Below are 57,671 nucleotides of genomic sequence, written 5' to 3'. Positions count from 1 at the left end.
CCGGGCAGGCCCTGCAAGAACAGGAAAGCGAACCCAGCGGCCTGGTGCGGATCAATGCGCCCATGGTCTTCGGCCAACGGCACCTGTCGCCCTGGCTGGCCGAGTTGTGCCAGCGATACCCCAAGCTGCAACTGGATATCCAGCAGACCGACACCTACGTCGACCCCTTGCAGGAAGGCGCCGACCTGTTGTTCCGAATCGGCGTGCTCAACGACTCCGGGATGCAGGCGCGCATTTTTGCGCCCCAGCGCTACCGCATCGCCGCCAGCCCCGAGTACCTGGCGCGCTGCGGCACGCCGCGCCATCCCGATGAGCTGATCAATCACCAATGCCTGGCGTACAAGGGCGTGAACGGCCAGCAGCGTTGGTACTTTCGCCGCGAACAGGGCGACTGGACGCCCTACACGGTCAAGGGCCCGATCACCGGCAACCACGCCGACACCCTGGCACGCGCTGCCGAACAAGGCCTGGGGTTCGTGGTGTTTCCCTCCTGGCTGATCGGCGACAGCCTGCGCGCCGGGCGCTTGCAGGCGGTACTGACCGACTACGAAGTGGCAACCACCCTGGAGCCGCAGCAGATTGCCGCCCTGTGGCCCGGCAGCCGGCGGTTGTCGGTGAAGGTCCGCACGGTCATCGACTTTTTTGTCGAGCGCTTCGGCAGCGTGCCCTACTGGGACCGCTGAATCAGAACAGCCACTGGCCGATCAACCAGGCGTTGGCGCCACTGATCACGCTGAACAGGCTCCAGGCCAGGATCCGGGTGGGCAGGCGATTGACGAACGGCCCCATCAATTGCCGGTCGCCGGTCATGCGGATCAGCGGGTACAAGGCAAAGGGCAACTGCAGGCTGAGGACCACCTGGCTGAGGACCAGCAACTTGCCGATGGCATCGTCGCCCATCAACCACACCCCGAGGAACGCCGGGATCAGCGCCAGGCCACGGGTGATCAGGCGGCGTTGCCAGCAGGGAATCCGCAGGTTGAGGTAGCCCTCCATGATCACCTGGCCGGCGATGGTGCCCGTGAAGGTCGAGCTTTGCCCGGACGCCAGCAAGGCAATGCCGAACAGGATACTGGCAAAGGCACCGCCCACCAGCGGGTCCAGCAGGTGGTAGGCGTCCTGGATTTCTACCACCTCGGTATGGCCGGTCTGGTGGAACGCCGCAGCCGCCAGCACCAGGATCGCCGAGTTGACCAGCAGGGCCAGGGCCAGGGAGCCGATGGTATCGATGCGCGCCAGCTTGACCGCGTCCTGGCGGCTGGCCAGGTCCTTGCCGAACAGGCGGGTTTGCACGATGGACGTGTGCAGGTACAGGTTATGGGGCATCACCGTGGCCCCGAGGATACCGATGGCCAGGTACAGCGGCGCGGCGTCACTGATCGCCGAGAGGGACGGCGTGAAACCGCGCATGACGTCCGGCCAATAAGGCTTGATCAACACCAGTTCGACGAAGAAACACACGCCGATGGTCGCCACCAGCGCCAGCATGATCGCCTCCAGGCGCCGGAAGCCACGGTTTTGCAGGGCCAGGATCAGCAGCGTGTCAAAGGCCGTGATGACAATGCCGGTCGTCAGCGAAACCCCCAGCAGCAGGTGAAACGCCAGGGCGCAGCCAAGGACCTCGGCCAGGTCGGTGGCGATGATCGAGATTTCCGCCAGCACCCATTGCGTGCGCGCTGAACGCTGGCTGTAGCGTTCGCGGCACAATTGCGCCAGGTCCTTGCCAGTGGCGATGCCCAGCCGCGAACACAGGCACTGCACCGCCATCCCCGCCAGGCTCGCGAGCAAAACCACGAACAGCAGGTTGTAGCCGTAGCGCGAGCCGGCCTCGATGGCCGTGGCCCAGTTGCCGGGGTCCATGTAGCCGATGGAGATCAGCAGGCCAGGGCCGGCAAACTGCAGCACCCGTTTGAAAAACGACGCGCGCGGATCAACGGGGATGGTGCCCGCCACTTCCGGGGGGCAGAACGGGGCAGTGGCAATTTTCGGCAGGCTGAATTTCACGTTGGGTACCAGACAAATATATGGGTATCGGTGTTACCGGTGGCGAGGGGGCTTGTCCCCCGCTGGGCTGCGCAGCAGCCCCAAAACCGGCTATCCCGGTATCTAGGTGAGGCTTACTGGGGCTGCTGCGCAGCCCAACGGGGGACAAGCCCCCTCGCCACGGAGATCAAGCGCCTCGACTACCTGCGCTACCAGATCCATTTCCTGATTCAGCGCCTCACGTTCCATACGCTGGCGAATCACCCCTAGCACCAACACCGCCAGGGTAGTGATGGAATACGCCGGCCCGGAAAACGCCCGCACCCCGCTCACCAGCAGCATAGCCGCCGCCAGCGCCTGCCCCACCACCGGAATCGCCGTGGCCGCACCTCGGCGCAGGATAAACCCGGTCAGCCCGGCCAGCGCCGTACCGCTCAAGGCGGTGGTGGCCGAACGGCCGACATCGAATCGGTTGAAAAAACCCTGCTCCTTTTGCGCCGCCGCCCGGAGTTCGGCCTCGAACACCGCGCGGTCGGCCAGGCTGAGTTTGTCTTTGTACTGCTCGATCAGAGTCTCGGCGACCCGCTCTTCCAGGCTCACCAGGGCCACACTGTCGAGGGGCTGGTCAAACTTGAGCCCAACGCGCAGGGCCACGTCCTGGGCCAATTGGCGATAACTCACCCCATGCCCACGGGCCAGGTTCATAAAGCTGTCACCGCCCATGCGCTGCAACTCGATGGCCAGTTGCAATGGGTCGCGCACCTGGGCATCGATGGTCGCGCTGCGCTTGGCGGCCATCAGCTCGGCGAGAAACTGCAGCTCTGGCGCCCGTGCCTGACGCAGCACCGGCAACAGGTCCACGTCTTCCTCGGCAAAACGCACCTCGGCACTGCGCTGGTCCGCACGGATCATGCCGCGGCGTTCGTGCAGCAAGTCGGTGTACTGCACCACGGTCTTCAACTGCGGCCAGTAGGCAGCGTGGTCGAAGGTGACCAGATGCACATTGGTCACTTTGCCCTTGAGGGATGGCGTCAGGGGGATGGCGTAACGGCCAATGCAGCGCTCGGCATCCGGTTTGAGCGCCAGGGCCCAGTCCTTGCTGGAATGGCAGTTGATCACCCGCCCCTTGAGCGGCGCCGACACCTGTTCCCAGGGGCTCGACGTGCAAATCGCGCCGCCCATCAACAACAGGTGATTGAGCGGCAACTCCCGGGCCAGTTCCGGGTTGGCCAGCAGGCTCTTGACCAGCAGGCGAGCGCCCAGGGAATGGCCGATCAGGTTGATCTGGCGCACGTCGATCGACTCGGCGTGCAGGTAGTTGGCCAGTTCCTCCAACAACGTCCTGGCCACTTCGTCCACCCGCGCCTCGACACTTTTGTAGTGATCGAGAAAATAGCCCACCGCCTTGCCCAGGCCCACGGTGGCCGCACCCAGGGTGCCGCCGCCGAGCATCGAGGTGATGATGTCCTTGAAGGGCGCGAACAGGTTTTCCAGGAAATGCCCGGCGGGCCAGAACAGCATCAGGTTGGTCGAGCCCTCGATCCCCGCCAGTTGCGCCTGGAAACTGGCCAACTGTTGCTGGTTGAAAAACGCAGAATAGCCATGGACATAGAGATTGAGCACCTGCCCCTGGGGCTCGCCGCACAGCACGAACGAGGGCTTGCGGGTGCGGTGCATTTCATCCCACTGGTGTTGCATGAGGCGCTGGCTCCTGGTGACGACGGAGGGCGATAGTAGCAAGAACCCGTCCTGCATGGATGGCGATAGACAGCAATCTACTGATGACAGAGCCACTCGCGTGGCCAAGGTTTTAGTAAAAATTCAGATTCAAAAACGCCAAACCGCGTTCTAATAGCGCCCTGTCGATTCGCCTCAAAGATCCTGGAGTAAGCGATGCCCCATGAAGGCAACCTGTTACAAGCGGCCGTGGTGTTCCTGTTGGCCGCGGTGCTCACCGTGCCCCTGGCCAAGCACCTGAAACTGGGGGCGGTGCTGGGCTATCTGTTCGCCGGTGTGATTATCGGCCCCTCGGTACTGGGCCTGGTGGGCAACCCGCAAAGCGTCGCGCAGTTCTCCGAACTGGGGGTGGTGTTATTGCTGTTCATCATCGGCCTGGAACTGTCGCCCAAACGCCTGTGGGTGATGCGCAAGGCGGTGTTTGGCGTGGGTCTGGCGCAAGTGTTGTTGACTGCCATGGTGATGGGCGCAGTGGCGCTCTGGGCGTTTGGCCAGTCATGGAACAGCGCGATTGTGCTGGGCCTGGGGCTGGCGCTGTCCTCCACGGCCTTCGGCCTGCAAAGCCTGGCCGAACGCAAGGAGCTGAACAGCCCCCACGGGCGCCTGGCCTTTGCGATCCTGCTGTTCCAGGACATCGCGGCGATCCCGCTGATCGCTATGGTGCCGCTGCTGGCCGGCAGTGACCACACCACCACCGCCGCCCAGGACCTGAACCACGGTTTGCAGGTATTGGGCAGCATCGCCGTGGTGATCATCGGCGGTCGCTATTTGCTGCGCCCGGTGTTTCGCATCGTCGCCAAGACCGGTCTGCGCGAAGTGTCCACCGCCACCGCGCTGCTGGTGGTGATCGGCACCGCCTGGCTGATGGAGTTGGTGGGCGTGTCCATGGCCCTCGGCGCATTCCTCGCCGGCCTGCTGCTGGCCGACTCGGAATACCGCCACGAGCTGGAGTCGCAAATCGAGCCGTTCAAAGGCCTGTTGCTGGGGCTGTTCTTTATCAGCGTGGGCATGGGCGCCAATATCGGCCTGTTGTTCAGCACGCCCTTTGTGGTGCTGGGGCTGACCCTGCTGCTGATCGCCATCAAGTTGCCGCTGCTGTACGCGGTCGGGCAGATGGTCGGCGAACTCAACCGCGAGAGCGCAGTGCGCCTGGGTGTGGTGCTGGCGGCCGGTGGTGAGTTTGCCTTCGTGGTGTTCAAGATCGGTCGCGACCAGGGCCTGTTCGCTCCGCATCTGTACGACGTGTTAGTGCTGACGATCACCCTGTCGATGGCCCTCACCCCGCTGCTGTTGCTGCTGTGCCCCAAGCTGTTTCGACCCAAGACCAAACCGGTGGAAGTGCCAGAAGAGTACCGCGCCATCGAGAGCGACGCGCCACGGGTGGTGATCGCGGGCATGGGCCGTATGGGGCAGATCGTGGCGCGGATCCTGCGGGCGCAGAACATTTCGTTTATCGCCCTCGACACCTCAGTGGAAACCATCGAGCTGACCCGCAGTTTCGGCGGCATGCCGGTGTTTTACGGTGATCCCCAGCGCCCGGAAATCCTGCATGCAGCGAAGGTCGACCAGGCCGAGTACTTTGTGATCGCGATGGATGATCCGGAAATCAACATCAAGACCGCCGAACTGGTGCGCAACCTCTACCCGCACATGAAAATCATCGCCCGTGCCCGCAACCGTCAGCACGTGCATCGCCTGGTGGACCTGGATGCGTCACCGGTGCGCGAAACCTTCTATTCCAGCCTGGAAATGAGCCGCCGCACCCTGGTCGGCCTGGGACTGAGCGAGACCCAGGCCGATGCGCGGATCAACCGCTTCAAGCACCACGACCTGCAACTGCTGACCGCCCAGCACGCGGTGTATGACGATGCGGCCAAGGTGATGCAGTCGGCCCAGGAGTCCCGTGCGGAGTTGGCCCGTTTGTTTGAAATGGACCGCCTTGAGGAAGAGTCCGGGAAGGTCTGAGGATGGATCAGAACGAAGTTGCGAATTTTCTGACAGAATATGACGCAATTTCGTTCATCCATTGGAAGACCTCATGCTCAGCCTCAGCAAAACCGCAGCCCGCCTGGCCCTGGCGCTGACCGTCAGCCTGGGCGCCAGCCCACTGTTCGCGGCCGCCAAGCCGGCCCCGGTGCCGCCGGATGAATTCCAGATCGTCTCGACCCTGGACGGCAAGTTCACCTTCACCCTGCCCAAGGGCTACGTCGCCGAGGCCTTGCCCGCCGGCGTACAAGCCCAAGGCACTGCGGGCGCCAACAGCACGATGTATATCAACAAGGCGTCAAAAAGCGTGGTGGTGGTGGCCCAGACCCTGCGCAACGATGGCATCGACCTGAAGGACGACGAACCGCTGTTTCTCGATAGCGCGGTTAAAGGTTTCCTCAAGGAGATAGGCACCAGCCTGCCGGACTACAAGAAACTGGCGCAGAAGAAACTCCTGGTCAAGGGCGTGGGCCTGCGCCAGGTTGATGGCACCGCCAGCATGGGCGGCGGCAAGACCTTGAACTCGATGTTTCTAGCGGGTTCTGGCAACCGGTTGCTGGTGATCCAGGCCATCTCCCGGGCTGAAGATGTGAAGGGGCATGAGTTGCTGGTCAGGCAGATTACCAGCGGCAAGTGACATCCTCCTAAGCACCACAAATCCAATGTGGGAGCGGGCTTGCCCGCGATTGCGGTGGGTCAGTTAGTTAGATGTCTACTGACACACCGCTATCGCAGGCAAGCCCGCTCCCACAGGTTTGACTGCATTCCTCCCTACGGCTTGCGCAGCAGGTAGGTATCCATGATCCAGCCATTGGCCTGGCGCGCCGCCTTGCGCACGCGCTCGATTTCGTCGGCCACTTCGGCCACCTTGCCGCTGATCAGGATTTCATCCGGGGTGCCCAGGTACGCGCCCCAGTAGATGTCCATCTGCTGATCCGCGACGCTCCGGTAGGAGTCCTCGGCGTCCAGCATCACCACCAGCGTATCGGCATCACCGACCTGCCCCGCCGCAAGCCGGCGCCCGGTGGTGATCTCGATGGAACGGCCGATGCGGTTCAGCGGCACCTTATGCTGGGCCGCCAGGGCCTGGACGCTGGTGATCCCGGGGATGACCTCGAACTCAAACGTACAGCTGCCACTGGCCAGAATCGCCTGCAGGATGCGGATGGTGCTGTCGTACAACGCCGGGTCGCCCCAGGCCAGGAAGGCCCCCACTTCGCCGTCGGCCATTTGTTCGTTGATCATCCGCTCGAAGGTCTGTTGCTTGTCGCGGTTCAGATCCTGCACAGCCGTGGTGTAGTCGATCTCGCCACGCACACGCTCGGGGCAGTCGGCTTCGACAAAGCGGTAGGCATGCCCGGCGTCGATGTAGGTCTGGCAGATCTCCCGGCGCAGGTCGATCAGTTTGTCCTTGCTCTGGCCCTTGTCCATCAGGAAAAACACGTCGGTACGGTTAAGCGCCTTCACCGCCTGCATCGTGATGTAGTCGGGGTTGCCGGCGCCAATGCCGATGATCAGGATCTTTTTCATGAAGGTGTTCTCAGTGCGGGGCCGGGATTTTGCCATGTTCGCGCCACTCAGGTCTCGTGCGTTTCCAGGCGCAGACGCCAGACGTTGTTGAAACGCAGCTCGGTAGAAGACAGCGGCTCCACATCAATCAGGTAAAACATAGCGATGGGTGCCTGCATGACATGAAGCAAAGCGGCACGAACCACCGCCGGATGCGTCACCGCCAGCACATGGCCGGGCTGCTCTGCGACGCGTTGCAGCCACTGGCTGACGCGCTCGCACAACTGCGTCACTGACTCACCACGGTGAGGCGCGCTGGCGCTGTCAGTGAGCCAGGTCGCCAGTTCGTCACGGTCGATGTCATTGATAGCCCGACCGCGCCAATGGCCCACGTCCATATCGCGCAACCCGTCATCAATCGTGGCGTGCTGACCGAACAGCGTCGCCGTTTGCCGGGCCCTGGTCTCAGGCCCGCATAACAGGCGTGGCGCTTTTTTGAAACGTGCGGCCAGCCTCAAGGGCGACGGCGGCGTTTCCAGGGCTTCATCAAGGGCGAAATGCCCAAGCTTTTGCGCGCGGGTCGCACCATGGCAAATCAGCGTCAATCGGGTGCTCTGCATGGACGTGCGGCTCTGGTGATCAAGCGAAGCAAACATATTACAACGATCCAGACCCACCGGTTCGACCACTGGATAAGTTGACCAACGGTCGCGGGAATGTTCAGATGCCGGCCTGTTTCAGGTGCCTCATGCCGCCGTGCATGGGGTGAAACGGGAAACCGGTACGCTCGATCGAGCAAGTCCGGTGCTGCCCCCGCAACGGTATACGCGTGACCCCTTCGACACACCACTGTGGCCAGAACGCCATGGGAAGGTGAAGGGTTCGATACGCGTGAGCCCGGAGACCGGCCTGGAATTTCTGTTTGGCAAAATCCTGCGGTGGGCGGGCATGGGCCGGTATTGGCGTGTGCTCGATACCTTCTCCTGCGTGCTTCTGCGAAGATACTTTTCGAGAAGACTATGATTTTTCAACGCGGCGTCACTTCTGGCCCAACCTTGCTGTTGGGTTGTCTGTTCAGTCCCCTGCTACTCGCTGACAATAGTGCCCTGGAACTCAAGGCACAGACCGTTTCCGCGCCATCGGTGGAGTCCACCACCGTGGCCGACATGGCCCAGTACGGCAGCAAGGTCGAAATTGTCACCCGCCAACAGATCGAACGCGCCGGCCCCAGCGCAGATATCACGCGGGCGATGCAGATGTTCATCCCCGGTTTCTACGTGGCCCCGAAAAACGGCCCGTTCGACTACGGCACCTATTCCCTGTTGGGAGGGCGCAATGACGACACCCTGATCCTGCTCGACGGCGTACGCCTGAACAACCGCCTGTACGGTGGCCTGTACCTGGATACCTTGCCGGCCAACGCCGTGGAACGCATCGAAGTGCTCAAGGGCGGCCAGAGCCTGTTGTTCGGCACCCAGGCCGTGGCGGGGGTCATCAACATCGTCACCCGCAGCCCGCAGACGCGCGCCGTATCCGGCGAAACCAACCTGGGCGTCGATACCTTTGGCGGCACCACCGGCGATGCCCGGGCCGAGCGGATTTTCAGCAATGGCCTGGGCGACCTGGGTTTACTGGCCTATGTCAGCCATAACGTGTCCGAGGGCTACCAGCCCTTTCGTAACCGCGACATGAGCAACGTCACCGACAAGAAACGCTCCTACGAAGTCACCACACTCGGCGCCAAGGCCATCCAGTCTTTTGGCGATGACTCGCGCCTGGAGCTGTTTTACCAGTACACCGACGCCAACCTGGACTTCGCCGGCGCCACCAACAACCGCAAGACCACCAACGACCGCGTGCAGCAGATTGCCACCGCGACCTTCGAACAGAGCATCAACGAGCGGCTGAGCTACTTCGTCAAGGGCCATATCAACGACTGGGATACCCGCTACTCACGGGTCAACAACACCGCCGACGGCGGCACCGTGGTGCGCAATCACGATGACTACTGGGGTTTTACCGACTGGGGCGTGCAGGCCGAGGGCAAGGCCGAGCTTGCGGGCGGCCATGTGCTGGTATTCGGTACCGACAACCAGTGGTTCAAGGGCCAGGACGATGTGCTGGTCATCGACAACAACAAGGCCGAAGCCCACGCCGTGTACACCCAGTTGCGCCCGCAGATCGACGCCCTGCCCGACTGGCATCCGAGCCTCGGCGTGCGCCACGAAACCATGAGCGGCGGCGACAGCGCCACGGTCGGCATGCTCACCTCGCTCTACGACCTCAACGCCAACTGGGCCCTGCGCGGCCAGTACGGTACGGCCTACAAGCTGCCGAATGCCGAGCAACTATTCGTCAACGAACCCGGCGACGAGATCGGCAACCGCAACCTCAAGCCGGAGAAAAGCCGCAACGCCGAGCTGGGCCTGGACTACAAGGGCCTGCTGGCCGACCGCGAGTTCAGCGCCAGCGTGACCCTGTTCAAGCGCAAGATCACCGACCTGATCACCCTCGACGACATCCAGTGGGTCAACGGCCAGGGCCAGATCCAGGTACGCGGCTTCGAAGCCGATGCCAAGTTGGCGCTCAACGATCAGTGGAGCCTGCAGGCGGACATGACCCGCAACCTGACCGAGTCGCGCACCGGGGTCACCATCAACGATGTGCCGAGCTTCTTCGCCCGCTCACGGGTGGGGTTCGAATCGCAGAATCGCCTGTGGGGCGCCGGCGCGGCCATCCGCTATATCCACGATGTGACCAGCTCGAAAAGAGTCGAATACGGCCACTATTCGGTGGTGGACGCCGACGCCTATCGATACCTCGACAACGCCCACCAGCACCGCGTGAGCCTGCTGGTAGAAAACCTGTTCGACCGCGACTACGTCACCAGCCGCTCCAGCAATGTCGACAACCTGGGCCGGCCATTCACCTCTGAGGTGCGTTACACGTATCGCTTCTGATGACTGAGATCACCCAAATCGACGGGGTGGACACCCACCCCGACTGGTCCCGCATCCCCGAGCATGCCCGCCATGTGCTGCTGTGCACCGGCCCGCGCTGCACCCAGCGGGGCGCCTTGCAACTATGGAAAACCCTGCGTCGGCGCCTCTTGGAACACCAGCGCATCGAAGTGCCCGGTGGTGTGCTGCTCACGCGGACCCATTGCCAGTTCCCGTGCAACCTGGGGCCGGTGCTCACGGTATACCCGGAGCGCTGCTGGTATGGGATACACAGCAAGGCCGACGCCGTGCGCCTGGTGGATATGCACCTGGTGGGCGGTGAAGTGGTCGAAGAGCTGTTGATCCGGGAGCGCCCATGAAGCGCCTGGGAGGGTTGGCCATCGCCCTGTTGTTCAGTGCGTCGGCCCTGGCGGACGGCTATCGCAATTGCCAGCAGGATTGGCAACTGCCCCATGCGCCGCCGTCGCGCATCATCGCCCTGAACCAGCACGCCGCCGATATGCTGCTGGCCCTGGGCGCCAGCCCGGCGCTGGTAGGCGTGGCGTACCTGGATGACAACGGTGCCGCGCATAAACAGGGCAGGTACTTCGGTGTGCCGGTGATTGCCCCGCGCTATCCGGCCAGCGAGGTGTTATATGGGCAACGGCCGGACCTGGTGGTGGGCGGTTTTGCCACGGCCTTTGGCAACGGCATCACCTCGCGTACCGGGCTGGCCGGTAATGGCGTGCGTTCGTACCTGCTGGAGTCGGCGTGTGCCGGGCGCTCCCTGGATTACTTCGGCCACATTCGCACTGACCTGCAGACCCTGGGCAACCTGCTGCACAAACCGCAGCGGGCCCGCGACCTGATCGAGGCCCTGGACGCTGACCTGGCCAGCGCCCAGGCACTGGCCAAGCCGGCAAAACCCTTGTCGGTGTTTTATCTCGACAGTGAAGTCAACGGCCTGGACAGCGAGGGCCGGCAAGGTTTCGTCAGCGCCCTGCTGGCCGCGGCCGGGGCGCGCAACCTGTTGGCCGGAATCAATCAATACCGGGTCACGGTCAGCAGTGAGACGTTATTGATGAGCGACCCGGACGTGATTCTGCTGGCCGATGCCGTATGGTCCCCGGCCAGCCGTAAACGCCAGCTGCTGACCCGCGACCCGGTGCTGTCGCGCCTGCGGGCCGTGCGGGAAAACCGCATGATCGATATCCCGTTTACCCACCTGGTGCCCAATGTCGGCAGCGGCAAAGTGGTGCTGGACCTGGCCCGCCAACTCAAAGCTCTGTAGAAACCGACAGTTGTGGCGAGGGGGCTTGTCCCCCGCTGGGCTGCGCAGCAGCCCCAAAACCAGCCACCTCGGTGTATCTGGTAGAACGTGGTGAGGCTGTTGGGGCGGCTTTGCCGCCCAGCGCGGGGCAAGCACGCTCGCCACAAGAAAGGCCAGTGGTGGGTAGCCCTCTGTCCCCTGCAAGCTCGCCTTATCACCACAATGGGACTCATGACTTCTGGTCAAGAGTGATTTGAACAATCGTGGGTGTTTGCGCTGGCGCGTGCGGCTGATACTCAACGCCATTGTTCATGCCACAACAGGAGTCATTCATGTCTATTCCCGCATTCGGTCTTGGCACTTTCCGCCTGCAAGGCCAGGTGGTCATCGACTCGGTCAGTACCGGCCTGGACTTGGGCTACCGGGCCATCGATACCGCACAGATCTATGAGAACGAGGCCGATGTCGGCCAAGCGATCGCCGACAAGGGTATCCCCCGCGATGAATTGTTCATTACCAGCAAGATCTGGATCGCCAATTTTGCCGAAGGCCAGTTGATACCCAGCCTCAAGGAAAGCCTGCGCAAGCTCAAGACCGACTATCTGGACCTGACCCTGATCCATTGGCCATCACCGCAAAACCAGGTGCCCGTCGCCGAGTTCATGGGGCAGTTGCTGGAAGCCAAGCGCCTGGGCCTGACCCGGCAGATCGGTGTTTCCAACTTCACCGTGGCGCTGATGAAAGAAGCCATCGCCGCCGTCGGTGCCGAGAACATCGCCACCAACCAGATCGAACTGCACCCGTACTTGCAAAACCGCACCGTGGTGGATTTCGCCACGCGCCACGGTATCCAGATTACGTCGTACATGACCCTGGCCTACGGCGAAGTGCTCAAAGACCCGCTGATCCAGGCGATTGCCCAGCGCAACCAGGCCACGCCCGCACAGGTCACCCTGGCCTGGGCCATGCAGTCGGGGTATGCGGTGATTCCGTCCTCGACCCAACGCGCCAACCTGCAGAGCAACCTCAAGGCCGTGCAACTGACCTTGAGCGAAGCCGATATGGCGCAGATCAACGGCCTTGAGCGTGGCCATCGCCTGACCAGCCCCAAGGGCATTGCGCCGCAATGGGACTGAGCTAAACCACCGGGCTGCGCGCCAGTTCCCGCAGCCATGGCAAGACCCGCAAGCCGCTGACCGGTGACGGCGGGTCGACGATGCCCATGAAGTGTTCCAGGACGACACTGTCGAGCGCGCCTGGCAAACGCATCAGGACCAGGGGCGCAAGAGAGACCGCTGGCTCCAGGTCCTGGTCGGCATAGACCAGCACATGGCGCACCTGCGGATGTTGCTGGCGCAGCCCCCACTCCCCGCCGGCGCTGGCGGCCAGGCCCGCATGGATGACCAGCACATCGAAGGGCTCGGCCGGGATGTCGGTGAGGATCAGTACTTCCTCGACAGTCTGCACCGGGACGATCCGGTAATAGCCCAACTGGTTAAGCATTTTTTCGATGTGCAGCCGTTGCAGGTGCTGTTCATCAGCGATCAGGATGGTCAGTGCTTTGGTGGGCATGGCAAGTCCCTGAGCAGGTCGCGCTCGTGGCCGGAAGGAGCGCGCTACTGTTCCAGACATAAATGGTCTACAAAATCAGCGGAGTTCCCCCAGAGCGTAGGATTTCTCCCAAATCCTACCTTTGAGCATGATCGCAGTAGTCCGTCAGGGCCTGATGCAACTGGTCAATGGCTTGCTGCACGCCCGCCACCGCAGCGGCCAATGCCTGAGGGTCGCGCTGTTCACAGGCGGCTTCCAGCGCCTCACAGTGGCTGACCAATACCTGGGCCGAGACCAGGCGCGCGCCGCCCTTGGTGCGATGAGCCAGGTCATGCAACTGGGCATAGTCGTGTTTATTGGCCAACGCCTGCAGTAGCGTAAGGTCGGCGGCAAGGCTGTCGAGCAGGGGGGCCAGCAACTCCTTGACGGCGTCCACGTCGGAGCCGGTCAACGCCAGCAACCGACTCAAGTCCATATCCGGCATGACATCAGCCTGCACTTCGGCCTGGACCGACGGCTTGGCGGTACGTGATGCAAGCGCGGCATGCAGGTCCTCCAGCCCCGTGGGTTTGAACAGGCAACCATCCATCCCTGCCGCCAGGCAACGCTCGGTTTCTTCGGGCTGGGCGTTGGCGGTAAACCCCAGCAACAGGCAAGGCGCCAATCCCCGGGCTCGCTCGTCGGCACGGATTTCCCGCGCCAGATCATAGCCATTTTTCAGCGGCATATTGCAGTCCGTGATTACCCCGTCGAAACGCTCGGCCTGCCAGCGCTCCAGGCCTTGTACACCATCGTTGGCGGTGGTGATGCGGTGCCCCAGGAAGCTCAGTTGCCGGGTCAGCAATTGGCGGTTGGCGGGGTAATCATCCACCACCAGGATGTTCAACATGTGCGCTGGCGACGCGTCCAGTGCAACCGACTCATGCTCGGCGCTGGTGCTGGACGCCACCGCCAGGGACAGCGTGACTTCTACGCGGGTCCCCTGCCCCAGCCGGCTGCTCAATTTCAGTTGGCCGCCCATCATTTCACACAGGCTGCGGCTAATCACCAGCCCCAGGCCGGAGCCGCTGCGCGCCGACTGGTCGGTGTTGCGCCCCTGGACAAACGGATTGAACAGCCGCGCCTGGTCCTCGACGCTGATACCTACCCCGCTGTCTTCCACCACCAGCCGCAGGCTCACGTAGCCATTGGCGACTGCCGGCGAGCCTCTGGCGCACAAATGCACATGGCCCTTGGCAGTAAACTTGATGGCATTGCTCAACAAATTGGAGACCACCTGCTTGAAGCGCAACGGGTCGATCATCACGTAACGGTCCACCAGCGGGTCCAAATCAACCTTGAGCATCAGGCCCTTGGTACGTGCCAGCCCTTCGAAGATGCGGGCCACCGAGGCCAGCAGTTCGCGCGGGTTCGACGGTTCCAGGGTCAGGGACAAGTGGCCGGACTCGATCCGGGCAATGTCGAGAATGTCGCCGATCAACTCCAGCATGCCCCGCGAAGCATCGGAGGCCACCGCCAGGGCATCGTGGTCGATACGGCCCTGCTCGGCGTTTTTCAGCGCCAACTCGATCATGCCGATCACCGCATTCATCGGCGTGCGGATCTCGTGGCTCATGGTCGCCAGGAACGTGGTCTTGGCCCGATTGGCGGCGTCTGCCCCCTCCTTGGCCTCTTGCAGTTGCCCCAGCAAACGCTGGCGCTCACTGACGTCCACCCAGCCGGCAATCATGCCCACGACCTTTTCGTCACCGTCGCGGTAAGGCAGCATCCAGTGATAAATGGTCAGGGTCGCCCCGCCCGGCACCTTGAGCACACGGTCGTGGATCTGCGGCTCTCCGCGCTCCATCAGGCGCAAGTAGTCTTCGTGGTAGGACTGGGCCTGGGGGTGGTTGCCGGTGTCAGTCTCGACCACGGTCTTGCCGATCACATCTTCGAGCCGGAAGCCGAACACATTGAGATAGGCACTGTTGCACGCCATCAACCGGCCCAGGCGGTCACGCACATAAATCGGGTGCGGCGTGCCGTCGATCAGCACGCTCATAAAACGCATCTGGTCGCTCAGCGCGCGCTCGGCCTGGCCGCGCTTGCGAATCAGGCTGCGCAGGTAAATCGCCCAACCCAGGGTGATGGTCAACAGCAGCGCGGCCACTGCGAACCCCTGGATAATCGTGTTGCGGTGACGTAGCCAGTAACTGTCATCAATCACCACTTCGCTACGCCAATGATTGGTCAGCTCATCCATCTCCTGGGGCGTGATACTCAAGAGCGCCTTGTCCAGGATCGAGTACAACTCCAACTGGCCGCGCCCCACACCAAAGGCCACTCGCGCGGGCTGCGAGCCGACCGTGCTGGTGATGCGCAGGCGATCACGGTAGTGCTGGGCGATGATGTAGCGCGCAATGATCAGCGCGTTGACCGTCGCGTCCGCCGTGCCACTGACGACCAACTCCATGGCCTGCGCGGAATCCTCGGCGTCCACCAAGTGGATATCGGGATATTCGCGGCTGATGATCTCGCGCTGGACGCTGCCGCGGATGACCGCCAGGCGCTTGCCCGCCATGTCCTCGATGGTGATCGGACGGCTGCCATCGTCGCGCGAGATCAGCACAAACGGGTTGCTCAGGTACGGGCGAGTAAAGCGGATCAGGTCCTCACGGGCCATGCTCGGGGTGATGAACGCGATCATGTCCGCGCTGCCCTCGCTGACTTGGCTGACTTGACGGGGCAGTGAATCACCACGCACCACATCGAACTTCAGGCCGGTGCGCAAGCTGATCTGGGCCAGCACTTCGGCGCTCAAGCCTTGCAGTTGCCCGTGTTCATTGAAAAAAGACAACGGCTGGAACTTGTCGAGCGCCGTCACCTTGACCCGTGGGTGCTTGTCCAACCAACGCTGCTCACTGGCGCTCAGGCGCAGGCGCTCGCGGCCCACCACCCCCAGGTTGCCAGAGCTCCAGCGCCGCAGGATTTCCATCTGCTCACTGACCGGAATCATCTCCAGCGCCGCATTGACGATGCGCAGCAGACGCAGATTGTCGCCGTCGACCGCGAACGCGAAGGGGTTGACCTCCAGGCTGGAAAAATCAGCCATGCGCACGTTATTGAGATGGTTTTTGTTGATCAGATAATTGGTGCTGATGGCATCGCCCAGATAGACGTCCGCCTGGCCGAAGGCGACGGCACCAATGGCCTCGAAGGTCGAGGGGTAAAGTTGCAGGGAGGCGTTGGCGTAATAGGCGGCCACTACCTCAGGCTGCATGTAGTGATAGAGCATGGCCAGACGCTTGCCCTCAAGCTCGGCGCTCAGGGCCTGGCTGTCACCGACACGCGTCACCAGGGTCGGCTGGTCGTTGGCGTACGAGCGCGAAAGCTTCAATTGCCGATCCGCCGCCTCGTAGCCATTGGCTGTGCCCAGGAAGTCCACCTCACCACGCTTGAGAGCCGCGATGACGTCGTCCCGATGCTCGTAGCGCTGGACCTGGATGGTCACGTTCAACATCTGCGCGATCAATGCCGCGTAATCGGCGGTGATCCCCTCCAGTTCGTCGTTGTTGTTCGTCAGATCGAAAGGCGCATAGTCCGGGGCGGACACCCCCATGACCAGCGTGCGGCGCTCGCGCAGCCAACGCCAGTCCGGCTCTTTGAGGTGCACCTGCGGGGCGTCGAAACTCGAGTGCCCCAACAGGTGCAGTTGCTGTGGCGCGCCCAGCGCCACGTTGATAATGAGTGACAGGCTCGCCAGCCAGAGTACCGCGAGCCACTTGCCAAGAGACGTCGACATGTCAGATCAGGTGGTTACGCTGAGCGAACTTGGACAGATGAACCACCGAAGACATGCGCAATTTCTCCTTCAACCGTGTTTTGTAAGTGCTGATGGTCTTGTGGCTCAACAGCATGTCTTCGGCGATCTCCTTGTTGCCCAGGCCCAACGCCAGTTTCTGCAGGACCGTCAGCTCCCGGTCAGAAAGCCCTTTTACCAGTTGCAGTTCCGTGGTCTGCAAGTCGTCCTTGCGCACGGAACTGGTCGGCAGGCTGGGGAAACAGCTGTAGTTGGACATGACCGCCTTGATGGCCTTTTGCAACTCATCCAATTCACCGGTTTTCGCGACAAATCCCATCGCCCCGGCGCGCATGCAACGCGCCGAGAAAAATACCGCCAGATACGAGGTCAGTACCAGAATCTTGCAGGGCAGGCCCAAGGTCTTGACCCGGCTTATCACCTCCAGCCCGCCCAACTTGGGCATCGCCAAGTCCAGAATGAGCAGGTCAGGCCGCTGCTCCCTGGCAATCTGTAAGGCATCAGCGCCGTTGCCAGCCTCGAAAATCTTGTCAAAGCCTTCCTGGCGCAACAGGTACTTGACGGTTGCACGAATGAACGGATGATCATCCACGATTAATGCTTTGCTCATGCGACTCCCTGGAAAGACACCACCGATTAGTTGCATTACTGGCGCCTTGCCATTCTTGCGGCGCCAATACCCTTACACATCACACGAAACCCCTGTACCTGTGAAAAGTACCAGTTCCGACCAGCGGCACTGTCTACACAGAACGTTTCAACGGAACCTGGCTAGGTGCAACGGCGCAACATTAACAACGCAACGATGCCTTAACCGAAGGGAAAATCCGACCGTTATGTAGGACTAATCCTCACTAAAGCGTAGTCAAATATACGCAAAAAACCGCCTCCCCCCTCTAAGGAGCATCCCCTTCAAGGTGTTTGAGAAACCGGTTTTGACTAGTTCCGATCAGTTGGGGACAACCGCCGAGTTGTGGGGAGCGGGCTTGTTGTGGAGAGCAAGCTTATTGTGGAAGGCGGGCTTGTTGTGGCGAGCGGGCTTGCCCCGCGCTGGGCTGCGCAGCAGCCCCAAAACCAGCCACCTCGGTGCATCTGATAAAAATGGATGGGCCTTATTGGGGCTGCTGCGCAGCCCAGCGCGGGGCAAGCCCGCTCGCCACAGCGTGGCTGGTGTGAGCCTTTGCCGTCAGTCCGTGGTGCTGGGGCTCCAGAACGCTTGCACCACCAGGGTCGACTGTGAGATCCGCGTGACCAGGGCATCCAGTTCGTCGCCATCCACCGAGTTGGCCGCCAGGGTGGCCTCGATCTCTACCTCGTCACTGCCAAAGGGCCTTACGTCGACATCACTGGCCGGGTAGTTACAGCGCGCCAGTTCCGACTCCAGCAACGCCATCACCGCTTGCTGCTGGGTACGCCGGGCGATCACGTAGAGGATGTTGGTGACCTCGGCAGACACCACGTCCAGCGGCTGGCGGTTGATGTTATTGACGATCGGGCGCAGCAGCGTGTTGGCCGCCAGCACAAACATCGTGCCCAGGAACGCCTCGAGGATCAGGTCTGCACCGGCGCAGGCGCCCACGGCGGCGGACGTCCACAGCGTGGCTGCGGTATTGAGCCCGCGCACGTTGCCCTCCTCGCGCATGATCACCCCGGCGCCAAGAAAGCCAATACCCGACACCACATACGCCACCACTCGCACGGCGCCTTCGGCCCCGGCCAGGCGGTTGGCCATGTCGACAAAGATTGCCGCCCCCACCGCCACCAGTACGTTGGTGCGCAGCCCCGCCGTGCGCTGGCGGAACTGGCGCTCAAAGCCGATCAGCCCGCCCAGAATAAAGGCGGCACTAAGGCTGACCACGGTGTCGATCAGGGAATCCAGATTGATGTTGTTGAGGGCTTGCATGATGAATCTCCCTTTGATTGCCCGCAGAATCAGCGTCGAAAAAAGGGGGATAAGGCAGGAACCAGGGAGGTTCGCCACCGAAATACCGCTTCTCGCTTTAACGGCGAGGCAACGGCACGAAGATGCACGTCAGCTGGCCAAGCCTGGTCGACAACTGTCACTCGAAAGTCTGTTCACGAAAGTCTGCGCTATGGTTGAAAACCGGCGCAGCTTACGCCCGCAGTCTGCGCGAGCAAAGTGACAGTGCGGCGAATCGGCGGGTTCTTCAGCAAGGGTTCAGGCAAGGGTCGCTCCCGCGGGCACGGGAACGACGCTCCAGGCTGTCAGCTCGCGGTGGCCAGCAGCACGTCACGCACCGAACGCCCCTGGCCCAGGTGCCGATCATGTTGATGCAGCGACGCGGCAATCTCATCGGCACGAATCGGCAGGATCGACAGCAAGGTATCGCTCAAGCCATGGCTGGCCTGGCTGAAACCCTGCATGTAGATACCGGCCTTGCAGCGCTCGTCGGTGACCACGCGGTAGTCGCGGCTCACTTCAAACTCACCCATGTAGGCTTCGAGCGGCGCCAGCAACTGGCGATGCATCTGCCGCTCATAACCTGTGGCCAGGACCACCGCATCGTAGTGATTGATCACGGTCTCGCCGGTAGCGTTGTGACGCACCACCAACTCGATGCCCAAGGGCCCGGCACTGGCTTTTTCCACGGTGGTCAGGGTACGGAAGGCGTGACGGGCGATGCCCGAGACTTTCTGCCGGTAGAAAATCCCGTAGATGCGCTCGATCAGGTCCAGGTCCACCACCGAATAGTTGGTGTTGTGGTACTCGTTGACCAGGCGTTCGCGCTCGCTGCTGGGCTGCTGGAACACCAGGTCGGTGAACTCCGGGGAGAACACTTCGTTGACGAACGGGCTGTCATCGGCAGGCTTGAGGGCCGAGCCGCGCAGGATGATATCCACCTGCACCGAAGGGAAGCTGTCGTTCAGATCGATAAACGCCTCCGCCGCGCTCTGCCCGCCGCCGATGATCGCAATGCGCATTGGCTTGCCCTCGACACAGGGCTGCTGGGCCATGCGCGCCAGGTACTGGGAATGGTGGAACACCCGCCCGTCATCCTTGAGCGCCTTGAACGCCTCGGGGATACGTGGCGTGCCACCGGCACTGACCACCACCGAGCGCGCGGTGCGCACCAGTTGCTCGCCGTGGGCATCCCGGGAGATCACCCGCAGCGCCTCGACCTGCTGCTGATGCAGGATCGGCTCGATGGCCAGCACTTCTTCGCCATAGCGGCTCTGCTCGGTAAATTGCCCGGCGACCCAGCGCAGATAGTCGTTGTACTCCATGCGGCACGGGTAGAACGTGCCCAGGTTGATAAAGTCCACCAGGCGCCCGTGGGCCTTGAGGTAATTGACGAAGGAATAGGGGCTGGTGGGGTTGCGTAGGGTCACCAGGTCCTTGAGGAAGGAAATCTGCAACTCGCTCTGGCTCACCAGGGTGTTGCCGTGCCAGCGGTAGTCGGCCTGCTTGTCAAGAAACAGTACATCGAGCTTGCCCTGGGCTTTCTCGCGCTCTTGCAGGGCGATGGCCAGCGCCAGGTTCGAAGGACCGAAACCAATACCGATCAGGTCGTGAACCGCGGGCGATGCAATTGCCTGTGTCATTCCAGTGTCCTCTGGATAAGCCCCGTGGCGGTGGGGCGGAAAGCCTGGGCGACCTGCTGAACAACAGGCCATGTGTTGATAGGAAACGAGGACAATGAAAAAAAATTTAAGGCCCGCACCTGATTCACTCCAGCAGGCACGAAGGTAGCTGCCGTGGCCGCACAGTGATGGCAGTTTGGGCCCTTCTAATTTATAGTAATTCTCATCTAGATTTGAATTGCCACACCCTCGCCGTCCAATACTGGCGTTTCGCCCAGCTGTAACGGCGTATGTAAGCAGTTAAATTTCAGAGCAAATACCTCGTTTACCTGACAGCTTCCCGCGCCTGTCTCTGCCCTTGCGGGCGATTGAGTTGCGGTCCGAACTTTCCTGGCTGGAACCCGTGCATGAACCGTCCCCGACACACCCGGCGCGCTCTGCTGGCAGCACTTTGCCTGATCCCCGTGGCCGCCTTCGCCGCCTGGCAACTGATCCCGCCCGGTCGGGATAAATTTGCCACCCTGCAAGTACACCGGGGCGATATCGAAAGCAGCGTGACCGCCCTCGGCACCCTGCAGCCGCGGCGCTACGTCGATGTCGGCGCGCAGGCGTCGGGGCAGATCCGCCGGATTCACGTCGAAGCCGGCGCCCAGGTCAAGGAAGGCGACCTGCTGGTCGAGATCGATCCCGCCACCCAACAAGCCAAGCTCGACGCCACTCGTTACTCCATCGCCAACCTGCAGGCCCAACTGCAGGAGCAGCACGCGCAAAACCGCCTGGCGCAGCAGAAGTTCCAGCGCCAGCAACGTCTGGCCGCAGGTGGCGCCACCCGCGATGAAGACGTGCAGACTGCCCAGGCCGAACTGGACGCCACCCAGGCACGCATCAACATGTTCAAGGCGCAGATCAGCCAGGCCCAGGCCACGCTGCGGGTCGACCAGGCCGAGCTGGGCTACACGCGCATCTACGCGCCGATCTCCGGCACGGTAGTCGCCGTGGATGCCCGCGAAGGCCAGACCCTCAACAGCCAGCAGCAGACGCCGCTGATCCTGCGGATCGCCAACCTGTCGCCCATGACCGTCTGGGCGGAAGTCTCGGAAGCCGATATCGGCCATGTCAAACCTGGCATGCAGGCCTATTTCACAACCCTGAGCGGTGGCAACCGGCGCTGGACCAGCACCGTGCGCCAGATCCTGCCGGTCCCCCCCAAGCCCCTGAACGAAACCAGCCAGGGCGGTGGCAGCCCCAGCAGTTCGAGCAAAAGTGGCAGCGGCCGCGTGGTGCTCTATACCGTGCTGCTGGATGTCGACAACGCCGATAACGCGTTGATGGCGGAAATGACCGCCCAGGTGTTTTTCGTCGCCAGTCGCGTCACCAATGCGCTGACTGCGCCGGTTGCAGCCCTGCAAGGCGGCACCCGCCCCGACATGCAACTGGCCCGCGTGGTGGCCAAGGACGGCAGCATCGAAGACCGCGAGGTGCGGGTTGGTATCAGTGATCGCCTGCGCATCCAGATCCTCGATGGCCTCAACGAAGGCGATCACCTGCTGATCGGCCCCGCCCAAAGCAGCGGAGGCTGAATGTTGACGCCGCTGATCGAACTTCGGGACATCCGCAAATCCTACGGTGGCGGTGATGCGCCTCAGGTCGACGTGCTGCGCGGGATCGACCTGTCGATCCATGCCGGGGAATTCGTGGCGATTGTCGGTGCCTCGGGCTCCGGCAAGTCCACCTTGATGAATATCCTCGGCTGCCTCGACCGCCCCACCGTCGGCCAGTACCTGTTCGCCGGGGAAAACGTTGCCCAGTTGGACACCGACGAACTGGCCTGGCTGCGCCGCGAGGCCTTTGGCTTTGTATTCCAGGGCTACCACCTGATCCCCTCCGGCTCAGCCCAGGAAAACGTCGAGATGCCGGCGATCTATGCCGGCACGCCCGCCGCCGAGCGCCACGCCCGTGCCGCCGCCCTGCTGACCCGCCTGGGGCTGGCCGGGCGCACCGGCAACCGCCCGCACCAACTGTCCGGCGGCCAGCAGCAACGGGTGTCGATTGCCCGGGCCTTGATGAACGGCGGCCATATCATCCTCGCCGACGAACCCACCGGCGCCCTCGACAGCCATAGTGGCGCCGAGGTCATGACCCTGCTCGACGAGCTGGCCAGCCAGGGTCACGTGGTGATCCTGATTACCCATGACCGCGAAGTGGCGGCCCGGGCCAAGCGCATCATCGAAATCCGCGACGGCCTGATCATCAGCGACACCTCCAACACCCACGACCAACCTGCCGCCGAGCCCAACCCCAAGGCCCTGCAAGCGGTGGACCTGCGCCAACGCCTGGCCGATGGCGCCGAGCACAACGGTGCGTGGAAAGCCGAACTGCTGGACGCGGTGCAGGCAGCCTGGCGGGTGATGTGGATCAACCGCTTCCGCACGGCCCTGACCCTATTGGGGATTATTATCGGCGTAGCCTCGGTGGTGGTGATGCTTGCGGTGGGTGAAGGCAGCAAACGCCAGGTCATGGCGCAGATGGGCGCCTTTGGCTCCAATATCCTTTATGTCAGCGGCTCGGCGCCCAACCCGCGCACACCGCCCGGCATCATCACCATGAACGACGTCGCCGCGATGGCCGCGCTGCCACAGGTCAAGCGCATCATGCCGGTCAATGGCGCGGAGGCCGGAGTGCGTTTCGGCAACGTCGACCACATGGCCTACGTGGGTGGCAACGACACCAACTTCCCGGCGATCTTCAACTGGCCGGTGGTCGAGGGCAGCTACTTCACCGAGGCTGACGAACGCGCCGCCGCGACCGTCGCGGTCATTGGCAAGCGGGTGCGCGACAAGCTGTTCAAGGACCTCCCCAGCCCTATCGGCCAATACATCCTGATCGAAAACGTGCCGTTCCAGGTGATCGGTGTGCTCGCCGAAAAAGGTGCCAGTTCCGGCGACAAGGACAGCGACGACCGTATCGCCATCCCCTACTCCGCCGCGAGTATCCGCCTGTTCGGCAGCTACAACCCGGAATACGTGGTGATTGCCGCCGCCGACGCGCGCAAGGTGCATGAGGCAGAAAAAGCCATCGACCAGTTGCTGCTGCGCTTGCACAACGGCAAGCGCGATTTCGAACTGACCAACAACGCCGCGATGATCCAGGCCGAGGCCCGGACCCAGAACACCTTGTCGCTGATGCTGGGTTCGATTGCCGCCATCTCGCTGCTGGTGGGCGGCATCGGGGTGATGAACATCATGCTGATGACCGTCCGCGAACGCACCCGGGAAATCGGCATCCGCATGGCCACCGGCGCTCGACAGCGGGACATCCTGCGCCAGTTCCTCACCGAAGCGGTGATGCTCACGGTGGTTGGCGGGGTGGCCGGGATCGGCCTGGCCCTGCTGGTGGGTGGCGCGCTGATCCTCAGCAGTGTGGCTGTCGCCTTCTCGCTGCCTGCCGCCTTGGGCGCCTTCGCCTGCGCCCTGATCACCGGCGTCATCTTCGGCTTTATGCCCGCCCGCAAAGCAGCCCGGCTCGACCCGGTCACGGCCCTTACCAGTGAATGATCGCCCTATGAAAGCGCACTTGACCCTTGTCGCCGCCAGCGTGCTGCTGGCCGCCTGCAGCAGCCCGGTGCAGCGCCCGGACAGCGGCCTGCAGCCACCCCCTGCCTGGGCCACCGCAAACCAGGCCAGCGCCCTGCACGCCAACCAGCAATGGTGGACAGCCTTCGCCAGCCCGCAGCTCGACCAACTGATCGAACAGGCTCGCAACGCCAGCTTCGACCTGGCCAGCGCCGTGGCGCGAGTGCGTCAGGCCCAGGCCGGCGCCGTGGTGGCCGGCGCGCCGTTGCTGCCCGAAGTCAAGGGCGGACTCAACGCCAACCGCCAGAAACTGCTGCGCGGCAAGGGCTACAGCGAACTGGACGCCGACAACAACAACGACGCGGTGGACTACTTCAATGCCAGCCTGACGGCCACCTACGAAATCGATTTCTGGGGAGGCAAGCGCGCCGCGCGCGACAGTGCCGAACTGGCGGTGCGCGCCAGTGAATTCGAGCGTGCCACGGTGGAGTTGACCCTGCTCAGCGGCGTGGCAACCACCTACACCCAGCTCCTGGCCCTGCACGAGCAACAACGCATCGCCGAACTGAACCTGGCCAATGCGCAGAACGTCCTTAAGCTGGTGCAGACCCGTTATGAAGCAGGCTCTGCCACCCAGCTTGAGCTGGCCCAGCAAAAGAGCCTGGTCGCCGCGCAGCAACGCCAGTTGCCAGAAGTACGCCAGCGCGCCGAGGCTGCCCGAATCAGCCTCGCCGCCCTGCTCGGCCAACCGGTGCAGGCGCTGCAATTGACGCCACAGGCCTTTGATCAACTGCGCTGGCCGAGCATCGCTGCCGGCGTGCCCAGCGACCTGCTCAGCCGCCGCCCGGACATCGCCAGTGCCGAAGCGCAGTTGGCGGCCGCCCAGGCCGACATCATTGTCGCCCGCGCCGCCATGCTGCCCAGCATCACCCTTACCGCCAACCTGGGCTCCGGCGCCAACCGCGCCGCGGATATGCTGCGCAACCCGTTCTACAACCTCACGGGCGGGCTGATCGCACCGATTTTCAACAACGGCCGCCTCAGCGCCGAACGTGACAAGGCCACGGCACGCCAGGATGAACTGCTGCAAACCTATCGCGCAGCGATCATCAATGGCTTTGCCGATGTGGAGAAGGCCCTGAGCAGCATTCGCCGGCTGGACGAACAGCGCCAATGGCAGCGCGAGGAACTGGACCAGGCGCAGACCGCGTTCCGCATCGCCCAAAGCCGCTACGAGGCTGGCGCGGAGGACTTACTCACCGTACTGGAAACCCAGCGCACGCTGTATGCCGCCCAGGATTTGAACGTGCAACTGCGCCAGGCGCGGTTGGCGGCGAGTATTGCGCTGTACAAGGCGCTGGGCGGCGGGTGGCAGGCGTCCGATATCTAACAGGTAGCGAGCTTGCTGTGGAGAGCGGGCTTGTTGTGGCGAGCGGGCTTGCCCCGCGCTGGGCTGCGAAGCAGCCCTAAAACCAGGCGCCTCGGTCTGCCTGAATAAACGCGGGGAGGTTTAGGGGGGGCTGCTTCGCAGCCCAGCGCGGGGCAAGCCCGCTCGCCACAACAAGCCCGCTCGCCACAACAAGCCCGCTCGCCACAGCAAGCCCGCGCCCCACAAAAAGCCAGCTAGCCACAAAAAGCCCACACACGCGGCGGTCAAATCGTGCGTTCCTTGACCTTCAAATGTCGCGCATACCACGGCCGCTTGGGCACCTTGCGGAACAAGTCCTGCAGTTTGTCGTCATCGGCACCGAAGGTGATGCGCAACGCCAGTTTCATGGTTTCCGGGTCCATTTCCACGGTGCGGCCCATCTGCAGTCCGGGGGTGGTGCTGCAACCATGGGTATCCGGCCCCAGCCAAGGATCACCCACCTCAACCCAGCGCCCAGGCGCAAACCATGGCACACCATTGACCTCCAGGCGGTTCAGCTCACCTGGATGAAAGCGTTGATGAGCGCGAAACCAATCCTCAAGGCGATCATCGATCCAACCGTGAAAATGCCAGAACACCGGGTTTACATGGGAGGAAAACGGGTCGCCCAAAAAGTCATTCTCAGGCTCATACCAACGCGCCGCAAAATCCGCCGGATCCCGGGCAAAGGGCACCGGCGCGCCATTGGACGGGTCGCGCGGTACCGACGCCCAGCGCATATGCAACCAATCGTGCAGCCCCAGCTCAACCTCAGAGCCAAACTGGCCCAGGGTCAACTTGGCCAGGTAACGCGGGTCGCGGTACTGCGACTCCCACACCTGGAAGTTGCTGTGATAGGTCTCGGCCGCCTTGATATCACTGACCCACTGGCTGTACTGCTCGTCGCCACTGGCCGTCCAGGTCGGCGGCAGTGCGAAGCCATCGTGATTGTCGAAGTAGCGCGCAAAGCCCTGGCGATCACGCTCAAGCTCTGGCTGGGGCTGCGGGAAGCGCGGCCAGGACGGCAAGTCCTGCAGGGAACGCGCGGTGCCGAGCATGTGCCGGTGCATGAAGAAAAAGTCGATACCCGAGCCATTGCGATCCTTGCGCGGGCCACGGGCGTCGCGCTCGTTATCCCGTGGCCCGGGCTGCCAACCGATACCGCGCAGGGCATTGCGCTTGTCTTCGGGCAGCTTGTGCCACTGGTCCCGCGAGGCGTGCCAGAGCTGGTGGAACAGGCGGTGTTCGGGGGCAATCAACCAGGCCAGGAGCGCAGGGTTCAGGCCGATTCGTTCGCGGGCTTCGGGGAACAACTGCTTGGTGGCGACAAACCGGTTATCCAGCTCCAACGCTGCCAGGGGCCGGTCGAGGCTGAGGATCTGCCCGCTGAGGGTGCCGCTGCCAGCATTGCCGAAACTGTCCCAGACTTCGTCCAGGCTCATCTTGAATTCATAGGTCGGCATGCCATCTGGCGAGTCGCGGTCGATCAGGCGCCAGTACAGCAGCGCTGCATTGCCCGGAACCAGATCACCCAGGACTTGGTAGCGCGGCTCATCCGGCCCCCGCAGGTGCCCAGCGGTGTCCAGGTAGCCGCGCACGCCACGGCCACGCGGTGCGATATCAATAAACAGTTGCAGATCATCGAGGGGCAAGCCGTGCAACCCGGCATCACGCCCCTCCAGGCGCAGGCTCCAGATCCCGCGCAGGCTGTTCGCCAACTGCTGGCCGGCGGCGTCCGCCAGGTCCACCGTGGCTTCCTCGGGCGTGATGGGGAACTCCTCACGCGTCAACTCGCGATGGGCATAAAAGGCTGCAGGTACGGCGGCGCCGGTCAGCGCCAGGCCTGCGATAAACCCTCGTCGAGAAATCGTCATGTTCCTACCTGTGTCAGCCTTGGAGCAGGCTTTATCCAAGCTAGAACGTTTTGCCGGACAGCAAATTTACTGTGGGAGCCGGCTCCCACCATTGATGGTGGGGATACTTAAATTTTCCGGGCCTGCGCTCGTTCTTCCCAGATAGCAAAGGCCCCTTGCGCCTGCACCTCAAAGGCGAACCGACTGAGATGGCAATGACAAAACCACGTTCGAAAAAGGCTCTATACATCGGCCTGCCCTTGGCCCTGGCCATCGCTGCCGGCGCAGGCTTTGCCTGGGACCACTGGTTTCGCGGCAACGCCGGCTATTCGCTGGAAGTGATCAAGCAGGCCAATGAACTGCAGGACCGCCTGCTTTCGTTCGACAGCCATATCACCGTGCCCCTGGACTTCGGCACCGCCGGGCATGAAGCAGACAAGGACGGCAGCGGCCAGTTCGACCTGGCCAAGGCCAGTCGCGGGCGCCTGTCGGGGGCGGCGCTGACGGTGTTCGGCTGGCCCGAACTGTGGAATGGCCCCAACGCGCCGCACAAACCCACCGCAGGCTTTGTCGACGAGGCCCGAAACCAGCAAGAGGTGCGCTACAAGATCATTACCGGCATGGTTCGTGATTTTCCCAACCAGGTGGGCATTGCCTACACCCCGGCCGATTTGCGCCGCCTGCATGGCGAGGGCAAGTTTGCGATCTTTATCAGCATGCTCAACGCCTACCCCCTGGGCAATGACCTGAACCTGCTGGACATGTGGACGGCGCGGGGCATGCGCATGTTCGGCTTCAGCTACATCGGCAATAACAGCTGGGCCGACTCTTCGCGCCCGCTGCCGTTTTTCAATGACTCGCCGGACGCCCTCGGCGGCCTCTCACCCATCGGCAAGCAAGCGGTGCAGCGCCTGAACGACCTGGGCGTGATCATCGACGTGTCGCAAATGTCCACCACCGCCCTCGAGCAAGTGGCGCAGTTGAGCCGCACGCCCATGGTCGCGTCCCACTCCGCGCCCCGCGCCTCGGTGGATATCCCGCGCAACCTCAGCGACAAAGAACTGCAACTGATCAAGAACAGCGGCGGTGTGGTGCAAGTGGTGGCGTTCGGCGGGTATCTGCGCCCGCTGAGCCAACCGATCCAGGACAAGCTCAACGCACTGCGCGCGCGTTTCGACCTGCCGCCCCTGCCCAACCTGGCGATGGCCCTGATGCCCGGCGACCCGATCATTGCCGCCTGGCCGGAACAGAAGTTCGGCGAATACGCCAGCGAGCTCTACGCCATTCTCGAAGAGGAGCCCAAGGCCAGCCTCAAGGACCTGGGGGATGCCATCGACTACACCGTGCGCAAGATCGGTATCGACCACGTCGGTATCGCCTCGGACTTCAACGAAGGCGGCGGCGTCAAGGGCTGGAACGATGTGAGTGAGGTGCGCAACGTGACCGCCGAACTGCTCACCCGTGGCTACTCCGAAGCCGATATCGCCAAGTTGTGGGGCGGCAACTTCCTGCGGGTGTGGGAGCAGGTGCAACAGTCCGCCAAGCCCGGCGTGCCGCCAAGCGAGCAGATACCATGAGCGACCGTCGCACCTTTCTCAAACAGGCAGGCATCCTCGCCGCCAGCCTGCCGTTGGGGGCCAGCCTGGACGTTCAGGCCGCCAGCGCCAAGGCACCCGCCGATAAGTGGGCCAGCCTGCGCCAACTGTTCGACCAGGACCCGAACTACATCCACTTCTCCAACTTCCTGATCACCTCCCACCCAAGGCCGGTACGCGAGGCCATCGAGCGCCACCGCGCCGCCATTGACCGCAACCCCGGCCTGACCATGGATTGGGACCTGCAGGAACCCTGGAAACGCGAAAGCCAGGTACGTGAATGGGCCGCGCGTTATCTGCAGGCCAAGCCCGGCCAGATCGCCCTCACCGGCAGCACCACCGAAGGGCTGGCGATGATCTACGGCGGCCTGCGCGTGCGCCCCGACCAGGAAATCCTGACCACCGAGCACGAACACTTTTCCACCGACAGCATCCTCGCGTTCCGCACCCAGCGTGACGCCACCCAAGTGCGCAAGATCAAGCTGTTCGCCAACGCCCACCACGTGTCGGCCGATGAAGTGCTGACGAGCATCGAGCGCAGTATCCGCCCCAATACCCGGGTGCTGGGCATGACCTGGGTCCAGTCGGGCAGTGGCGTGAAACTGCCGATCGGCGAAATCGGCCAACTGGTCAAGCGCCACAACCAGGGGCGTGACGAAAAGGACCGCATTCTCTACGTGGTGGATGGCGTGCATGGCTTTGGCGTCGAAGACCTGGCCTTCCCGGACATGCACTGTGACTTCTTTATTGCCGGCACCCATAAATGGATGTTCGGGCCACGGGGCACCGGCCTGGTATGCGCCGCCTCGGAGCAAGTGACCAACCTCACCCCCAGCCTGCCGACGTTCTCCGAAGACACCGATTTTGCTACCTCCTTCTCCCCCGGCGGCTATCACGCCTTTGAGCATCGCTGGGCGCTGGATGAGGCCTTCAAGCTGCACCTGCAATTGGGCAAGGCCGAGGTCCAGCAGCGCATCCACAGCCTCAATACCTACCTCAAGGACCGCTTGCAGGCACGCCCGAACATCGAGCTGGTCACCCCCGCCAGCCCGCAACTGTCGGCCGGTTTCAGCTTCTTCCGGGTCAAGGGCCAGGACAGCGACAAGGTGGCCGCCTACCTGATGCGCAACCGGGTCATCAGCGACGCGGTGAACCGCGATGTCGGCCCGGTGGTGCGCACTGCGCCGGGCCTGCTCAATACCGAAGATGAAGTCGACCGCTTCCTGGCGCTGCTCGACAAAACCCTTTGACGCCTTTTTCTTGTTATCGAGACGACTCATGAACGATGAACCGCTCACCCCAACGCTGCTCAAGTCCCTGGCCCTGACGGCATTGATGGCCTGCCTGGCGCCAGCCGCCCAGGCCGCAACACCGCCCAAGCCCGGCACCGTGTTCAAGGACTGCAAGCACTGCCCGGAAATGGTGGTGCTGCCCACCGGCACCTTCAAGATGGGCACCCCGGACGATGAAGTCGGCCGCCAGCCCGACGAGGGGCCGATCCATGACGTGACCTTCGCTAAACCCGTGGCTATCAGCCGCTTCCAGGTACTGGCCGGCGAGTGGGACCGTTTTATACGGGAGACCGGCTATAAAATGCCCGACGGCGACGAGCGACCAGGGCGCAAATGCACGGCTGGCAAGCCCAGCTACCCCATCACCGCCAAGCATCCGGCCGTGTGCATGGACTTTGCCGAAGCCAATGCCTATGTCGCCTGGCTGTCGAAGAAAACCGGCAAGCACTACCGCCTGGTCAGCGAGTCCCTGCGCGAGTACGCCGCTCGGGGCGGTACCTCCGGGCCCTTCCCGTTCCCGTTCGACGAGGGCGAGAAATACGGCATCGCCAAGCACGCCAATACCTACGGACCGGCGGATGGCTACAGCTACACCTCGCCCGCCGGCAGCTATGCGCCCAATGCGTTCGGTGTGTATGACATGCACGGCAACGTTTATGAATGGGTCGAAGACTGTGAACACGACAGCTATGTGGGCGCGCCCAGCGATGGCAGCGCCTGGCTGACCGGGCAATGCGAGGTGCGGCAGATTCGCGGCAACGACTGGGGCGAAGCGCCGATTTTTTCCCGTTCCGGCAACCGCAACAGCCTCTACTCCAATGTGCGCGGCGACTGGCTGGGCTTGCGGGTGGCACGGGACCTGTGAGCCTGCGCAACTCGGTGCGAGGCTAAATCGCGCCCCACCCGACTCGTCCTCCTACTATCGGCCTGCCAGCGGTAAACCTGCGCACGCAGGCCTTCACTTGCCCACAGCACGTAGCCACGTCGCGATCGAGGTAGTTTCATGACCGCAGCACCGCGCAGCGCCATTCGCGAACTCTTGAGCCTGCTCAAGCCCTATCGACGGATTGTCATTTCTTCCATCACCCTGGGCATCATCGGCGGCCTCAGCGTCACCGCGCTGCTGGCCACGGTCAACCGCGGCCTGCACAGCGCCGACGGCATGGGTACCGGCGTGGTCCTGGCCTTTGCCGGGCTGTGCCTGCTGGCCTTGCTCAGCAGTATCGGCGCCGATATCGGCACCAACTTCGTCGGGCAGAAGGTGATTGCCAAACTGCGCAAGGACCTCGGCGCCAAGGTGCTCGCCGCGCCCATCGAGCAGATCGAGCGCTATCGCACCCACCGCCTGATCCCGGTGCTGACCCACGACGTCGACACCATCAGCGACTTCGCCTTCGCTTTCGCCCCGCTGGCGATTTCCACCACAGTGATCCTTGGCTGCCTGGGCTACCTGGCGGTGCTGTCCTGGCCGATCTTCCTGATGACCCTGCTGGCCATCGGGATCGGTTCGGCGGTGCAGTTCGTGGCCCAAAGCAAAGGCATCAAGGGCTTCTACGCGGCCCGCGATGCCGAAGACAACCTGCAAAAACACTACTCGGCGATTGCCGAGGGCGCCAAGGAACTGCGTATCCACCGCCCGCGCCGGCACGCCATGCACACCCGCAATATCCAGGGCACTGCCGACCATATCTGCGATACCCATATCCGCTCGATCAATATTTTCGTGATCGCCAAGAGCCTGGGTTCGATGCTGTTTTTTGTGGTGATTGGCCTGGCGCTGACCCTGCAACAGTTCTGGCCCAGCTCGGACCCGGCGGTGATGAGCGGCTTTGTCCTGGTGCTGCTGTACATGAAAGGCCCACTGGAAAACCTGATCGGCAACCTGCCGATCATCAGCCGTGCGCAAATTGCCTTCCGCCGCATTGCCGACCTGTCGGAGCGCTTCTCCTCGCCGGAACCGCACCTGCTGCTCGACGACGCCGACAAAAGCGTGCCGGTGATGAAGCACCTGGAACTGCGCAACGTGCAGTACGCCTTCCCGCCCGTGGAGGGCAGCGAGCCGTTCAAGCTGGGCCCGGTCAATTTGAGCATCGAGCCAGGGGAAATCCTGTTTATCGTCGGCGAAAACGGCTGCGGCAAGACCACCCTGATCAAGCTGCTGCTGGGCCTGTACACCCCGCAGCAAGGCGAGATCCGCCTCAACGGCCTGCCCGTGGACGCACTGGGCCTGGACGACTACCGCCAGATGTTCACCACGATCTTTGCCGACTACTTCCTGTTCGACGACCTGGTGCAGAACGACAAGGCCCTGCCCGACGACGCCACCCAATACCTGGAGCGCCTGGAGATCGCGCACAAGGTCAGCGTGCGCGACGGTGCTTTCACCACCACCGACCTGTCCACCGGGCAACGCAAGCGCCTGGCCCTGGTCAACGCCTGGCTCGATGAGCGCCCAGTGCTGGTGTTTGACGAGTGGGCGGCCGATCAGGACCCGACCTTCCGGCGGATTTTCTACACCGAGCTGCTGCCGGACCTCAAGCGCCTGGGCAAGACCATCATCGTCATCTCCCACGACGACCGTTACTTCGATGTGGCTGACCAACTGGTGCGCATGCAGGCCGGGCGCGTCATCAGCGAGAAAGCCTTTGCCTGATACCTGAGGCAGGCCCTCTGTGGCAATGAGCTTGCCTGTGGCGAGCGGGCTTGTCTGTGGCGAGCGGGCTTGCCCCGCGCTGGGCTGCGAAGCAGCCCCCCCTAAACGCCCCGCGTTTATTCAGACAAACCGAGGCGACTGGTTTTAGGGCCGCTTCGCAGCCCAGCGCGGGGCAAGCCCGCTCGCCACGGACAATCTCCAGCAACCACAGACAAGCTCCCTAGCCACAGGCCATTGCGCCTAAATCTCATCGATCGATCTTCGTCTTCCTGACACAGCTTATTTCCTCTGCCGACGGCGACGAGATCGATCATGAACCAATTGAACCAACTTCCCGACGACGACCTGCTGGCCCTGTTGCTGGCCGATGAAGCCGGCGCCGGGCAGTCCATCCAGAGCCTCGCCGGGCATGACCCGGTACCGCTGTCGTTCGCCCAGCAGCGCCTGTGGTTCCTGCAACAATTCGATCCCCAGAGCCATGCCTACAACCTGCCACGGGCGATTGCCCTCAAGGGCCCGGTGGACGCGCGCGCCCTGAAAGCGGCCCTGAATCGGGTGATCGATCGCCACGACATCCTGCGCACGGCCTTTCGCGACACCGACGGCACACCCCTGCAAGTCATCGAACCCGGCGCGCGCCTGACCCTGCTGGAAGAGGACCTGAGCACCCTGGATAACCAGCAGCGCGACCTGCAACTGCAACAGCGCATCCGCCAGCACGCCACCCAACCTTTCGACCTGCGCCAGGCGCCGCTGATTCGCAGCACCCTGCTCAAACAGGCCGAGCAGGACTATGTGCTGCTGCTCAACATGCATCACATTGTCTCGGACGCATGGTCCAATCCGATCCTGATCCACGACCTGGCCAGCGCCCTGCGCGAACCGGGCCAGGCCCTGCCGCGCCCGGCCATCCAGTACGCCGATTACGCCCAGTGGCAGCGCCAGGACTACCCGCTGACGCCGCAACACAGCTTAGCTGCGCAGTATTGGAAAGCCTGCCTGGGCGACGAGATCCCCACCCTGGAGCTACCCCGCGAGCGCCTGGAACAACACGCAGGCGCCGGCCATCATGGGCACGCGCTGCCCGCCCTGTTGAGCGAGCGCCTGCAGACTTTTTGCCAGCAACAGGGCCTGACACCCTTCGTGGTGCTCCTGGGTGCCTGGCAGCTGCTGCTGGGGCGCTACAGCGGCCAAGTCGACTTCACCGTCGGCGTGCCCAACGCCACCCGCAACCAGGCGCAGATCCAGGACCTGGTGGGCTTTTTTGTCAGCAGCCAGGTGTATCGCGCGCGACTGGCGCCCGAACAAACCTGCAGCGCGTTCCTCCAGGGCCTGCGCCAGCAATCCCTCGCTGCCCTGGAACATGCCGACTACCCCATCGAGCTGATCCTCGAAGACCTGCACCTGCAACGCAGCCCCCAGGCCAACCCGCTGTTCCAGACCCTGTTCAACTGGCGTGTCGGCGCCGTGCAGGAGGCGGCCCTGCACCTGGGCCCGCTGCAATTGAGTTTTATGGAAAGCCACCCGCTGCAGGCCAAGTTCGACCTGTCGCTGGATGTGGAATACAGCCAGCAGCAGATCACTGCGCATTTTGAATACGACGCCGCTTGCTTCGCCCCGGCGACCATCGCCACCCTGGCCGGGCACTTCCAGAACCTGGTGCAGGCGATGCTCGAGCAGCCCCAGGCACGGATCGGCGAACTGCCGATGCTCAGCGCCGAGGAGCGTGGCCAGCAGTTGGCGCAGTGGAATGCCACGGCGGTCCATTACCCCAACGCCGCACCGGTGCATGTCTTGTTCGCGGAACAAGCCGAACACCTGCCCCATGCCGTTGCCGTGGAGTTCGGCGAGCAGCAACTGACCCTGGACCAGCTCAACCGCCGCGCCAACCAACTGGCCCATAAGCTGCTGGAACTGGGCGTCGGCCCCAATACCTGCGTGGGCCTTGGCCTGGAACGCAGCCTGGAAATGGTGATCGCCCTGCTGGCCGTGCTCAAGGCCGGCGGCGCCTATGTCCCGCTGGACCCGGCCTACCCCGCCGACCGCCTGGCCTACATGATCAATGACAGCGGCATCGACCTGCTGCTGACCCAAAGCAGCCTGGCATTGCCCGTCCCGGACCGCCTGCCGTCCCTGAGCCTGGACCAGGACAGCGACTGGCTGGAAGGCTATGACAGCGCCAACCCACCGGTCACGGTCAGCGCCGATCACCTGGCGTACATGATCTACACCTCCGGCTCCACCGGGCAGCCCAAGGGTGTGCAAGTGCGCCATGGCGCCCTGACCAATCATATGCTGTGGATGCAGGGCGAATTGGGCTTGAGCGCTGCGGACCGGGTCTTGCAAAAAACCGCCTTCAGCTTCGACGCCTCGGTGTGGGAATTCTGGCTGCCATTGCTCAACGGTGCGCAGTTGGTCCTCGCGTCCAGCGAGCTGTCCGCAGACCTGTCGATGCTCTGGTCGCAAGTGGCCGCCCAGCGCATCAGCGTGTTGCAAATGGCCCCTTCGCTGCTGCAAGCCTTGCTGGCCGATGAACAGGGCGCGCAGATGCAATCCTTGCGTTTGCTGCTGCTCGGCGGCGAAGCCCTGGGCACCCCGTTGGTGGCACAATTGCGCGAGCGCTGGAACGGCCGCCTGTGCAACCTCTACGGCCCAACCGAAGCCACCATCGACACCACGTTGTTTGATGTCGACCGCCTGCCAGAGGGCGCCATCGCCCCTATCGGCCGCCCCATCGCCAACGTGCGCACCTACCTGCTCGATCATGACCTGCAGTTGTGCCCGGTGGGCACCCACGCCGAGCTGCTGATCGGCGGCGACTCCCTGGCGCAGGGCTACCACCAGCGCCCGGGCCTGACCGCCGAACGCTTTATTCCCGACCCGTTTGCCGGCAATGGCGCGCGCCTGTATCGCAGCGGCGACCTGACCCGCTACCGCGCCGATGGGGTCATCGACTACATCGGGCGCATCGACCATCAGGTCAAAATCCGCGGTTTGCGCATCGAACTGGGGGAAATTGAAGCGCAACTGCTGCAACACCAGACGGTGCGCGAAGCCGTGGTCATCGCCCACCCAGCCCCGGGCGGCGCGCAGTTGGTGGGCTATGTGGTGCCAACAGAACCGGCAACGGACATCACTCGTCAGGACGCCTTGCGCGACACCCTCAAGGCCCACCTCGGCGAACACCTGCCGGACTACATGGTCCCCGGCCACCTGCTGATCCTGGCGCAATTGCCCCTGACTCCCAACGGCAAGCTCGACCGCAAGGCCCTGCCGGCCCCCGATGCCAACCAGGCCCTGCACGCCTACGTGGCCCCGCAAAACGAAGTGCAACAACGCATCGCAGGCATCTGGCAAGACGTGCTCAAACTGGAAAAAATCGGTCTGAACGACAACTTCTTCGAACTGGGCGGCGACTCCATCATCTCTATCCAGGTCGTCAGCCGCGCGCGCCAGGCCGGCATCCACTTCACCCCCAAGGACCTGTTCCAACACCAGACCATCCAGGGCCTGGCCAGCGTGGCGAAAAACCAGGGCCAGGGCCTGGCGATCGACCAGGGCCCGGTCACGGGTTTGGCACCGCTGCTACCGATCCAACACCTGTTCTTCGACACCGACATCCCCGAGCGTCACCACTGGAACCAGTCCGTGCTGCTCAAACCCGCCACAACCCTGGACCCGCACCTACTGGAACAGGCCCTCAACGCCCTGATCCAACACCACGACGCATTGCGCCTGCGCTTCACCCAGGCCGACTCTGGCTGGAACGCTGAATACCGCCCGCAGACCGCGTCGGTGCTGTGGCAAACCCGCATCGACGACGCCACACAGTTGCAATCTTTGGGCGACGAAGCCCAACGCAGCCTCGACCTGCAACATGGGCCGCTACTGCGGGCGGTGCTGGTGGGTCTGAAGGACGGCAGCCAGCGGTTGCTGTTGGCCATTCACCACCTGGTGGTGGATGGGGTGTCGTGGCGGATTTTGTTTGATGATTTGCAGATGGCTTATCGGCAGGTGCAAGCGGGTCAAGGTTTCTCCTTACCGGAGAAAACCAGCGCCTATAAAGCCTGGGGCCAGCGGTTGCTGGACTACGGTCAAAGTGCCGAACTACAAGGACAGATCGCCTATTGGCAACAACTGGCCGACGGCTGCGCCGAACTGCCGGTGATACGCGCTGACGCCAGCCTGAAGAAAGCAGACAGTCAGACCGTCAATACCCATCTCAATCAGGATCTGACCCGACGTCTGCTGCAAGATGCCCCGAGCGCCTACCGCACACAGATCAACGATCTGTTGCTCGCTGCACTGGCACGGGTCATCAGCCGCTGGACCGCCCAGCCACAGGTGCTGATCCAACTCGAAGGCCATGGCCGCGAAACCTTGTTCGACGACATCGACCTGACCCGCACCGTGGGCTGGTTTACCACGGTGTACCCGGTGCGCTTGACACCCCAGTCCGACCACGGCACCACGATCAAACAGATCAAGGAGCAATTGCGCAGCATCCCGAACAAGGGCCTGGACTTCGGTGTCCTGCGCTACCTGGGCAACCCCGAGACGCGGCAAGTGTTACAGGCGCTGCCAGTGCCGCGCATCACCTTCAATTACCTGGGCCAGTTCGACACCAGCTTCAACGCCAACGACGATGCCCTCTTTGCTCCAGCCCCTGAAAGCAGCGGTGCTGAACACAGCCCAGAGGCACCGCTGAGTAACTGGTTGACCCTCAACGGCCAGGTGTACGACGGCGAACTGAGCCTGGGCTGGACCTTTAGTGCGCAGATGTTCGAACCTGCACGCATGCAAGCCCTGGCCGATGACTACGCCGAGGAACTGGCACAACTGATCGAGCATTGCTGCGCTCCACATAACCGTGGTGTAACGCCTTCAGACTTCCCCCTCGCCCACCTCGACCAAGCGCAATTGGACGCGCTGCCAGTAGCCGTCACACAGATCGACGACATCTACCCGCTGGCGCCGATGCAGCAGGGCATGCTGTTCCATTCGCTCTACGAGCAAAACGTGGGCGCCTACGTCAACCAGATGCGCCTGAACGTTACCGGCCTCGACCCGCAAGGCTTGCGTGACGCCTGGCAACAGGCGATGGACGCCCACGATATCCTGCGTACCTCGTTTGTCTGGCAAGGTGAGCTGCAACAACCGGTACAAGTGGTCCATAAGCAATTGACACTGCCCATGGTCTGCCACGACTGGCAGCAACGCGCAGACCTGCAACCGGCACTGGATAAGCTGGCCCGGGAGCGTCTGCAACAGCGTTTCGACCTGGCTCGTGCGCCGCTACTGGACGTGCAGGTGATTCAGACCGGGGAAGCCCAGCATCATCTGATCTACACCGTACACCACATCCTGATGGACGGCTGGAGCAACTCCCAACTCATGGGCGAGATCCTCCAACGCTACGCCGGCCAGACCTTGCCGGCCAGAATGGGGCGCTACCGCGACTACATCGCCTGGCTGCAACGCCAGGACAGCAGCGCCAGCCAAACCTGGTGGGCAGCTCAACTGGCGACACTGCAAGAGCCCACCCGCCTTGCCAGCAGCCTGGTCAGCGTACCTACCACCGCCACCGGCCACGGTAACCATTACCAGCACTTCGGTATCGTCGAGACCCGTTACTTCAACGAGTTTGCCCGTCGTCAGAAAGTCACCCTCAACACTCTGCTGCAAGGCGCCTGGCTGCTCCTGTTGCATCACTACACTGGACAGGACAGCCTGTGCTTCGGCGCCACCGTCGCCGGGCGCCCGACAGAAATCGCCGGTATCGAGCAGCAAGTCGGACTGTTCATCAATACCCTGCCGGTGATTGCCACGGTCAACCCGCAAACCCGGGTCGATCAATGGCTACAGGCCGTGCAAACGCAGAACCTGTCGTTGCGCGAACACGAACATACCTCGCTGGCTGATATTCAACGCTGGGCCGGGCACAACGGCGAAGCGTTATTCGACACGCTGTTGGTGTTCGAAAACTACCCGATCGCCGATGCTCTTGAACAACAGGCCCCCAAAGGTCTGGAGTTTGGCCACGTCGACACCTACGAGCAGACCAACTACCCGCTGACTCTGGCCGTGAATGCCGGGGAAACCCTGTCACTGCACTACAGCTTTGCCCACGACGCCTTCAGCGAAGCCGTGATCGAACGGATGGCGCAGCACCTGCACAACCTGCTATTGCGCCTCACCGAACGGCCGGACCGAGCCATCGGCGAGCTGAACTTGCTGGACGACAGCGAACGCGCGCAGGTTGTGCATCGCTGGAACGATACCGCCAGGCACTACCCGCTGGAACGGCCGGTACAGGCGCTGATCGAACACCAGGTCGAGCAGACTCCCGACGCGCCGGCCCTGATATACGCAGATGTTCGTCTCAGCTACGCCCAACTCAACGCCCGGGCCAACCAACTGGCCCATCATCTGATCGCCCTGGGCGTGGGCCCGGACCGGCTAGTGGGGATTGCGCTCGAGCGCAGCGTGGAAATGGTCGTTGGCTTGCTCGCCATCCTCAAGGCGGGCGGGGCCTATGTGCCGCTGGATCCTGAGTATCCGACTGATCGCCTGGCCTACATGATCGACGACAGTGGTATCGACCTGCTGCTGACCCAACAATCGCTGCTCAGCACCCTGCCATTGCCAGCAACGCTCCATACCTTGTGCCTGGATACCCTGGCACTGGATGCCTTGCCGGACACCAACCCAGGTATTAGCGTGGCAGCGGAAAACCTCGCCTACGTGATCTACACCTCGGGTTCTACCGGCAAACCCAAAGGTGCCGGCAACCGCCACAGTGCCCTGACCAACCGACTGTGCTGGATGCAACAAGCCTATGGGTTGAGCGGCGGCGACACCGTGCTGCAAAAAACCCCGTTTAGCTTTGATGTATCGGTGTGGGAGTTTTTCTGGCCCTTGATGACCGGTGCCCGCCTTGCCGTGGCCGGTCCTGGGGATCATCGTGACCCGCAAAAACTGGTGCAATTGATCACCGAGCATCAGGTGACGACCCTGCATTTCGTACCGTCGATGCTGCAAGCCTTCCTGCAGGACGATAGCAGTGAGCGCTGCACCGGCCTGACCCGGATTATCTGCAGCGGCGAGGCCTTGCAGGTGGATACGCAACAACAGGTGTTCGCCCGCCTGCCGGGTGCCCGCCTATACAACTTGTATGGTCCCACTGAAGCTGCCATCGACGTCACGCACTGGACCTGCCGCGAGGAACAGGCTCACACCGTACCGATCGGTCAGCCCATCGCCAACCTCAGCACGTTTGTTCTCAACAGCGATCTGGCCCCATTACCGGTGGGATTGGTGGGCGAGTTATACCTGGGCGGTGAAGGCTTGGCCCGTGGTTACCACCGCCGTGCGGGCATGACTGCCGAGCGCTTTGTTGCCAGCCCCTTTACCAAAGGCCAGCGCCTGTATCGCACCGGCGACCTGGCGCGGCAGCGAGCCGATGGCGTGATCGAGTACATCGGCCGTGTCGACCATCAGGTGAAGATTCGTGGTCTGCGCATTGAGTTGGGAGAAATCGAGGCACGCCTGCTGGAGCAGGACGAGGTTCGTGAGGCCGCCGTGCTGGCGGTGGACAGCGGTCGCGGCCTGCAACTGGTCGGCTACGTGGTACCAAGCGCCAACGCCAACGAAGCACTGCGCGACACCCTCAGGCACACCCTCAAGGAGCACCTGCCGGACTATATGGTCCCGGCACTCTGGGTGTTCCTCGATGCCCTGCCGCTGAGCCCCAACGGCAAGCTGGACCGCAAGGCCCTGCCGGCACCAGATGCCAGCCAGGTGCAGGTCCGGTACGTTGCCCCGCAGAGCGAGTTGGAACAGCAAATCGCCAATATCTGGCAAGACGTGCTGAAGGTACAGAATGTCGGCCTGACCGATAACTTCTTCGAACTGGGTGGCGATTCGATCATCTCCATTCAGGTGGTCAGTCGAGCGCGGCAGGCCGGCATTCAGTTCAGCCCCAAGGAACTGTTCGAAGCCCAGACCGTGCAACAACTGGCCACCCTGGCCCGCACCGGCACGCCCGCGCAGGAAATCGATCAACAACCGCTCACCGGGCCGACACCGCTGCTGCCGGTACAGCAGGCATTTTTCCAGCGGGCGATTCCCGAGCGTCACCACTGGAATCAGGCGGTACTGCTATCGGCCCACGCACCATTGCAGGCCGATGCGCTTGAACAGGCGCTGCAGGCCCTCCTCCTCCATCATGACGGCTTGCGCCTGAGCTTCAGCGCAAACACCGCAGGTTGGCAGGCCAACTATCGTTCAGTGGCGCAACAGCAGCAGGACTGGCAACAGGCTCCTGCCCTGCAACAAGCCAGCACCCGCACCACCACGGAACTGGAAGAACTGTGCAACCAGGTCCAGGCCAGTCTCGATCTGAGCCAAGGCCCCTTGCTGCAGGCAGTACTGGTGACCCTGGCCGATAACAGCCAGCGCCTGCTCCTGGTAGCCCACCATTTGGTGATCGATGGCGTGTCGTGGCGCATCCTGTTGGAAGACTTGCAGACCGCTTACCAGCAAGCCTGCGCAGGGCAGATCATCAGCCTGCCGGTAAAAACCCACTCAAGCAAAACCTGGGCCGAGCATCTGCAACGCCATGCCACCCAGGGTAGCCTGGCGGGAGAGCTCGCTTACTGGCAGGCCCAGTTGAAAGATGCCCAGGGCACGCTGCCCGGTGCTCGTTGCGACGCCAGCCTGGAAAACCGTCATGGACATAGCGTCAATACCCGGCTGGACAAGGCCCTTACCCGGCAGTTGCTGCAAGAAGCTCCCGCCGCCTACCGCACCCAGATCAATGACCTGCTGCTGACGGCGCTGGCACGGGTGATCAGTCGCTGGACCCACCACCCACAGTGCTTGATCCAGCTTGAAGGCCATGGCCGTGAAGAGCTGTTCGAACCCGTGGACCTGACGCGCACCGTAGGCTGGTTCACTAGCCTGTTCCCGGTGGCGCTGGCGCCTGTTGCCGATGACCTGGGGGCGTCGATCAAGCAGATCAAGGAACAACTGCGGGCCATCCCCAACAAAGGAATCGGCTTTGGCGCCTTGCGCTATCTGGGGGATGCCCAGGCCCGCGAACGCTTGGCCGCCCTGCCTGAGCCGCGCGTTACCTTCAACTACCTGGGCCAGTTCGATGGCAGCTTCAGCGCCGATGAACAGGCGCTGTTCAGCCCGGCCGGCGAAGGTACTGGTGCCGAGCAAAGCCCCGAGGCGCCGCTGGGCAATTGGTTGACGCTCAACGGCCAGATTTACGCCGGCGAGTTGAGCCTGAACTGGCTGTTCAGCCGTGAGATGTTCGACGATGCCACCATCCAGCACCTGGCTGATGACTACGCTGCTGAGCTGCGCGCCCTCGTCGCCCATTGCATTGATCCGGCCCACCGCGGCCTGACGCCCTCGGATGTGCCTCTGGCGACAATTGGCCAGGCACAGCTGGATCGCTTGCCCATACCTGCCGCGCAGATCGCTGACCTCTATCCGTTGTCGCCGATGCAGCAGGGTATGTTGTTTCATAGCTTGTATGAACAAGGGACCGGGACCGGCAACTACATCAACCAACTGCGCGTGGATATCGATGGGCTCGACCCGCAACGCTTCCAACAAGCCTGGCAAGCGGCGATGGATAACCACGACATCCTGCGCACCGGTTTTGTCTGGCAAGGGCTTGAGCACCCATTGCAATGGGTGCTCAAGCAAGCGCAGGTACCGTTCACCGTATACGCCTTGGGCAGCCACGATGCACCGCAACTCGACGCGCTGGCCCTGGCCGAATTGCAGCGGCCGTTCGAACTGGATCAAGCGCCGTTATTGCGCCTGGTTCTGGTACAGACCGGCGCCGAGCGCTATCACCTGATCTACACCGTTCATCACATCCTGATGGACGGCTGGAGCAACTCTCAGCTCATGGGCCAGGTGTTACAGCATTACAGCGGGCAAGTCGTAACCGCCAATACCGGGCGCTATCGCGACTACATTGCCTGGCTGCAACAGCAAGACAGCGCCGCTAGCCAGCGCTTCTGGCAAGAGCAGCTGCGCGACCTGGAGTCGCCGACCCTGCTCGGTCAAAGCGTGGCGCAAGTACCTGGAGAAGGCCATGGCGAATACCGCAAGGTCATTGACCCTGCCACTACCGAGCGCCTCAACACCTTTGCCCGCCAACAGAAAGTGACCACCAACACCCTGGTGCAAGCGGCGTGGCTACTCCTGTTGCAGCGTTACACCGGCCAAGCCACGGTGTGCTTCGGGGCCACCGTGGCCGGGCGCCCGGCACAGCTCAACGGCGTAGAGCAACAGATCGGTCTGTTCATCAACACCCTGCCCGTGGCCGCCAGCCCGCGCCCCGAGCAAAGCGTTGCGCAGTGGCTGCAGCAGGTCCAGGCACAGAACCTGTCCTTGCGTGAGCACGAACACACACCCCTGTTCGAAACCCAACGCCAGGCAGGTGTGGGCGGCGAAAGCCTGTTCGACAACATCCTGGTGTTCGAAAACTACCCAATCTCCGAAGCGCTGGAGCAAGGCGCACCGCAGGGTCTGCGTTTTGGTCCGGTGCATAGCCACGAACAAACCAACTACCCATTGACCTTGAGTGTGGGCCTGGGCGCCAGCCTGACTCTGCAATACAGCTATGTGCGGGCGAATTTCAGCGATGCGCTGATCGAGCAGATCGCCCGCCACATGGATCAACTGTTGAACGGTTTGATGAACAATGCCGAGCGCGCACTGGGCTCGTTGAACCTGCTGGACAAGGCCGAACAAACCCTGATCCTCAATACATGGAACAGTGCCCCACTGTCGGTTGCCGATGAACAGTGTATTCACCACCTGATCGACCGTCAGACCCAGGCAACCCCAGGGCAATTGGCGCTGATTGACGGTGATCAACACCTGAGCTATCAGCAACTGGACCAGCGCGCCAACCGCCTGGCCCACAAGCTGATTGAGCTGGGGGTAGGCCCGGAAGTGCGAGTCGGCGTGGCCATGCCACGTACCAGCGACCTGCTGGTAGCGTTGCTGGCGGTACTCAAGGCCGGCGGCACTTATGTGCCGCTGGACCCCGACTACCCGGCCGACCGCGTGGCCTACATGCTCGAAGACAGTCGCGCGCGCCTGCTGCTGGTTGGCCAACAGCTACCGGATGAATTGCGTGCCAACGCCACCACTCAAGTGCTGACCATCGAGCCCGGTGATGCCTGGCTGGCCGGTTACAGCGGGCAGCAGCCTGTCACTACGGTAACCCCCGAGAACCTGGCCTACGTGATCTACACCTCGGGTTCCACTGGCCTGCCCAAAGGCGTGGCCATTGCCCATCGCAACGTTTCAGCCCTGGTTCGCTGGTCTGCACAGGTGTACTCACGCGACGACCTGCAAGGGGTGCTGGCCTCGACCTCGATCTGTTTCGACCTGTCGGTGTGGGAGCTGTTCGTGACCCTGGCCTGCGGTGGCTCTATCGTCCTGGCGCGTAATGCGCTGGAACTGCCAACCCTGCCAGCACGCGATCAGGTGCGCCTGATCAATACCGTGCCGTCGGCGATCAATGCTTTGCAGCGCGCCGGGCAAATCCCCGACAGCGTGCGCATCATCAACCTCGCCGGTGAACCACTGAAGCAGGCACTGGTGGATACGCTCTACGCACAGACCAGCGTTGCCCACATCTACGACCTCTACGGCCCTTCAGAGGACACCACCTACTCCACCTGGACCCGCCGCGAAGTCGCAGGCTCGGCCAACATCGGCCGCCCGGTCGGCAATACCGCCAGCTATCTGCTCACCCAGGATCTGCAACCCGCTCCCCTGGGCGTTGCGGCCGAGCTGTATCTGGCCGGTGCCGGCATCACCCAGGGCTACCTGGGCCGTGCAGCGCTGACTGCTGAAAAGTTCGTGCCCAACCCGTTCTCAGGGAGTGGCGAGCGCCTCTACCGCACCAGCGACCTGACCCGCTACCGCCAGGATGGGGTGATTGAATACATCGGTCGCATCGACCACCAGGTGAAAATCCGCGGGTTCCGTATCGAGCTGGGCGAAATCGAAAGCCGCCTGCTGCAACACCCTGAGGTGCGCGAAGCCGTGGTACTGGCCCAGGAGCATCTGGACGGCCAGCAACTGGTGGCGTACCTCGTCACCCGGCAGTCGCTCCCAGACGCAGCAGCCCAGGATCAACTGCGCACGCTGATCAAGGCCCGGCTCCAGGAAAACCTGCCGGCCTACATGGTTCCTGCGCACCTGCTGTTCCTCGATCAAATACCCCTAACGCCCAACGGCAAACTGGATCGCAAAGCCTTGCCAACGCCTGAGGCCGTCCAGTCGCAACGCGCCTTTATCGCCCCCCAGACCCCGTTGCAACAACAGATGGCGGATATCTGGCAACAAGTCCTGGAACTGGAGCGCGTGGGCCTGGACGACAACTTCTTTGAACTGGGCGGGCATTCCCTGCTGGTCGTGCGCGTGGTCTCACGCGCCCAACTGGAGCTGGGCATGCAACTGACCCCACAACAACTCTTTCAATTCCCCACCCTGGGCGCTTTCGTCAGTGAACTGCAAAGCAGCGGTGGGCAATTCGATACCGAAAAATTGAGCAAGCTCGAAGCGCTGCTTGACGATATGGAGCAACTGTAATGGACAAGAGCGTCGCCACCCGAATCGCCAAGCGTTTCATCACCCTGCCCCTGGACAAGCGCAAGCTGTACCTGGAAAAGATGCTGGCCGAAGGCGTCTCGCCCGCCAACCTGCCGATCCCCGAAGTGCGCAGCGAATTCGAGGTGATCCCGCTGTCGTTTGCCCAGGAGCGCCAATGGTTCCTCTGGCAACTGGACCCCACCAGCGCCGCCTACCACATCCCCACCGCCCTGCGCCTGCGCGGCGTGCTGGACGTGCCCGCACTGGAACACGCCTTCAACGCCCTGGTGGCGCGTCATGAAAGCCTGCGCACCACCTTCCAGCAAATCGATGAGCGCGCGGTGCAAGTCATTGCCCCTCACATGCCCCTCGCGGTGGAATTAGTCCGCCTAGACACACACCTGAGTGAAAGCGAACAGCAGCAGCAGATCAAAGACTTCGTCGAACACGAAACCCAGCAACCCTTCGACCTGCACAACGGCCCACTGCTGCGAGTCAAGTTGCTACACCTGGCCAACGATGACCACGTACTGGTACTGACTCAACACCACATCGTCTCCGATGGCGCCTCCATGCAAGTCATGGTCAGCGAACTGGTGCAGGTTTACGGCGCCTTCGTCCGGGGACAGGACATCACCCTGGCGCCGCTGCAGATCCAGTACGCCGACTACGCCATCTGGCAACGACACTGGATGGAAGCGGGCGAGCGCGAGCGGCAACTGGCGTACTGGAACCAGCAGTTGGGCGGGGAACAGCCGGTACTGGAATTACCGACGGACTATCCGCGGCCGGCGGTGCAGAGTTTTCGTGGGGCACAGTGCTCATTTGAGCTGAGCGATGCACTGGGAACAGGCATCAAACAATTGGCTCAACAGCACAATGTCACTCCGTTCATGGTCCTACTGGCCTCGTTTCAGGCCTTGCTTCATCGTTACAGCCGACAAACGGACATCCGGGTGGGGGTGCCAACCGCCAATCGCAACCGCGTCGAGAGCGAGGGGCTGATCGGCTTTTTCGTCAATACCCAGGTGCTCAAGGCGGACATCTCACCCCTCGGCCCCTTCAGCGAATTGCTCGCCCAAGTCAAACAAACATCCCTTGACGCCCAGGCTTACCAGGAGTTGCCCTTCGAACAACTCGTCGAAGCACTCCATCCAGAGCGCAGCCTGAGCCATAGCCCGCTGTTTCAGGTGATGTTCAACCATCAGAAGGCTAGCGTCACCGATCATGATGAGCGCAGCCGTCAACTTTCCGGTTTGATGATGGAAGGACTGAGCTGGGAAAACCCGACCGCACAATTTGACCTGACCTTGACTGCGCTAGAAACCCCACAAGGGTTCTGCGGGTCCTTCACCTACGCCACCGACTTATTCCAACCCGCCACTATCGAACGCATGAGCCGCCACTGGCAATGCCTGCTGACGGCGGTCGTGGCCAACCCCCTGCAATCTGTCGCTCAGCTGCCAATGCTCGACACTGCAGAACAGCAGCTAATACTTGAGAAATGGAACAGAAGTTCCGTCGACTACCCCCGCGAACTGCGGGTTCACCAGCTAATCGAAAACCAGGCCAAACTCTCACCCAACTCCAGTGCATTGGTATTCGCAGAGCAACGACTGACCTACCAACAGCTCAACAGCCGCGCCAACCGCCTGGCAGGCAGGTTGATCGAACTGGGTGTCGGGCCAGACGTACTGGTAGGCATCGCCGTCGAGCGCAGCGTGGAGATGATTATCGGGTTGCTGGCTGTGCTTAAGGCCGGCGGCGCATATGTGCCACTTGATCCTAGCTATCCCGAAGACCGCCTGGCTTACATGATGCAGGACAGTGGGATCGCCTTGCTGCTGACCCAGAGTTTCGTGCTACCCCGGATGCCTGTTCCCAATGGTGTTCAGGCGTTGAATCTGGATCAGGCACAAAACTGGCTGGAAAATTATCCCGACGTCAATCCACGACAACCCCTCTTTGCGGAGCATTTGGCTTACGTAATCTACACCTCTGGTTCGACGGGCAAGCCAAAAGGCGTGATGGTGTCTCACGGAGCCTTGAGCAATTTCGTCACCAGCATGTCGCGATTACCCGGGGTTTCCAGTCAAGACCGAGTCTTGTCGCTGACAACATTCTCGTTTGATATTTTTGGCCTGGAAATCTATGTGCCGCTCTCCGTTGGCGCCCTCGTGACGTTGACCGGCCAGGCGATCAATCAAGACCCTGACTCGTTGCTCAAGCTGGTGCACGAAGAAGAGATAACGGTTCTGCAAGCCACCCCCTCTACCTGGCGAATGCTGCTCGACAGCCCCGACAGTCTGGTGCTGCAGGGCTGCAAGCTGTTCTGCGGGGGCGAAGCGCTGCCTGAAGAACTCGCGCAACGTATGCTCGTGTTGTCGGATCAGGTATGGAACCTCTACGGCCCCACGGAAACAACCATCTGGTCCGCTCTCCACGCTCTGGATCGAACACATACCCAACCTTACCTCGGCCGTCCAATTGCAAATACCGCACTGTTTTTGCTGGATGATGACCTGTGTGCAGTACCTATAGGCGTAGGCGCCGAGCTGTTGATCGGCGGAGAAGGCCTGGCTCGCGGCTACTTCCAGCGACCGGCGCTGACTGCAGAACGCTTCGTGCCTAATCCATTTGGGGCTCCGGGAGCACGCCTGTATCGCACTGGGGACCTGACCCGATACCGTAACGACGGTGTAGTTGAATACATCAGCCGCCTCGATCATCAGGTGAAAATTCGCGGCTTTCGAATTGAATTGGGTGAGATCGAAGCGAGATTACTTGAGCATCCAGAGGTACGCGAAGCCACTGTACTAGCACAAGAAGGTCCGGGGGGGACACAACTGGTAGCGTACCTCGTCCCCCATTCACTACGGGTTGAAAGTGAACTGCGTCAAATCCTCAAGCTGCATCTCAAACAGAGCCTGGCGGACTATATGGTCCCGCCTCACTGGATGTTCTTACCCGCACTGCCACTGACTCCCAACGGCAAGCTTGATCGCAAAGCCCTGCCTCACCCGGATGCCGATCAACTGCGCAAAACCTACATTGCGCCGCAAAATGATATCGAGCGCACGGTGGCCAATATCTGGGCAGAAGTGCTGAAGATCGATCAGGTCGGTATGACGGATGACTTCTTCGAACTAGGCGGACACTCATTACTTGCGACTCAGGTGATATCGCGGGTCCGGCAGGCTCTCAAGTGCGATGTCGCCCTGAAAAGTCTGTTTGAACACAGTGAGCTGCAGGCGTTCGTGCAAGCGTTTAAGACATCGTCTAGTGTGCATGTCCCGCTGGTAGCACAAGAACGCAGTACCTCCCTGCCATTGTCATATGCTCAGGAACGTCAGTGGTTCCTTTGGCAACTGGCCCCTGATAGTGCTGCCTACCATATTCCGGCAGCCCTGCGCCTCAAAGGTGATCTCGACGTCCCAGCTCTGGAGCGTAGTTTCAGCTCGCTAATCGAACGTCATGAGACCTTGCGCACCCGTTTTCTCCTTGAAGGCGAACAGGCCGTCCAAGTCATCGCTCAGGCGACACCTTTGAGCATAACCCTGGACACGCTGGCACCCACCGATGAGCTAGAACAAGCGATCAAGAAGTATGTTGAAACACAGACTGAAAAATTGTTTGACCTACAATCAGGTCCTCTCCTGCGAGTGAAACTGCTGCAACTAGCTACGGACGACCACGTGCTGGTTATCGTTCAACACCACATCGTTTCCGATGCCTGGTCTATGCAAGTCATGGTGCGGGAGCTGATTGAGCTATACACCGGCCATATTCAGGGTCTGAATGTTGCGTTGCCGGCATTGCCAGTGCAGTACGCCGACTACGCGATCTGGCAGCGCCAGTGGATGGATGCTGGTGAACGCGAGCGTCAACTCGCATATTGGTCACAACAACTGGGAGGCGAACAAACACTGCTGGAACTGCCTCTAGACAGTCCACGCCCGCTCGAACAGAGCTTTCGTGGCGCGAAGGTGGAGTTCTCCTTATCCGACTCACTGAGTCTGTCGCTCAAACAGCTCGCCCAGCAATTAAACGTGACACCGTTCATGCTGCTGTTAGCCTCGTTCCAGGCGCTGCTGCATCGCTATAGCCGACAAACCGAGATATGTGTCGGAGTGCCTATCGCCAACCGCAATCGCCTGGAAACTGAAGGGCTCATCGGTTTCTTCGTCAACACTCAAGTACTTAAAGCCAATGTGAATGGTCAATTACCATTCAGTGAGTTTTTGCAACAGGTCAAGCACACGGCATTGCAGGCACAAACGCATCAGGACCTGCCTTTCGAGCACTTGGTCGAGGCGCTGCGCCCGGAACGCACCCTGAGTCACAGCCCATTATTCCAGGTGTTGTTCAATCATCAGAACAGCGGACAACCATCCAAGGAACACCTGACGAAACTCTCCGTTGAGAGCCTGAAATGGGAGACCCGGACTGCACAGTTTGATCTGACCCTCAATACCTTCGAGTCAGTTAATGGTTTTTCCGCTGCCCTGACTTACGCCACCGACCTGTTTGAGCGGGCAACCATCGAACGTATGGTCAAACACTGGCAAACGTTGTTGCAGAGTATTATCAAATCGCCCCAACAGCGTATCGCTGAGTTGGCACTACACAGTGCTGACGAGCTGCAGCAGACGCTTGAAGAATGGAACCCACGTGTCACGCAATATCCTGAGACTGGTTGTCTGCATCAGCTCATCGAAGGTCATGCCACACGTGCGCCGCACGCCATAGCACTGACGCTGGGCACACGCCAGTTAACCTACGAACAACTCAACACACGCGCGAATCAGTTGGCCCATCAACTGATCGAGCAGGGTGTAGGTCCCGAAGTGATGGTGGGACTGGCTAGTGAAAGAAGCCTGGAGATGGTCATCGGTTTGCTGGCGATTCTCAAGGCAGGCGGTGCCTATGTGCCTCTAGATCCAGCCTATCCGAATGATCGACTCGCTTACATGATCCAAGATAGTGGCCTGGCACTAGTACTTATGCAGGCCTCCCTGATTGAACAGCTACCGGTGCCGTCCAATGTACGCATCCTTCTGCTGGAGTCCGACAAGAAAAATCACTACAGCGTGGAGAACCCACGGGTCCCGGTAGAGGCAGAGAGTCTCGCCTACGTCATCTACACCTCGGGGTCGACTGGTCACCCAAAGGGCGCTCTGCTTGCCCATCAGAATGTTCTGCGACTCTTCAGCGCCTGCGAGAAAGAGTTTTCCTTCGACGCCCAGGATGTTTGGAGCCTTTTTCACTCCTACGCCTTCGATTTTTCGGTGTGGGAGATTTTTGGTGCTCTATTGTACGGAGGCCGGCTGGTTATCGTGCCCCATGAAGTCAGCCGCTCACCGGAAGACTTCTACACATTGTTGTGCGAAGAGCAGGTGAGCGTACTTAACCAGACACCTTCGGCGTTCAAGCAACTCATGCACAGTGTCTGTGCAACGCCGCACTCAGACAAAAAGCTGGCACTACGCTACGTCATATTTGGTGGTGAGGCGTTGGAGATTCAGAGCCTACGCCCTTGGTTCGAACTGTTCGGCGATAGCTCACCGCAATTGATCAACATGTATGGCATTACCGAAACCACGGTACACGTGACCTACCGACCGCTCAGCCTGGCCGACCTATCGAGCGACGCCACCAGCCCCATCGGGCGGCCACTGAATGATTTATCATGGTATTTGCTGGACGCCGACCTCAATCCTGTAGCCCAAGGGTGCGTCGGAGAGCTATATGTAGGCGGCGCAGGTTTGGCACGTGGTTACCTCAACCGAACAGACCTGAGCGCAACCCGTTTTATCGCCGACCCATTTTCCCGCAGCGGCGCGCGCCTCTACCGCACCGGAGATCTGGCCCGATACCGAACGGACGGGGTAATCGAATATATCGGGCGCATTGACCATCAGGTAAAGATTCGCGGGTTCCGTATTGAGCTTGGAGAAATCGAAGCCGTTCTGTCGAATCTGGAGGCCGTGCGCCAAGTCGTCGTCTTGGCGCAAAAGGGCCAAAGCGGACAGGCGCAGCTCGTTGCCTATATCGTCCCAGACCAAATCACAACCCAAGACAGCATGCGCGAAACTATCAAGGCGCATCTGAAAGAGCACCTGCCCGATTACATGGTGCCAAGCCACCTGCTGTTCCTGCCACACTTGCCGCTGACGGCCAACGGTAAACTCGACCGTAACGCCCTGCCCTCACCAGATACCGGCCTGCTGCAACAAACCTACATCGCACCTCAAAGCGAGATGGAGCAACGCATCGCTGCCATTTGGCAGGATGTCCTCAAGCTCGAAAAGATCGGCATGAACGATAACTTCTTCGAGCTGGGCGGAGACTCGATCATTTCCATTCAGGTAGTCAGTCGTGCCCGCCAGGCAGGAATTGGTTTTACCCCAAAAGAACTGTTCCAGCATCAGACCATCGAGGGCTTGGCTAGGGTAGCAAAGGCTGGCACACAGGCTGTATCAGTCGACCAAGGAGCCGTCAGCGGAACAGCACTACTGTTACCAATTCAACATATGTTCTTCGAGACTGAGATACCAGAGCGCCATCATTGGAACCAGTCCGTGCTGCTAAAACCGAGCACAATGCTTCAGGCTGGTTTACTGGAGCGCGCCTTGCACGCTCTGATCCAGCATCACGATGCATTGCGACTGATCTTCCGGGAAAGCGACCATGGCTGGCAGGCAAGTTTCCAAGCCAGTGGCGAAGTTCCGGCCGTCGTTCAACAGATTACCGCCCACGATAGCGATGAGATTGCTCGGCTGTGCACCGACGCGCAGCGTAGCCTGGACCTGGCCAATGGTCCTATGCTGCGCGCGCTTTTAATTAATCTGGACGATGGTGGTCAACGTTTGCTGTTGGCAGTTCATCACTTAGTGATCGACGGTGTTTCCTGGCGCATCCTGTTCGAGGATCTGCAAACCATCTACCAACAATTGCAAGCCGCACAACCACTGACATTGCCCAAAAAAACCAGCTCGGTGCAAACCTGGAGCGAGCGACTAAGCAATCATGCCCATAGCGATGCCTTGCGTCAGCAACTGTCCTACTGGCAGGAACAATTGCGTGATGCCTTCGTTGCCCTACCCTGCGATGATAGTGCCGGTAGCCTGGAGCGTTCTCATGGCCGTGGTGTACAAACGCGATTGGACGCTCGACTCACCCGTCAATTGCTGCAAGATGCCCCGGCTGCATATCGGACTCAGATCAATGATCTGTTACTTACAGCGCTGGCCCGCGTCATTGCACGATGGACCGGGCGTCCCGACTGCGTGATCCAACTCGAAGGCCATGGTCGTGAAGATCTGTTTGATGATGTCGACCTGACCCGTACTGTCGGTTGGTTCACCAGTGTTTTCCCGGTAAAACTCTCTACGACCAGCGATTTGGGAGAGTCCATTACCCATGTCAAAGAACAGTTACGCCGCATTCCTGACAAGGGTATTGGCTACGCCACACTACGTTATCTGGGCGATGACCATGCACGCCAAACACTGAGCGCACTGCCCGTTCCGCGACTCACCTTCAACTACTTGGGTCAGTTCGACAGCAGCTTTGACCATGCTAACGACGCGATTTTCGCACCCTGCGACGACAGCGCTGGTGCCGAACGCAGTCCGCAGGCCCCGCTGGACAACTGGTTGAGCATCAACGGCCAAGTGTATGGCGGTGAATTAAGTCTTAACTGGGGCTTTAGCGCCCAGATGTTCAAGGAAAGCACTATCCAGCACCTGGCGGATGAATACGCTAGCGAACTTAAAGCCCTCATTGAGCACTGCTGCGATGGCCACTATTCGGGCGTGACACCATCAGACTTCGCACTCGCCGCGCTCAGTCAGCAGCACCTGAATACGCTTCCTGTAGCCTCGCAAGACGTCGAGGACATCTATCCGCTCTCTCCTATGCAACAGGGGATTTTGTTCCATACGCAAGAGTCTGCGCAGGTTGCGCTCTACATCAACCAGATGTCGGTACCCGTTGAAGGCCTGGACAGTAGCCGTTTCATCAGCGCCTGGAACAGCGTAATCCAGCACCATGAGATCCTGCGAACGGGTTTCTGGTCCTCCAGCGATCTGGCTGAACCGCTGCAAATTGTCTACCGCAAGGCCCGATTGCCCGTTCAGATCATTGATTGGCAGAATCGAGCCGTCACGCCGCAAGACCTTGAACAGTTAGCCAGGGATGACCTAGGCAAAGGCTTTGATTTATTACACGCACCGCTGGTCAGGCTGACATTGATCAAGCTCGGTGAGCAGCGAATGCATCTTATCTGGACCAGCCATCATATTCTGATGGACGGCTGGAGTAGTTCGCGACTGCTGGGTGAAGTGTTCCAAATCTACAATGGCCAAACTCCAGCGGCTAAGCGAGGCAGTTACCGCGATTACATCCAGTGGCTGAGAAATCAGTCCCTGATTGATCTGGAAACTTTCTGGAGAGGCAAGCTGGAAGGGTTCAGTGGTTCGACGAATCTGGCAAACAGCATCGTCCCGCGTGCGCCATCAGATCTCCAAGGTCATGCGGCGCTATACATGATTTGGAATGCGGATCGAACCCAGTATCTGCGTGAGTGCGCGCAGCGCCTGCGCGTTACGCCCAACACGCTGATCCAGGCTACGTGGCTGATGCTCTTGCAGCGCTATACCGGGCAAGCCACCGTCTGTTTTGGCGCCACCGTCGCCGGTAGGCCAGCAAGTCTGCCCGGCGCTGATGAAATGCTCGGGCTGTTCATCAACACCCTTCCCATCATTCAAACTCCAAACCCACAAGCCTCTGCGCGACAGTGGCTACAAGCATTGCAAAACTACAACTTGGAAATACGCGACCACGAACACGCCTCTCTCGCCGACGTTCAGCGCTGGTCGGGTCAGGGTGGAACGCCACTCTTCGACAGCATTGTCGTGTTCGAGAACTATCCGGTGGATGAACGCCTGCAAGAGGCAGAGCACAACCAGTTACGTTTCGGCGAAATCAGCACCCGCGACGTCACTAACTTTGCAATGGACCTGGCCATCAACCTCGGCAATACGCTGACCATCGAGTTCCTGTACCTGCGCAACCGCTTCACCCCAGAAGCGACCGAGCAAATCCGCACAAGCTTCGAAACCTTGCTGTGCGCCATGCTCGACAACCCCGACGCAACCCTCGGCAGCCTGGCCATGCTCAGCAACAACGAGCAGCAACGCCTCAACCAACGCAACATACTGGCCCCTTTGCAGGAAACGGCGCCGTTGCTGGCCGAGGTCATCCGAAGCCACGCAGCAGCCACACCAGGCGCCGTCGCAGTGGTATGTGCCGACGCTCAGTTGACCTATGGAGAACTGGAGTCCCGCGCCAACCGCCTGGCCCATTACCTGATTGCCCAGGGAATAGGTCCGGAAAGTTTTGTCGGGATTGCCTTGGAGCGCTCGGTTGACGTCATCGTCGCGTTCTACGCGGTCATGAAAACCGGAGGCGCTTATGTGCCGCTGGACATCGACTATCCCCAGGAACGCGTGCAGTGGATCGTCGAAGACTCGGCCATGAGTTTGTTGATCACCCACGAGAGTTTGCATTCGCGCTTCAATCAACCATGGGCTCCGGCACTGATCGCGCTCGACGGCCTGAGCCTGGACAGTCAGCCCGACCACTGCCCTGCCAGCGCCGTACTGGATGACAACCTTGCCTACCTGATCTACACCTCAGGTTCCACCGGCAAGCCCAAAGGCGTGGCGGTCAGCCATGGGCAGATCCGCATGCATTGCCAGGCCATTGCCCGGCGCTACGACATGGACGCCAACACCCGCGAGTTACTGTTTATGTCGTTTGCCTTCGACGGTGCCCAGGAGCGTTGGCTCTCGACGTTGGCCAGCGGCGCTCGCCTGGTGGTGCGCGACAATCGCCTGTGGACCGCAGAAGAAACCTGGCACGCGCTGCACCAGCATGCCATCAGCATCGCTTGCTTCCCGCCAGCCTATCTGCAGCAACTCGCAGAGTTCGCCCAGACTCAGGAGCAGGCGCCGCCACCGGTACGCATCTACTGCTTTGGCGGTGATGCGGTGGCCGACGCCAACTTCGAACTGGTCAAGCGTGCCCTCAAGCCGCAGTACTTGACTAACGGTTACGGTCCGACTGAAACCGTGGTGACCCCACTGCTGTGGAAAGTCCCGGTAGACGCCGTGTGTGGCGCGGTTTATGCGCCGATCGGCGAGCGTGTCGGAGAACGTACTCTCTATGTGCTGGACGATGCCCTCAATGCCGTGCCGGATGGAGTGGCCGGTGAGTTGTATATCGGCGGCGAAGGTGTGGCGCGCGGCTATCACCAGCGCCCGGGATTGAGCGCAGAGCGTTTTGTCGCTGACCCCTTCTCCACTACCGGCGCACGCCTGTACCGCACCGGCGACTTGGTGCGCCAACGAGCCGACGGAGTGATTGATTACCTGGGGCGCCTGGATAATCAGGTGAAGATCCGAGGATTCCGTATTGAACTGGGAGAAATCGAAGCACGTTTACGCGACCTCTCAGGCGTTCAGGATGCTGTGGTGGTTGCCCGGGAAACTGCCGGAGGCAAACAGCTGATCGGTTATGTGGTCGCCAGCGAAGTCGCCGGCCTCGGTGAGCGCCTGCGTGGCGAACTGCAACAGGATCTGCCGGACTATATGGTGCCGGTGCAAATCCTCGTGCTAGAGAGCTTCCCGCTCAACCCGAACGGCAAGCTGGATCGCCAGGCCCTGCCCGACCCGGACTTCAAGGGACGCGAATTCATCGCCCCGCGCAACGCACTGGAAAAAGCCTTGGCAGTGATCTGGCAAGAGGTGTTGGAGGTAGAGCAAGTCGGGGTCACCGACAACTTCTTCGAACTGGGCGGCGACTCGCTTCGGGTGCTTAAAGTGCTGTCCAAAGTACGCAGTCAACCGGAGCTGGGGCTGAGCCTCAAGCTGCGCGACATGATGGGCAAACCGACCATTGCCGAACTGTCGGGCTACGCTGCGGGCGAACAGAACCTGGACCCACTGTTGCTGCTCAACAATCGGGTGGCCAATGCCGCGCCGCTGTTCTGCCTGCACGCCGGTTTCGGCACGGTGTTCGACTACGAGCCATTGGCCCGGCGCCTGGACGGCCAGCGCAGTGTCTATGGCCTGCAATGCCGGATGCTGCTGGACCGCGATTGGGAGGATGAATCCTTGCAGGCCATGGCCATCGACTATGCACAGTACATCCGGCAGAAACAGGCCGATGGTCCGTACCACCTGCTGGGCTGGTCCCTCGGTGGTCCATTGGCGTTGCTGGTGGCGCAGGAGCTGGAAAGCCAGGGCCAGGTCGTGGAGTTTGTGGGGTTGGTCGATGCCTTCACCCCGACCAAGGGCCAAGCGCAGCCTGAACACGACTGGAGCGATGACTTACGCGGTTTCCTCGCGGTCATCTTCGATGTGGCTGGCGAGCGTTTGCCGGCGATTGAAATTCCGGCGGGCAGCGACATTGCACGCTTGGAACAGTTGATCGCATCGGTGCAGAGCAATGTCGCTGGCGACTCGGCATACAGCAGCATCAGCACCGAAGAATTGGCCCACACGTTTATCGTGGCGATGAAACTCAAGGCGTTGTCCGAACAATTGCAGGTACTACCAGATACCGGCTGCCGTCCTCATTGCTGGTGGGCCAGCACGCCGCAAGCGGACTTCATCAGCCCGGTGCCTGGTGCTCAGAGCGACGAACTGATTACCGCCGGTCACTACGACATCCTGAAAAACCCGGACTGGCTCCATGACCTCCTGCAACAATTGCCGCAAAACGAAGCCGTGACCAACTGAACCCAACGCCGCCCCTGCACAGGGGCGGCACTGTATTGAATCAATAAGGAACACGTAATGCCCCTGGACCCCGATCTCGAAGGTTTTCTGGAGTTGGCTGAAATGGGTCGCCTGAGTGGCAAGAGTCAGCCCATGCATGCCTTGAGTGTGAGTCAGGCACGGCAGCAGTTCGAGTTGAGCTCGCAGATCCTCGACCCTTCGCCACCCGCAAGCCTGACGATTACAACCTTGCACATCCCGACACGCGACGGCGCAAAGATTGAAGCCCGGCTATACCGCTCGGCACATCACGTCCAACCTTCACAGCCAAGCATTCTGTATTTCCACGGCGGCGGCTACGTGGTCGGCAGCCTTGACTCCCATGACTCGATTTGCCGCCGCCTGGCATCAAGCGGACGCCAAGCGGTCCTGGCCCCGGCTTATCGAATGGCTCCGGAGCATCCCTTCCCCACGGCCGTCAACGACGCCCTGGATTGCGCCAACTGGCTGGCTCGCGAAGCGCATACCCTGAATCTGGACCCGGACAATGTCAGCGTCG

Annotated in this window: 27 protein-coding genes and 1 riboswitch (2 of these 28 cut by a window edge); of the genes, 17 read left to right on the top strand and 10 right to left on the bottom strand. The window is 61.6% G+C overall.

The window, feature by feature from the left end:
- On the top strand, nucleotides 1–683 hold the 3' portion of the coding sequence (locus C5F71_RS23495) for a LysR family transcriptional regulator (protein WP_029293089.1). 250 nt of this gene lie to the left of the window's left edge; only the last 683 of its 933 coding nucleotides appear in the window; its start codon lies off the left edge, out of view; the stop codon is at nucleotides 681–683.
- Nucleotide 684: 1 nt separating this feature from the next.
- On the opposite strand, the gene C5F71_RS23490 is transcribed toward C5F71_RS23495, so the two are convergent.
- Together C5F71_RS23490 and C5F71_RS23485 are read right to left on the bottom strand one after the other, a co-directional pair.
- The gene (locus tag C5F71_RS23490; RefSeq protein WP_029293091.1) at nucleotides 685–2,004 is read right to left on the bottom strand and encodes an Nramp family divalent metal transporter; all 1,320 of its coding nucleotides are present in this window, start codon (nucleotides 2,002–2,004) and stop codon (nucleotides 685–687) included.
- A 102-nt stretch (nucleotides 2,005–2,106) separates the two neighbouring features.
- Nucleotides 2,107–3,681, bottom strand: a complete 1,575-nt coding sequence (locus C5F71_RS23485; RefSeq protein WP_050492765.1) for a DUF726 domain-containing protein — start codon at nucleotides 3,679–3,681, stop codon at nucleotides 2,107–2,109.
- Between the two features lie 195 nt (nucleotides 3,682–3,876).
- Here C5F71_RS23485 and C5F71_RS23480 point away from each other — a divergent pair, with 195 nt between their 5' ends.
- Together C5F71_RS23480 and C5F71_RS23475 are read left to right on the top strand one after the other, a co-directional pair.
- Nucleotides 3,877–5,685 (top strand): monovalent cation:proton antiporter-2 (CPA2) family protein, encoded by a 1,809-nt coding sequence (locus C5F71_RS23480; RefSeq protein ID WP_070995227.1) that lies wholly within the window; start codon nucleotides 3,877–3,879, stop codon nucleotides 5,683–5,685.
- A gap of 73 nt (nucleotides 5,686–5,758) precedes the next feature.
- On the top strand, nucleotides 5,759–6,343 hold the full coding sequence (locus C5F71_RS23475; protein ID WP_104912074.1) for a hypothetical protein: 585 nt from the start codon (nucleotides 5,759–5,761) through the stop codon (nucleotides 6,341–6,343).
- Nucleotides 6,344–6,477: 134 nt separating this feature from the next.
- Here C5F71_RS23475 and cobF read toward each other — a convergent pair whose 3' ends face one another.
- Together cobF and C5F71_RS23465 are read right to left on the bottom strand one after the other, a co-directional pair.
- Complete coding sequence (cobF, locus tag C5F71_RS23470; protein ID WP_029293099.1) at nucleotides 6,478–7,236, bottom strand: precorrin-6A synthase (deacetylating); 759 nt, start codon at nucleotides 7,234–7,236, stop codon at nucleotides 6,478–6,480.
- Nucleotides 7,237–7,283: 47 nt separating this feature from the next.
- Complete coding sequence (locus C5F71_RS23465) at nucleotides 7,284–7,835, bottom strand: histidine phosphatase family protein (RefSeq protein WP_104912654.1); 552 nt, start codon at nucleotides 7,833–7,835, stop codon at nucleotides 7,284–7,286.
- Between the two features lie 102 nt (nucleotides 7,836–7,937).
- Nucleotides 7,938–8,143: riboswitch (cobalamin riboswitch) on the top strand.
- Nucleotides 8,144–8,234: 91 nt separating this feature from the next.
- Here C5F71_RS23465 and C5F71_RS23460 point away from each other — a divergent pair.
- From C5F71_RS23460 to dkgB, 4 genes are all read left to right on the top strand, one after another.
- Nucleotides 8,235–10,175: a TonB-dependent siderophore receptor gene (locus C5F71_RS23460; RefSeq protein WP_104912073.1), complete on the top strand. Its 1,941-nt coding sequence runs from the start codon at nucleotides 8,235–8,237 to the stop codon at nucleotides 10,173–10,175.
- Nucleotides 10,175–10,534: a ferredoxin gene (locus tag C5F71_RS23455; RefSeq protein ID WP_029293105.1), complete on the top strand. Its 360-nt coding sequence runs from the start codon at nucleotides 10,175–10,177 to the stop codon at nucleotides 10,532–10,534. The genes C5F71_RS23460 and C5F71_RS23455 overlap by 1 nt, the downstream gene beginning before the upstream one ends.
- Nucleotides 10,531–11,445 (top strand): ABC transporter substrate-binding protein, encoded by a 915-nt coding sequence (locus tag C5F71_RS23450; RefSeq protein ID WP_104912072.1) that lies wholly within the window; start codon nucleotides 10,531–10,533, stop codon nucleotides 11,443–11,445. The genes C5F71_RS23455 and C5F71_RS23450 overlap by 4 nt, the downstream gene beginning before the upstream one ends.
- Nucleotides 11,446–11,756: 311 nt before the next feature.
- Nucleotides 11,757–12,560: a 2,5-didehydrogluconate reductase DkgB gene (gene dkgB / locus C5F71_RS23445; protein WP_029293109.1), complete on the top strand. Its 804-nt coding sequence runs from the start codon at nucleotides 11,757–11,759 to the stop codon at nucleotides 12,558–12,560.
- Between the two features lies 1 nt (nucleotide 12,561).
- Here the strand turns inward: dkgB and C5F71_RS23440 are convergent, their stop codons facing one another.
- The 5 genes from C5F71_RS23440 to C5F71_RS23415 all read right to left on the bottom strand — a co-directional run bounded on the left by C5F71_RS23440 (nucleotide 12,562) and on the right by C5F71_RS23415 (nucleotide 20,338).
- Nucleotides 12,562–12,996, bottom strand: a complete 435-nt coding sequence (locus tag C5F71_RS23440; RefSeq protein ID WP_104912071.1) for a chemotaxis protein CheY — start codon at nucleotides 12,994–12,996, stop codon at nucleotides 12,562–12,564.
- 115 nt (nucleotides 12,997–13,111) lie between these two features.
- Complete coding sequence (locus C5F71_RS23435; RefSeq protein WP_104912070.1) at nucleotides 13,112–16,756, bottom strand: transporter substrate-binding domain-containing protein; 3,645 nt, start codon at nucleotides 16,754–16,756, stop codon at nucleotides 13,112–13,114.
- A 1-nt stretch (nucleotide 16,757) separates the two neighbouring features.
- Nucleotides 16,758–17,384: a response regulator transcription factor gene (locus C5F71_RS23430; protein WP_104912069.1), complete on the bottom strand. Its 627-nt coding sequence runs from the start codon at nucleotides 17,382–17,384 to the stop codon at nucleotides 16,758–16,760.
- Nucleotides 17,385–17,960: 576 nt separating this feature from the next.
- Entirely contained in the window at nucleotides 17,961–18,677 is a 717-nt protein-coding gene (locus C5F71_RS23425) for an MgtC/SapB family protein (RefSeq protein ID WP_029293117.1), read from the bottom strand.
- Between the two features lie 323 nt (nucleotides 18,678–19,000).
- The gene (locus C5F71_RS23415; protein WP_029293121.1) at nucleotides 19,001–20,338 is read right to left on the bottom strand and encodes a lysine N(6)-hydroxylase/L-ornithine N(5)-oxygenase family protein; all 1,338 of its coding nucleotides are present in this window, start codon (nucleotides 20,336–20,338) and stop codon (nucleotides 19,001–19,003) included.
- 386 nt (nucleotides 20,339–20,724) lie between these two features.
- Here C5F71_RS23415 and C5F71_RS23410 point away from each other — a divergent pair, with 386 nt between their 5' ends.
- Genes C5F71_RS23410 through C5F71_RS23400 form a run of 3 tightly spaced genes read left to right on the top strand, consistent with a single transcriptional unit; the run spans nucleotide 20,725 to nucleotide 25,279 of the window.
- A complete protein-coding gene (locus C5F71_RS23410) occupies nucleotides 20,725–21,897 on the top strand; it encodes an efflux RND transporter periplasmic adaptor subunit (RefSeq protein WP_092235484.1) in 1,173 nt (390 codons plus the stop codon).
- Entirely contained in the window at nucleotides 21,898–23,871 is a 1,974-nt protein-coding gene (locus tag C5F71_RS23405) for a MacB family efflux pump subunit (RefSeq protein ID WP_104912068.1), read from the top strand.
- Nucleotides 23,872–23,878: 7 nt separating this feature from the next.
- On the top strand, nucleotides 23,879–25,279 hold the full coding sequence (locus C5F71_RS23400) for an efflux transporter outer membrane subunit (protein ID WP_104912067.1): 1,401 nt from the start codon (nucleotides 23,879–23,881) through the stop codon (nucleotides 25,277–25,279).
- Between the two features lie 263 nt (nucleotides 25,280–25,542).
- Here the strand turns inward: C5F71_RS23400 and C5F71_RS23395 are convergent, their stop codons facing one another.
- Nucleotides 25,543–27,171 (bottom strand): PvdJ/PvdD/PvdP-like protein, encoded by a 1,629-nt coding sequence (locus C5F71_RS23395; protein ID WP_104912066.1) that lies wholly within the window; start codon nucleotides 27,169–27,171, stop codon nucleotides 25,543–25,545.
- A gap of 194 nt (nucleotides 27,172–27,365) precedes the next feature.
- Between C5F71_RS23395 and pvdM the strand changes: the two genes are divergently transcribed.
- From pvdM to C5F71_RS23360, 7 genes are all read left to right on the top strand, one after another.
- Complete coding sequence (gene pvdM / locus C5F71_RS23390) at nucleotides 27,366–28,727, top strand: pyoverdine-tailoring dipeptidase-like protein PvdM (protein WP_104912065.1); 1,362 nt, start codon at nucleotides 27,366–27,368, stop codon at nucleotides 28,725–28,727.
- Entirely contained in the window at nucleotides 28,724–29,995 is a 1,272-nt protein-coding gene (locus C5F71_RS23385; protein WP_104912064.1) for an aminotransferase class V-fold PLP-dependent enzyme, read from the top strand. Before pvdM ends, C5F71_RS23385 begins: the two co-directional genes overlap by 4 nt.
- A 28-nt stretch (nucleotides 29,996–30,023) precedes the next feature.
- Complete coding sequence (locus tag C5F71_RS23380) at nucleotides 30,024–30,902, top strand: formylglycine-generating enzyme family protein (protein ID WP_104912063.1); 879 nt, start codon at nucleotides 30,024–30,026, stop codon at nucleotides 30,900–30,902.
- Nucleotides 30,903–31,040: 138 nt separating this feature from the next.
- Nucleotides 31,041–32,690, top strand: a complete 1,650-nt coding sequence (locus C5F71_RS23375; protein ID WP_070995218.1) for a cyclic peptide export ABC transporter — start codon at nucleotides 31,041–31,043, stop codon at nucleotides 32,688–32,690.
- 312 nt (nucleotides 32,691–33,002) lie between these two features.
- Nucleotides 33,003–45,326: a non-ribosomal peptide synthetase gene (locus C5F71_RS23370; protein WP_104912062.1), complete on the top strand. Its 12,324-nt coding sequence runs from the start codon at nucleotides 33,003–33,005 to the stop codon at nucleotides 45,324–45,326.
- Nucleotides 45,326–57,133 (top strand): non-ribosomal peptide synthetase, encoded by an 11,808-nt coding sequence (locus tag C5F71_RS23365; protein WP_104912061.1) that lies wholly within the window; start codon nucleotides 45,326–45,328, stop codon nucleotides 57,131–57,133. Before C5F71_RS23370 ends, C5F71_RS23365 begins: the two co-directional genes overlap by 1 nt.
- 57 nt (nucleotides 57,134–57,190) lie before the next feature.
- Nucleotides 57,191–57,671: the 5' portion of an alpha/beta hydrolase gene (locus tag C5F71_RS23360; RefSeq protein ID WP_104912060.1), read on the top strand. The gene runs 482 nt beyond the window's last position; the window shows 481 of its 963 coding nt (coding positions 1–481); the start codon lies at nucleotides 57,191–57,193; the stop codon falls past the right edge of the window.

It is taken from the genome of Pseudomonas sp. LG1D9 (assembly GCF_002949995.1).
GTDB classification, from domain to species: domain Bacteria; phylum Pseudomonadota; class Gammaproteobacteria; order Pseudomonadales; family Pseudomonadaceae; genus Aquipseudomonas; species Aquipseudomonas proteolytica.
Note: the sequence above shows the minus strand (reverse complement) of the source record. Positions and strands in the feature narration are given on the sequence as shown.

What these genes read in the sequence shown, in the direction of transcription:
- C5F71_RS23485 (WP_050492765.1), bottom strand. Translation starts at nt 3,681, where the DNA reads ATGCAACACCAGTGGGATGAAATGCACCGCACCCGCAAGCCCTCGTTC.
- C5F71_RS23480 (WP_070995227.1), top strand. Translation starts at nt 3,877, where the DNA reads ATGCCCCATGAAGGCAACCTGTTACAAGCGGCCGTGGTGTTCCTGTTG.
- C5F71_RS23475 (WP_104912074.1), top strand. Translation starts at nt 5,759, where the DNA reads ATGCTCAGCCTCAGCAAAACCGCAGCCCGCCTGGCCCTGGCGCTGACC.
- cobF (WP_029293099.1), bottom strand. Translation starts at nt 7,236, where the DNA reads ATGAAAAAGATCCTGATCATCGGCATTGGCGCCGGCAACCCCGACTAC.
- C5F71_RS23465 (WP_104912654.1), bottom strand. Translation starts at nt 7,835, where the DNA reads ATGCAGAGCACCCGATTGACGCTGATTTGCCATGGTGCGACCCGCGCG.
- C5F71_RS23460 (WP_104912073.1), top strand. Translation starts at nt 8,235, where the DNA reads ATGATTTTTCAACGCGGCGTCACTTCTGGCCCAACCTTGCTGTTGGGT.
- C5F71_RS23455 (WP_029293105.1), top strand. Translation starts at nt 10,175, where the DNA reads ATGACTGAGATCACCCAAATCGACGGGGTGGACACCCACCCCGACTGG.
- C5F71_RS23450 (WP_104912072.1), top strand. Translation starts at nt 10,531, where the DNA reads ATGAAGCGCCTGGGAGGGTTGGCCATCGCCCTGTTGTTCAGTGCGTCG.
- dkgB (WP_029293109.1), top strand. Translation starts at nt 11,757, where the DNA reads ATGTCTATTCCCGCATTCGGTCTTGGCACTTTCCGCCTGCAAGGCCAG.
- C5F71_RS23440 (WP_104912071.1), bottom strand. Translation starts at nt 12,996, where the DNA reads ATGCCCACCAAAGCACTGACCATCCTGATCGCTGATGAACAGCACCTG.
- C5F71_RS23435 (WP_104912070.1), bottom strand. Translation starts at nt 16,756, where the DNA reads ATGTCGACGTCTCTTGGCAAGTGGCTCGCGGTACTCTGGCTGGCGAGC.
- C5F71_RS23430 (WP_104912069.1), bottom strand. Translation starts at nt 17,384, where the DNA reads ATGAGCAAAGCATTAATCGTGGATGATCATCCGTTCATTCGTGCAACC.
- C5F71_RS23425 (WP_029293117.1), bottom strand. Translation starts at nt 18,677, where the DNA reads ATGCAAGCCCTCAACAACATCAATCTGGATTCCCTGATCGACACCGTG.
- C5F71_RS23415 (WP_029293121.1), bottom strand. Translation starts at nt 20,338, where the DNA reads ATGACACAGGCAATTGCATCGCCCGCGGTTCACGACCTGATCGGTATT.
- C5F71_RS23410 (WP_092235484.1), top strand. Translation starts at nt 20,725, where the DNA reads ATGAACCGTCCCCGACACACCCGGCGCGCTCTGCTGGCAGCACTTTGC.
- C5F71_RS23405 (WP_104912068.1), top strand. Translation starts at nt 21,898, where the DNA reads ATGTTGACGCCGCTGATCGAACTTCGGGACATCCGCAAATCCTACGGT.
- C5F71_RS23400 (WP_104912067.1), top strand. Translation starts at nt 23,879, where the DNA reads ATGAAAGCGCACTTGACCCTTGTCGCCGCCAGCGTGCTGCTGGCCGCC.
- C5F71_RS23395 (WP_104912066.1), bottom strand. Translation starts at nt 27,171, where the DNA reads ATGACGATTTCTCGACGAGGGTTTATCGCAGGCCTGGCGCTGACCGGC.
- pvdM (WP_104912065.1), top strand. Translation starts at nt 27,366, where the DNA reads ATGACAAAACCACGTTCGAAAAAGGCTCTATACATCGGCCTGCCCTTG.
- C5F71_RS23385 (WP_104912064.1), top strand. Translation starts at nt 28,724, where the DNA reads ATGAGCGACCGTCGCACCTTTCTCAAACAGGCAGGCATCCTCGCCGCC.
- C5F71_RS23380 (WP_104912063.1), top strand. Translation starts at nt 30,024, where the DNA reads ATGAACGATGAACCGCTCACCCCAACGCTGCTCAAGTCCCTGGCCCTG.
- C5F71_RS23375 (WP_070995218.1), top strand. Translation starts at nt 31,041, where the DNA reads ATGACCGCAGCACCGCGCAGCGCCATTCGCGAACTCTTGAGCCTGCTC.
- C5F71_RS23370 (WP_104912062.1), top strand. Translation starts at nt 33,003, where the DNA reads ATGAACCAATTGAACCAACTTCCCGACGACGACCTGCTGGCCCTGTTG.
- C5F71_RS23365 (WP_104912061.1), top strand. Translation starts at nt 45,326, where the DNA reads ATGGACAAGAGCGTCGCCACCCGAATCGCCAAGCGTTTCATCACCCTG.